This is a genomic window from Arthrobacter sp. PsM3, from assembly GCF_030433895.1.
GTDB lineage: Bacteria > Actinomycetota > Actinomycetes > Actinomycetales > Micrococcaceae > Arthrobacter.
The window spans coordinates 1-56273 of record NZ_JARUXE010000024.1; the positions used below are offsets into that span (position 1 = coordinate 1).

57 protein-coding genes and 3 tRNA genes (1 of these 60 running past the window's edge) are annotated in these 56273 nt (G+C 65.1%); 34 read left to right on the forward strand and 26 right to left on the reverse strand.

Features of this window, described 5'->3' with window-relative positions:
* Nucleotides 1-539: 539 nt before the first annotated feature.
* The 8 genes from QCD75_RS13575 to rpmH all read right to left on the reverse strand — a co-directional run bounded on the left by QCD75_RS13575 (nt 540) and on the right by rpmH (nt 6233).
* Nucleotides 540-1760, reverse strand: coding sequence for a ParB/RepB/Spo0J family partition protein (locus QCD75_RS13575; RefSeq protein WP_301229439.1), 1221 nt, complete (start codon nt 1758-1760; stop codon nt 540-542).
* A 68-nt stretch (nt 1761-1828) separates the two neighbouring features.
* Entirely contained in the window at nt 1829-2893 is a 1065-nt protein-coding gene (locus QCD75_RS13580; protein WP_301229441.1) for a ParA family protein, read from the reverse strand.
* A 53-nt stretch (nt 2894-2946) separates the two neighbouring features.
* Nucleotides 2947-3630 (reverse strand): 16S rRNA (guanine(527)-N(7))-methyltransferase RsmG, encoded by a 684-nt coding sequence (gene rsmG / locus QCD75_RS13585; protein WP_301229443.1) that lies wholly within the window; start codon nt 3628-3630, stop codon nt 2947-2949.
* Between the two features lie 17 nt (nt 3631-3647).
* The gene (locus QCD75_RS13590) at nt 3648-4259 is read right to left on the reverse strand and encodes a Jag family protein (RefSeq protein WP_301229445.1); all 612 of its coding nucleotides are present in this window, start codon (nt 4257-4259) and stop codon (nt 3648-3650) included.
* A complete protein-coding gene (yidC, locus tag QCD75_RS13595) occupies nt 4259-5239 on the reverse strand; it encodes a membrane protein insertase YidC (protein WP_301229447.1) in 981 nt (326 codons plus the stop codon). The genes QCD75_RS13590 and yidC overlap by 1 nt, the downstream gene beginning before the upstream one ends.
* 16 nt (nt 5240-5255) lie before the next feature.
* A complete protein-coding gene (yidD, locus tag QCD75_RS13600; RefSeq protein ID WP_301229449.1) occupies nt 5256-5651 on the reverse strand; it encodes a membrane protein insertion efficiency factor YidD in 396 nt (131 codons plus the stop codon).
* On the reverse strand, nt 5644-6054 hold the full coding sequence (gene rnpA, locus QCD75_RS13605; protein WP_301229451.1) for a ribonuclease P protein component: 411 nt from the start codon (nt 6052-6054) through the stop codon (nt 5644-5646). The genes yidD and rnpA overlap by 8 nt, the downstream gene beginning before the upstream one ends.
* Before the next feature lie 41 nt (nt 6055-6095).
* A complete protein-coding gene (gene rpmH / locus QCD75_RS13610) occupies nt 6096-6233 on the reverse strand; it encodes a 50S ribosomal protein L34 (RefSeq protein WP_003800212.1) in 138 nt (45 codons plus the stop codon).
* A 464-nt stretch (nt 6234-6697) separates the two neighbouring features.
* Here rpmH and dnaA point away from each other — a divergent pair, with 464 nt between their 5' ends.
* The 11 genes from dnaA (at nt 6698) to QCD75_RS13665 (ending at nt 19013) form a co-directional block, all read left to right on the forward strand.
* The gene (gene dnaA / locus QCD75_RS13615; RefSeq protein ID WP_226758733.1) at nt 6698-8119 is read left to right on the forward strand and encodes a chromosomal replication initiator protein DnaA; all 1422 of its coding nucleotides are present in this window, start codon (nt 6698-6700) and stop codon (nt 8117-8119) included.
* A 520-nt stretch (nt 8120-8639) separates the two neighbouring features.
* Nucleotides 8640-9764 carry a DNA polymerase III subunit beta gene (dnaN, locus tag QCD75_RS13620; RefSeq protein ID WP_301229454.1) on the forward strand — a complete coding sequence of 375 codons (1125 nt, stop codon included), beginning with the start codon at nt 8640-8642 and terminating at the stop codon, nt 9762-9764.
* Nucleotides 9765-10751: a phosphogluconate dehydrogenase (NAD(+)-dependent, decarboxylating) gene (gnd, locus tag QCD75_RS13625; protein WP_301229571.1), complete on the forward strand. Its 987-nt coding sequence runs from the start codon at nt 9765-9767 to the stop codon at nt 10749-10751.
* A 26-nt stretch (nt 10752-10777) separates the two neighbouring features.
* Nucleotides 10778-11995, forward strand: coding sequence for a DNA replication/repair protein RecF (gene recF / locus QCD75_RS13630; protein ID WP_301229456.1), 1218 nt, complete (start codon nt 10778-10780; stop codon nt 11993-11995).
* Nucleotides 11992-12555 (forward strand): DUF721 domain-containing protein, encoded by a 564-nt coding sequence (locus QCD75_RS13635; protein WP_301229458.1) that lies wholly within the window; start codon nt 11992-11994, stop codon nt 12553-12555. Before recF ends, QCD75_RS13635 begins: the two co-directional genes overlap by 4 nt.
* Before the next feature lie 413 nt (nt 12556-12968).
* Nucleotides 12969-15053 (forward strand): DNA topoisomerase (ATP-hydrolyzing) subunit B, encoded by a 2085-nt coding sequence (gene gyrB, locus QCD75_RS13640; protein ID WP_441005487.1) that lies wholly within the window; start codon nt 12969-12971, stop codon nt 15051-15053.
* Between the two features lie 62 nt (nt 15054-15115).
* Nucleotides 15116-17875: a DNA gyrase subunit A gene (gyrA, locus tag QCD75_RS13645; protein WP_301229460.1), complete on the forward strand. Its 2760-nt coding sequence runs from the start codon at nt 15116-15118 to the stop codon at nt 17873-17875.
* Nucleotides 17872-18507, forward strand: a complete 636-nt coding sequence (locus QCD75_RS13650) for a DUF3566 domain-containing protein (RefSeq protein WP_301229462.1) — start codon at nt 17872-17874, stop codon at nt 18505-18507. Before gyrA ends, QCD75_RS13650 begins: the two co-directional genes overlap by 4 nt.
* A gap of 98 nt (nt 18508-18605) precedes the next feature.
* A tRNA-Ile gene (locus QCD75_RS13655) sits at nt 18606-18679 on the forward strand.
* 70 nt (nt 18680-18749) lie between these two features.
* Nucleotides 18750-18866: a DLW-39 family protein gene (locus QCD75_RS13660; protein ID WP_282378815.1), complete on the forward strand. Its 117-nt coding sequence runs from the start codon at nt 18750-18752 to the stop codon at nt 18864-18866.
* A gap of 71 nt (nt 18867-18937) precedes the next feature.
* Nucleotides 18938-19013, forward strand: a tRNA-Ala gene (locus tag QCD75_RS13665).
* A 132-nt stretch (nt 19014-19145) separates the two neighbouring features.
* On the opposite strand, the gene QCD75_RS13670 is transcribed toward QCD75_RS13665, so the two are convergent.
* The gene (locus QCD75_RS13670) at nt 19146-19514 is read right to left on the reverse strand and encodes a cupin domain-containing protein (RefSeq protein WP_301229465.1); all 369 of its coding nucleotides are present in this window, start codon (nt 19512-19514) and stop codon (nt 19146-19148) included.
* 117 nt (nt 19515-19631) lie between these two features.
* Here QCD75_RS13670 and QCD75_RS13675 point away from each other — a divergent pair, with 117 nt between their 5' ends.
* Nucleotides 19632-20546: a DMT family transporter gene (locus tag QCD75_RS13675; protein ID WP_301229467.1), complete on the forward strand. Its 915-nt coding sequence runs from the start codon at nt 19632-19634 to the stop codon at nt 20544-20546.
* 22 nt (nt 20547-20568) lie between these two features.
* Here QCD75_RS13675 and QCD75_RS13680 read toward each other — a convergent pair whose 3' ends face one another.
* Nucleotides 20569-21444 carry a glycosyltransferase gene (locus QCD75_RS13680; RefSeq protein WP_301229469.1) on the reverse strand — a complete coding sequence of 292 codons (876 nt, stop codon included), beginning with the start codon at nt 21442-21444 and terminating at the stop codon, nt 20569-20571.
* 153 nt (nt 21445-21597) lie between these two features.
* On the reverse strand, nt 21598-22569 hold the full coding sequence (locus QCD75_RS13685; RefSeq protein WP_301229471.1) for a hypothetical protein: 972 nt from the start codon (nt 22567-22569) through the stop codon (nt 21598-21600).
* A 155-nt stretch (nt 22570-22724) separates the two neighbouring features.
* Here QCD75_RS13685 and QCD75_RS13690 point away from each other — a divergent pair, with 155 nt between their 5' ends.
* Nucleotides 22725-23270, forward strand: a complete 546-nt coding sequence (locus QCD75_RS13690) for a peptidylprolyl isomerase (RefSeq protein ID WP_301229473.1) — start codon at nt 22725-22727, stop codon at nt 23268-23270.
* Between the two features lie 9 nt (nt 23271-23279).
* A complete protein-coding gene (locus QCD75_RS13695; protein WP_301229475.1) occupies nt 23280-24161 on the forward strand; it encodes a rhomboid family intramembrane serine protease in 882 nt (293 codons plus the stop codon).
* A gap of 870 nt (nt 24162-25031) precedes the next feature.
* Here the strand turns inward: QCD75_RS13695 and QCD75_RS13700 are convergent.
* Together QCD75_RS13700 and QCD75_RS13705 are read right to left on the reverse strand one after the other, a co-directional pair.
* Entirely contained in the window at nt 25032-25637 is a 606-nt protein-coding gene (locus QCD75_RS13700; protein WP_301229477.1) for a DNA-3-methyladenine glycosylase I, read from the reverse strand.
* Between the two features lie 120 nt (nt 25638-25757).
* Nucleotides 25758-26012 (reverse strand): cell division protein CrgA, encoded by a 255-nt coding sequence (locus QCD75_RS13705; RefSeq protein WP_226758718.1) that lies wholly within the window; start codon nt 26010-26012, stop codon nt 25758-25760.
* Nucleotides 26013-26234: 222 nt separating this feature from the next.
* Between QCD75_RS13705 and QCD75_RS13710 the strand changes: the two genes are divergently transcribed.
* A complete protein-coding gene (locus tag QCD75_RS13710) occupies nt 26235-26876 on the forward strand; it encodes an anthranilate synthase component II (protein WP_301229479.1) in 642 nt (213 codons plus the stop codon).
* A gap of 27 nt (nt 26877-26903) precedes the next feature.
* Here the strand turns inward: QCD75_RS13710 and pknB are convergent, their stop codons facing one another.
* From pknB to QCD75_RS13745, 7 genes are read right to left on the reverse strand one after another with little or no spacing between them, the layout of a single operon-like run.
* Nucleotides 26904-28844 carry a Stk1 family PASTA domain-containing Ser/Thr kinase gene (gene pknB, locus QCD75_RS13715; RefSeq protein WP_301229481.1) on the reverse strand — a complete coding sequence of 647 codons (1941 nt, stop codon included), beginning with the start codon at nt 28842-28844 and terminating at the stop codon, nt 26904-26906.
* A gap of 6 nt (nt 28845-28850) precedes the next feature.
* The gene (locus tag QCD75_RS13720; protein WP_301229483.1) at nt 28851-30659 is read right to left on the reverse strand and encodes a protein kinase domain-containing protein; all 1809 of its coding nucleotides are present in this window, start codon (nt 30657-30659) and stop codon (nt 28851-28853) included.
* Nucleotides 30656-32113 (reverse strand): peptidoglycan D,D-transpeptidase FtsI family protein, encoded by a 1458-nt coding sequence (locus tag QCD75_RS13725; protein ID WP_301229485.1) that lies wholly within the window; start codon nt 32111-32113, stop codon nt 30656-30658. Before QCD75_RS13725 ends, QCD75_RS13720 begins: the two co-directional genes overlap by 4 nt.
* The gene (locus QCD75_RS13730; protein ID WP_301229487.1) at nt 32110-33561 is read right to left on the reverse strand and encodes an FtsW/RodA/SpoVE family cell cycle protein; all 1452 of its coding nucleotides are present in this window, start codon (nt 33559-33561) and stop codon (nt 32110-32112) included. The genes QCD75_RS13725 and QCD75_RS13730 overlap by 4 nt, the downstream gene beginning before the upstream one ends.
* On the reverse strand, nt 33558-35243 hold the full coding sequence (locus QCD75_RS13735; RefSeq protein ID WP_301229489.1) for a PP2C family protein-serine/threonine phosphatase: 1686 nt from the start codon (nt 35241-35243) through the stop codon (nt 33558-33560). The genes QCD75_RS13730 and QCD75_RS13735 overlap by 4 nt, the downstream gene beginning before the upstream one ends.
* Before the next feature lie 2 nt (nt 35244-35245).
* Nucleotides 35246-35725 carry an FHA domain-containing protein FhaB/FipA gene (locus tag QCD75_RS13740; protein ID WP_301229491.1) on the reverse strand — a complete coding sequence of 160 codons (480 nt, stop codon included), beginning with the start codon at nt 35723-35725 and terminating at the stop codon, nt 35246-35248.
* Complete coding sequence (locus tag QCD75_RS13745) at nt 35722-36471, reverse strand: FhaA domain-containing protein (protein ID WP_301229493.1); 750 nt, start codon at nt 36469-36471, stop codon at nt 35722-35724. The genes QCD75_RS13740 and QCD75_RS13745 overlap by 4 nt, the downstream gene beginning before the upstream one ends.
* Before the next feature lie 421 nt (nt 36472-36892).
* Here QCD75_RS13745 and QCD75_RS13750 point away from each other — a divergent pair.
* Nucleotides 36893-36975, forward strand: a tRNA-Leu gene (locus QCD75_RS13750).
* Nucleotides 36976-37199: 224 nt separating this feature from the next.
* Here the strand turns inward: QCD75_RS13750 and QCD75_RS13755 are convergent.
* Nucleotides 37200-37886, reverse strand: a complete 687-nt coding sequence (locus QCD75_RS13755; RefSeq protein ID WP_301229495.1) for a TetR/AcrR family transcriptional regulator — start codon at nt 37884-37886, stop codon at nt 37200-37202.
* Nucleotides 37887-38062: 176 nt separating this feature from the next.
* On the opposite strand from QCD75_RS13755, the gene QCD75_RS13760 reads away from it, so the two are divergent.
* The 4 genes from QCD75_RS13760 (at nt 38063) to QCD75_RS13775 (ending at nt 42569) form a co-directional block, all read left to right on the forward strand.
* Entirely contained in the window at nt 38063-39454 is a 1392-nt protein-coding gene (locus tag QCD75_RS13760) for a flavin monoamine oxidase family protein (protein WP_301229497.1), read from the forward strand.
* A 49-nt stretch (nt 39455-39503) separates the two neighbouring features.
* Nucleotides 39504-40427 (forward strand): universal stress protein, encoded by a 924-nt coding sequence (locus tag QCD75_RS13765; RefSeq protein WP_301229499.1) that lies wholly within the window; start codon nt 39504-39506, stop codon nt 40425-40427.
* Between the two features lie 14 nt (nt 40428-40441).
* Nucleotides 40442-41962 (forward strand): APC family permease, encoded by a 1521-nt coding sequence (locus QCD75_RS13770; protein WP_301229573.1) that lies wholly within the window; start codon nt 40442-40444, stop codon nt 41960-41962.
* 124 nt (nt 41963-42086) lie between these two features.
* Nucleotides 42087-42569 (forward strand): pyridoxamine 5'-phosphate oxidase family protein, encoded by a 483-nt coding sequence (locus QCD75_RS13775; protein ID WP_301229501.1) that lies wholly within the window; start codon nt 42087-42089, stop codon nt 42567-42569.
* A gap of 80 nt (nt 42570-42649) precedes the next feature.
* Here the strand turns inward: QCD75_RS13775 and QCD75_RS13780 are convergent, their stop codons facing one another.
* Together QCD75_RS13780 and QCD75_RS13785 are read right to left on the reverse strand one after the other, a co-directional pair.
* Nucleotides 42650-43288, reverse strand: coding sequence for an NADPH-dependent F420 reductase (locus QCD75_RS13780; protein ID WP_301229503.1), 639 nt, complete (start codon nt 43286-43288; stop codon nt 42650-42652).
* Nucleotides 43289-43355: 67 nt separating this feature from the next.
* Complete coding sequence (locus QCD75_RS13785; protein WP_301229505.1) at nt 43356-43985, reverse strand: hypothetical protein; 630 nt, start codon at nt 43983-43985, stop codon at nt 43356-43358.
* Between the two features lie 146 nt (nt 43986-44131).
* Here QCD75_RS13785 and QCD75_RS13790 point away from each other — a divergent pair, with 146 nt between their 5' ends.
* Complete coding sequence (locus QCD75_RS13790; RefSeq protein ID WP_301229507.1) at nt 44132-44515, forward strand: VOC family protein; 384 nt, start codon at nt 44132-44134, stop codon at nt 44513-44515.
* Nucleotides 44516-44561: 46 nt separating this feature from the next.
* Here the strand turns inward: QCD75_RS13790 and QCD75_RS13795 are convergent, their stop codons facing one another.
* Nucleotides 44562-44966, reverse strand: coding sequence for a DUF5997 family protein (locus QCD75_RS13795; RefSeq protein ID WP_301229509.1), 405 nt, complete (start codon nt 44964-44966; stop codon nt 44562-44564).
* 89 nt (nt 44967-45055) lie between these two features.
* Between QCD75_RS13795 and QCD75_RS13800 the strand changes: the two genes are divergently transcribed.
* Complete coding sequence (locus QCD75_RS13800; RefSeq protein WP_301229511.1) at nt 45056-45796, forward strand: LysR substrate-binding domain-containing protein; 741 nt, start codon at nt 45056-45058, stop codon at nt 45794-45796.
* 29 nt (nt 45797-45825) lie between these two features.
* Here QCD75_RS13800 and QCD75_RS13805 read toward each other — a convergent pair whose 3' ends face one another.
* On the reverse strand, nt 45826-46161 hold the full coding sequence (locus tag QCD75_RS13805; protein ID WP_301229513.1) for a hypothetical protein: 336 nt from the start codon (nt 46159-46161) through the stop codon (nt 45826-45828).
* Between the two features lie 216 nt (nt 46162-46377).
* Here QCD75_RS13805 and QCD75_RS13810 point away from each other — a divergent pair, with 216 nt between their 5' ends.
* From QCD75_RS13810 to QCD75_RS13855, 10 genes are all read left to right on the forward strand, one after another.
* Nucleotides 46378-46680, forward strand: a complete 303-nt coding sequence (locus QCD75_RS13810) for an urease subunit gamma (RefSeq protein ID WP_301229515.1) — start codon at nt 46378-46380, stop codon at nt 46678-46680.
* A 9-nt stretch (nt 46681-46689) separates the two neighbouring features.
* Nucleotides 46690-47019 carry an urease subunit beta gene (locus QCD75_RS13815; RefSeq protein WP_301229517.1) on the forward strand — a complete coding sequence of 110 codons (330 nt, stop codon included), beginning with the start codon at nt 46690-46692 and terminating at the stop codon, nt 47017-47019.
* The gene (gene ureC, locus QCD75_RS13820) at nt 47016-48776 is read left to right on the forward strand and encodes an urease subunit alpha (RefSeq protein WP_301229518.1); all 1761 of its coding nucleotides are present in this window, start codon (nt 47016-47018) and stop codon (nt 48774-48776) included. Before QCD75_RS13815 ends, ureC begins: the two co-directional genes overlap by 4 nt.
* Nucleotides 48777-48795: 19 nt before the next feature.
* A complete protein-coding gene (gene ureE / locus QCD75_RS13825) occupies nt 48796-49278 on the forward strand; it encodes an urease accessory protein UreE (protein ID WP_301229520.1) in 483 nt (160 codons plus the stop codon).
* Complete coding sequence (locus tag QCD75_RS13830) at nt 49259-49948, forward strand: urease accessory protein UreF (protein WP_301229522.1); 690 nt, start codon at nt 49259-49261, stop codon at nt 49946-49948. The genes ureE and QCD75_RS13830 overlap by 20 nt, the downstream gene beginning before the upstream one ends.
* Nucleotides 49949-49982: 34 nt before the next feature.
* Nucleotides 49983-50600, forward strand: coding sequence for an urease accessory protein UreG (gene ureG, locus QCD75_RS13835; protein ID WP_301229524.1), 618 nt, complete (start codon nt 49983-49985; stop codon nt 50598-50600).
* 179 nt (nt 50601-50779) lie between these two features.
* The gene (locus QCD75_RS13840; protein ID WP_301229526.1) at nt 50780-51565 is read left to right on the forward strand and encodes an urease accessory protein UreD; all 786 of its coding nucleotides are present in this window, start codon (nt 50780-50782) and stop codon (nt 51563-51565) included.
* Nucleotides 51565-52647, forward strand: coding sequence for a HoxN/HupN/NixA family nickel/cobalt transporter (locus QCD75_RS13845; protein ID WP_301229528.1), 1083 nt, complete (start codon nt 51565-51567; stop codon nt 52645-52647). Before QCD75_RS13840 ends, QCD75_RS13845 begins: the two co-directional genes overlap by 1 nt.
* Nucleotides 52648-52656: 9 nt before the next feature.
* Nucleotides 52657-53289 (forward strand): flavin reductase family protein, encoded by a 633-nt coding sequence (locus tag QCD75_RS13850; protein WP_301229530.1) that lies wholly within the window; start codon nt 52657-52659, stop codon nt 53287-53289.
* Nucleotides 53290-53472: 183 nt separating this feature from the next.
* Nucleotides 53473-54021, forward strand: coding sequence for a hypothetical protein (locus QCD75_RS13855; protein ID WP_301229532.1), 549 nt, complete (start codon nt 53473-53475; stop codon nt 54019-54021).
* 217 nt (nt 54022-54238) lie between these two features.
* Here QCD75_RS13855 and QCD75_RS13860 read toward each other — a convergent pair whose 3' ends face one another.
* Nucleotides 54239-55045 carry a GntR family transcriptional regulator gene (locus QCD75_RS13860; protein ID WP_301229534.1) on the reverse strand — a complete coding sequence of 269 codons (807 nt, stop codon included), beginning with the start codon at nt 55043-55045 and terminating at the stop codon, nt 54239-54241.
* 107 nt (nt 55046-55152) lie between these two features.
* Between QCD75_RS13860 and QCD75_RS13865 the strand changes: the two genes are divergently transcribed.
* Entirely contained in the window at nt 55153-55911 is a 759-nt protein-coding gene (locus QCD75_RS13865; RefSeq protein ID WP_301229536.1) for a LamB/YcsF family protein, read from the forward strand.
* A 104-nt stretch (nt 55912-56015) separates the two neighbouring features.
* Nucleotides 56016-56273, forward strand: partial view of an MFS transporter gene (locus QCD75_RS13870; protein ID WP_301229538.1) — the 5' portion only. 1080 nt of this gene lie beyond the right edge of the window; the window shows 258 of its 1338 coding nt (coding positions 1-258); its start codon is at nt 56016-56018; its stop codon lies beyond the right edge, outside the window.

Consider the following 56273-nt stretch of genomic DNA (forward strand, 5'->3'; position numbering starts at 1 on the left):
GCTCGGTATTCCCCCCACTAGAGGCTGCTACCTCGAGTCCACAGCGGCCACAATCTGGGTGGGGACCAGCCCGCCATCGATCGGACCGGCCTGTTCCTTCCAGCCGTCATCCGACCGGTGGAGAAGGATGCACTAGCGCCGGGATTCGCCACAGTTCACCGCAGACAATCCGCCCCTTTCCAACAGCGGCAATTTGGACGGATCAAGAGGCCGGGGATAGGGACGCCAGGCCGCTGCTCTCCCAGGGGGCCGGACCGGAAACCGGCGGAAAATGTGCTGGGATACGGGAGATGGCATGCCAGCGCCTTTGCAGCAGCCCAACGCGGTAAGAATTCCGGGGATCTGAAGCCGCTTGCGCAGAAAATCCGCGCTACGTCCCCTGTTGAGCAGATTCCACGACAAACTGTGCACACAGCAAAACTGATTCGACGCCGATACCGATTTCACGTCATCCGCACCGGAGAACAGAACCAGCCTCATCCACAGAAAAGGGGCCCGTTTCACGTGAAACGGACCCCTTCGAGAGTGCAGTGTCTGGATTAGCTGGAGGCCCCCGGTGACAGCACATCCATGATCCGGTTAAGGTCCTCCACGCTCGCGAATTCGATGCTTACACGTCCCTTGCGTGCACCGAGAGAAATCTTCACGTTGGTATCAAGCCGATCTGAGAGCGAGGATGCCAGATAGTCCAGGCGTTCGTGTCGGGCCCCGGGCCGCGGAATATTGTTTTTGGGTGTAGCTGCAGGGTTCTGATACAGCGTCACTGCCTCTTCGGTGGCGCGAACTGACATGCCCTCGGCAACGATCTTCTGGGCCAGACGTTCCATGGCCGCGGCGTCGGGAAGCCCCAGCAAAGCGCGGGCGTGGCCGGCAGAGATAACACTGGCGGCGACGCGGCGCTGCACCAGCGGCGGAAGTTTGAGCAGCCGCAGCGTGTTGGAGACCTGGGGGCGCGACCGTCCGATCCGGTCGGCAAGCTGTTCGTGGGTGGTGCCGAAGTCCTCCAGCAGCTGCTGGTACGCGGCCGCCTCTTCGAGCGGGTTGAGCTGGCTCCGGTGCAGGTTCTCGAGCAGGGCATCGCGGAGGAGGTCGTCATCGGTGGTGTCACGAACAATGGCGGGGATTGTTTGCAGGCCTGCGGCCTGTACTGCCCGCCAGCGACGCTCGCCCATGACGAGCTCGTAAGGTTCTCCACCCTCTTCAGTTGAGGTACGGACAACAATTGGCTGGAGGACGCCGATTTCGCGAACTGAATGCACCAGCTCCGCCATGTCGTCCTCATCGAAGACCGAACGCGGCTGTTTGCGGTTGGGGTGGATGTCGGTGACCAGGATTTCCGCGAAGCGGACGCCCGGTACCTCCACCAGTTCAACTCCCCGATCTTCCTCTGCGGGAACATCCGGCATCTCATCTGCAGCCGGTTTCGCCGTGGCTGGCTTCGGCGCTGTTGGCTGGCCAGCTTCCTTGGAGGCGGGGGTCTTTCGTGCCGGTGCTTTCTTGGCCCCGGCAGCGGACTTCGTGTCCGCTGTATCGGATCCGACAGCCGTGGGCGTCGGCTGCGACGCTGCAGCCGTCTCCTCGGCGGGCGCTGATGCGGACTCTTCCGCAGACGCTGCCTCGGCGGCCGGTGTCCGCTTTCGGGCTTCAGGGAAGAAAAGATCCACAGGGCGCGACGGAGCTGAACCGCTGCCGGAAGCCGCGGCGGAACTTGGAATGAGTGCCCCAAGTCCACGGCCGAGGCCGCGTCGCTTATCGCTCATGGATAAATCCCTCCATTGGAAGAGCCGCGCATCACCGGGCTCTAGCTAGTGCAATTCTTGAAAAGATTCTAACGTTCCGCGATTTCGGCTGCGGCTTCAAGGTAGGACAGAGCCCCGCTGGATGAGGGATCGTAGGTCATCACGGTCTGCTGGTAGCTGGGCGCTTCGGAAATACGCACCGAGCGGGGGACTACGGCGCCGAGGACCTGCTCCGGGAAGTGTTCGCGCACCTCGGCTGCCACCTGGGCGGCGAGGTTGGTGCGGCCGTCGTACATGGTCAAAAGGATGGTCGACACAACGAGATCAGCATTCAAGTGCTTCTGGATCATTTCGATGTTCTTCAGCAGCTGACTCAGCCCCTCGAGCGCGTAGTACTCGCACTGGATCGGAATGAGCACCTCGTTGGCTGCACAGAACGCGTTGACGGTCAGCAGCCCCAGGCTGGGAGGGCAGTCGATGAAGATGTAGTCCAGCCTCTCCTCGCCGTTTTTCGCACGCTCTTTGCAGTAGACGTCGATCGCACGGCGCAGGCGCTGCTCGCGGGCAACAAGGCTGACGAGTTCAATCTCGGCGCCGGCTAGGTGGATGGTGGCGGGCGCGCAGATCAGCTTGGCAATATCCGGGCACGGAGCCACGACGTCCTGCAACGGGATGTCGTTGATAAGCACGTCGTAAATGCTGTCAACGTCGGCGTGGTGGTCGATGCCCAGTGCCGTCGAAGCATTCCCCTGCGGATCGATGTCGATGACCAGAACGTTAAGCCCTGCCGCGGCCAGGGCGGCAGCGATGTTGACCGTAGTCGTCGTCTTGCCGACCCCGCCCTTCTGGTTCGAAACGGTGAAGATCCGCGTCTTCTCCGGCTTCGGAAGTTCTCGGCCGAGGAGACGTTCACGGCGCTTGTTCTCATGGGCCAGCTCGCGGGCAATGGGGCTGGAATCATCGATGGAATCCAGGACATTCGCGCTGGTGGCAGATGTTTCACGTGAAACACCTGCCATGCCGGCACTCTTTGCAACCGAAGCCGGTTTCTTCACGGAGTAATCGTGAGCGACGGGGGGCGCAACAAAGGCCCGTGCGGACCCCAGGGACACAAACGGGGGAATCCGTCGTGTGGAGGCTTCGCTACTGGTCACTGTGACACACTCACTCTCGTTCGGCTCTTGCTGCCGGTTACTAGCCTAACCTCTTACCCTTGGACACCGAGGCCACCGGGCTGACGCTTGGCAATCTTTTGAGGCTTATTCACGACGATTCGGACAACGGTTGTGGGTTCTTCGAGCAGGTCCTCGCCCACCAGCACAACGGACGTCTGGGTCCCGCCCAGTTTGCGGATGACCTTGGCGGCTTTTTCAATTTCCTCGCCGGCGCTGCGTCCCTTAATCGCGACAACCTCACCCTTTCCAGCCAGCAACGGAATGGTCAGTCCGGCGAGATTCGAGAGCGCTGACACGGCCCGGGCCGTGACCACGTCGGCGTTCACCATGCCAACAGCAAGTTCCGCACGGGTCCGCATGATCGTGACGTTCTCTAGACCGAGGTCATCAACGACTTCCTGCAGCCAGATGACGCGGCGTTCGAGGGGTTCGATCAAGGTGAGCTCAAGGTCGGGACGGGCAATTGCCAGGCAAAGGCCCGGGAGTCCGGCCCCGCTTCCGACATCAGCGACATGGCTTCCCTTGGCAATCTGGCTCTCAATCACGGCGCAATTGAGCACGTGCCGGCTCCAGAGCCGGGGGATTTCACGGGGACCAATCAGTCCCCGCTCCGTCCCGGACGTGGCCAGGTGCTCCACGTAGCGTTTGGCCAGCTCCAGGCGGTCCCCAAAGATCGTCTGAGCAGCTTTCAGTTCGGCAGCGGTAATTTCAACCATCAAGCTATCCGCGGGCTTCAGTCTGCCGAAACGACGATGTGGCGGTCGGCGCCTTCGCCTTCGGACTCGCTGACGAGGCCCAGTTCAGCGACGGCGTCGTGCACAATCTTCCGCTCGTAGGCGCTCATGGGCGCCAGCGCCACGGCCTCACCGGACGTTTTCACGGACTCGACGGCGTCCTCAGCAAGCTTCTGCAGCTCTCCGGCGCGCTCTGAGCGGTAGCCGTTGATGTCCAGGACCAGACGGGACCGGGTCTCCGTTGCGGACAGCACAGCCAGCCGCGTCAGCTCCTGAAGAGCTTCAAGGACCTCGCCGTCCTTCCCTACCAGGTTCTCCAGACCGGCTGCTTCTTCCTCAGCAACGATCGAGATGTAGGTGCGCCCGTTTCGGACTTCGATGTCGATGTCGCCGTCGATGTCGGCGATGTCCAGCAGTTCTTCGAGATAGTCCGCGGCGACGTCGCCCTCTTCTTCCAGACGGCTGGCGGAGCTGCCCCTGTCCTCAGAGCCTTCTGCGCCTTCCGCACCTTCGTCAGTGTCCTGCCCGGAATCCTGGACTTCGCTCAAGACGTCGTCCTGGTCTTCGATGGCTTCAGTGGAAATAGCGTGTTCGGTGCTCTCGGCGGACATTACTTCCTCTTCCTGTTCTTACGTTGTGGCTGGACGCGCTGGTTCTTGGCCGCCAGGGCCGCTGCTGCTGCCGTTTCGGCTGCCTCGGCCTCGGCCTTCTTGGCACCCGAGAGGGGCAGGGCGGGCAGGCCCTTGGCGGCACGGCGCTCGGCCAGGGCCTTGGCGGCGGGCGAACCCGGCGTCGGCATGCGTCGGATGACGAAGAACTGCTGCCCCATCGTCCAGAGGTTGGTGGTGGTCCAGTAGATCAGGACGCCAATGGGGAAGTTGATGCCGCCCACCCCGAAGACAACCGGCAGGACGTAAAGCATCATCTTCTGCTGCTTCATGAACGGACTGGCCATGGCCTCTTCGGACATGTTCTTGGCCATGATCTGCTTCTGCGTAATGAACTGTGAGGCCGTCATGGCCAGGATCATCACAATTGAGAGGATCCACACCGCAATCACGTTGCCGCCCTCGGGCGTGCCGTGCAGAAGAGTGGCGGAGAGCGGGGCTCCGAAGATGCTCGACTGGTCGAACTGCACGACCTGTTCGTGGCTCATCGCCCCGATGCTCTTGCCGTTGGTGGCCGCGTTCGTAATCCCCGAGAGGACCTGGAAGAGGGCGAAGAAGAATGGCATCTGGATCAGCATGGGAAGGCAAGCCGAGAACGGATTAGTGCCGTGCTTTTTGTACATGGCCATCTGCTCCTGCGCCATGGCCTGGCGGGAGAGCTGGTCAGTCTTGCCCTTGTACTTGTCCTGAAGCTTCTTCAGGTCCGGCTGCAGCAGCTGCATGCCGCGCTGTGCCTTGATCTGCTTGACGAAGACGGGAATCAGGGCCGCACGGATTACCAGCACCAGCCCGATGATGGACAGGGTCCACGTCCAGCCACTGGCGGCGGGCATGCCGATGGCGCTCAGGCCATCGTGGAAGACCACCATGATGGCGGACACAAGCCACTTGAACGGAAACATGATTGTTTCAAAGAAGTCCATACGATATCCCTATTCGTCAGGCCGCAGAACGGCCTTCTCCATCAGTCTGAGCAGCCAGGTACTTGTCCGGATTGTTCAGCACAACAATTGTGGGGGTGCGGTTTGCGGGCCACTGGCATTTACCGGCGGGGACGTGGTCCACACCGCCGGCATTCCAGGGATGGCAGCGCAACAGGCGCTTGACCGCCAGCCAGCTCCCTTTCACCGCGCCGTGGACCGTGATTGCCTCTAGGGCATAGGCCGAGCAGCTCGGGAAGAAGCGGCAAACCTGGCCGTACAGCGGTGAGATCACCTTGCGGTACGCCAGGAGCAACAGAATGAGGATATTGCGGGGCAAATTCCAGACTGCCCGGCCCAGCCATCCGGCTGCGGTTCTTGCAGGAGGGACGACGGCGGCAGTTGAGTTACGCACGCGGGGTCCCTTCCTGTGTTGTCTCGTAAGAAACTGAAGAAGCAGCCTTCGGAAGGCGGCTGCCCAGCCGTTTCATGTTGTTCTCCAAGGCGGCGTCATAGTCCGAGCGCAGTTGGTCCCAGCTGGCACCCGCCGCGGCAGGCAGAGCCCGAACCACGATCGCGAACCCGCTGCCGTATTTCTGCAACGACATGGCGCCGACTTCTCTCAGTCTCCTCTTAACGAGGTTCCTGACAACAGCGTTCCCGACACTCTTGGAAACGATGAATCCGATCCGGCTTGGTTCATCGGCAGCGAGGGCTGCCGTATATAACACTACGTTCCGGCGTCCATTGCGGACACCGGAACGTACAGTTGTTGAAAAATCGGTTGCTGTCCTCAGACGGTTGCGGGTGGCTAGCACCTTTACACTCGCACAGGGATGTGGACCGACGAGTCAGTTATTTAGGCCGACAGCTCGGTGCGACCCTTGCCACGACGGGCTGCCAGGATGGCACGGCCGGCACGGGTACGCATACGAAGGCGGAAGCCGTGCTTCTTGGCTCGACGGCGGTTATTCGGCTGAAAAGTCCGCTTGCTCACGTTAGTTACTCCAGTGGGATCAAAGGTGCGCCCACCCGATCAAGGGGAAGAACTGGTCGACGCTAAGTTTTGTATGTGCCGCTATCCCTCGACTCGCAAGACGCGGAACGTCGGGAGAGATTCAAATGAGGCGAAAAGCGTACACATGGGACTTCACAACGTTAGGGCTTGCCGCCCTCCCGAGTCAAACCGGGGGTTGCTTCACAAGCTTTCCCCAGCTGTGGCTAACTGCCCCCGCAGCCTGTGGATGAAGCGGGTCACAGGCCCTGTTTGAGAACCACAACGGTGTAATTATCCACAGGAGAGAACCCAGCTATCTTCTGGCCTTTTGATCCCCTACAGTGGCTCAGTAGCCCATTATCCACGGACTGTGCATAACCCTGTGGATTATCCGGGGTCCAGCACGCTGGATCGACCCGTGGGGCTGCAGGTAATGAAGGCAAGCAAGTTTGAGGAACTGATTGATGACAGTAGACGAAGCCAACCAAGCCAACACTGTCGGAAGTTCCTGGCGGCGGGTCGTGAGCCTCCTGGAGAACGACCACCGTGTAACTCCCCGGCAGCGCGGCTTTGTCATCCTCGCCCAGGCGCAGGGCCTCATCGGATCCACCCTGCTGGTGGCCGTTCCCAATGAACTCACCCGCGAAGTACTGCAAACGCAGGTGAAGGATGCCCTCGACGACGCACTCCGGAACGTCTTCTCCGATGAGATCCGTTGCGCGATCGACGTCGACACCGATCTGGTGCCGCTCCACACCGAGCCGGAACCCGCCGTCGAGCTGTCCCTCGTGTCCGACCCCTCGGTGGAACTGAAGCCGCAGCCCATGCTGCCGAGCACCTCCCACGAATTTGGCCGCCTCAATCCGAAGTACGTCTTCGACACCTTCGTGATCGGGTCCTCCAACCGCTTTGCCCACGCCGCCGCCGTCGCGGTGGCTGAAGCGCCGGCGAAGGCCTACAACCCGCTCTTTATCTACGGAGACTCGGGGCTGGGCAAGACCCACCTGCTCCATGCGATTGGCCACTACGCCCGCCGGCTCTACAGCGGGATCCGGGTCCGCTACGTGAACTCCGAGGAATTCACCAACGACTTCATCAACTCCATCCGTGACGATGAAGGCACCAGCTTCAAGACGACCTACCGCAACGTGGACGTGCTGCTGATCGATGACATCCAGTTCCTGGCCGGCAAGGACCGGACGCTGGAGGAGTTCTTCCACACCTTCAACGCCCTGCACAACAACAACAAGCAGGTGGTCATCACCTCCGATCAGCCGCCCAAACTGCTTGCCGGTTTCGAGGACCGGATGAAGTCGCGGTTCGAGTGGGGCCTGCTGACGGACATCCAGCCGCCGGAACTCGAAACCCGGATCGCGATCCTCCGGAAGAAGGCCCTCAGTGAGGGCCTCTCCGCTCCGGACGATGCCCTGGAGTACATCGCCTCGAAGATCTCGAGCAACATCCGCGAGCTTGAGGGGGCCCTGATCCGCGTCACGGCCTTCGCCAGCCTCAACCGCCAGCCGGTGGACGTCGCCCTGGCCGAGATGGTTCTCAAGGACCTCATCACCGATGACGGAGCCCAGGAGATCACCTCCGCGCAGATCCTCACTCAGACTGCCGACTACTTCAAGCTCAGCATGGAAGAGCTCTGCAGCAAGTCACGGACCAGGACCCTGGTGACCGCCCGGCAGATCGCCATGTACCTGTGCCGCGAACTCACGGACATGTCCCTTCCCAAGATCGGGCAGGAGCTCGGCGGCCGCGACCACACCACTGTCATCCACGCGGACCGCAAAATCCGTGAGCTGATGGCCGAGCGCCGAGTGATCTACAACCAGGTGACGGAACTGACCAACCGGATCAAGCAGCAGCAGCGTAATTCCTGAGCTGCCCGTCCGCGCACTCTTACCTTATTAACAGGCACCTGTGGACAAGCCTGTGGATAGTTAAGGGGACAACCGCGGTTAATGGGCTTAAAACCCTTAAGGCGCCTGTGGATCAGCGGTGCGGCCAAAAATGTTATCCCCATCCACACCCTGTTTAAAACCTCCTCCACCCACAGTCCATGAACAGGGCTTAACCCCGGGATCGCACCGCCAAACAGGGTTATCCACAGTATCCACAGCAGTTATTAACACTACTAATCCCTAGAAAATGAAATTCCCTCAAATAACAACTTCGTTCCGGACCCCACACACCGCCGGGACCGTCCCGGACCCCGGCCGGAAACCGGCACTCGGCCGGCCCGGCCGAACCACATGGATGTAACCCGGGGATGGGAGAATCACACTTCTTGCGGCTAAGCTGTCTGCAGTGTGTCCGTCCTGGACATCTTTTGTGATTCCCTGCCGGGCCGGTGGCCCGGCCACCAGCGATGACAGCAGCAATGAAAGGCGGCACCCTTCCGTGAAGTTCAGAGTCGAACGGGACGTCCTGGCAGAAGCCGTGACCTGGACCGCCCGGTCGTTGTCTCCGCGGCCGCCAGTACCCGTACTTTCCGGCCTGCTCCTCAAGGCTGAAGCCGGTACCGTCAGCCTCTCGAGCTTTGACTACGAGACGTCCGCCAGGCTCGAAATCCCCGCTGACATCACCACCGAAGGCACGATTCTGGTGTCGGGACGCCTGCTTGCTGACATCTGCCGCAGCCTGCCGTCCGCACCCGTCGAAATCGAAACCGACGGCAACAAAGTCACCCTGAGCTGCCGTCGGAGCAGCTTCCACCTGGCCACCATGCCTGAAGCCGAATATCCGCCGCTGCCGTCACTGCCCCCGATCAGCGGCACGGTCCCGGGCGACGCGTTCGCCCAAGCTGTTTCCCAGGTGATCATCGCTGCCAGCAAGGACGACACCTTGCCGATCCTGACCGGCGTGCGGATGGAGATCGAGGACGACCTCATCACGCTGCTGGCCACCGACCGGTACCGCCTGGCCATGCGCGAAGTGCCGTGGAAGCCAGTCACACCCGGCATCTCAACCAGCGCACTGGTGAAGGCAAAAACGCTCAACGAAGTGGCAAAGACCCTGGGCGGCAGCGGCGACATCCACCTTGCCCTCGCCGACGACGACAGCCGGCTCATTGGATTCGAAAGCGGCGGCCGCACCACCACCTCGCTGCTGGTGGATGGTGACTATCCCAAAATCCGCTCACTCTTCCCTGAATCCACCCCGATCCACGCGACCGTCCAGACCTCGGAGCTCGTCGAAGCTGTACGGCGCGTCTCACTCGTGGCGGAACGCAACACCCCGGTCCGGCTCGCCTTCACCCAGGGCCAGCTGCACCTCGACGCCGGAACCGGCGAGGATGCCCAGGCATCCGAAGAGCTGGAAGCCAACCTCACCGGCGAGGACATCACCGTCGCGTTCAACCCGCACTACCTGATCGAGGGACTGAGCGTCATTGAGACCAAGTTTGTGCGCTTCTCCTTCACCAGTGCGCCCAAACCGGCCATGATCACGGCCCAGAACGACGCCGACGGCGAGGACCAGGGCGACTACCGCTACCTGGTCATGCCCGTCCGGCTGCCCAACTAGCTGACAGCAGGTGCCGGCCGGAGGACTCCGGCCGGCACCAGCCGCCAGCCAGCTGGCGCCGGCACCACCCGAAACACTCCATCGCAGAAAAGAGTTCATACCGTGCACATCGGACTTATCGGCCTTGGAAAAATGGGTTTCAACATGCGCGAACGGCTGCGCAAGGGCGGCATCGAAGTCACCGGTTTTGATCGCAACCCGGATGTCACCGACGTCGCGAGTGTGGACGACCTCATTGCCGCCCTGCCGGCACCGCGCCTGCTTTGGGTGATGGTCCCGTCCGGCGAGATCACTGATGCCGTGATCACCGAACTTGGGAACAAGCTCGACGCCGGCGACCTCGTGATCGACGGCGGCAACTCCCGGTATACCGAGGACCAGAAACACGGTGCCTCGCTGGCTGAAAAAGGCATCCGTTTCGCCGACTGCGGTGTTTCCGGCGGGGTCTGGGGCCTGCAAAACGGCTACGGCCTGATGGCCGGCGGGGACGCCGCGGATATTGAACACGCGATGCCCGTCTTCGATGTGCTCCGGCCGGAGGGCGACCGAGCCGACAGCTTCGTCCACGTGGGCGGGATCGGCGCGGGCCACTACGCCAAGATGGTCCACAACGGCATCGAATACGGACTGATGCAGGCCTATGCCGAGGGCTACGAACTCCTTGCCGCCAAAGACATTGTCACCGATCTTCCCGGAACATTCCGCGCCTGGCAGAAGGGAACCGTCGTGCGGTCCTGGCTGCTGGACCTCATGGTCAAGGCCCTCGACGAGGACCCCGGACTGGCATCGATTGACGACTACGTCGAGGATTCCGGTGAAGGCCGCTGGACCGTGGAAGAGGCAATCGCCAACGCCGTACCCGCCCCGGCCATCACGGCCGCCCTGTTTGCCCGCTTCTCCTCCCGCGAAGACAACTCGCCGGCGATGAAAATGGTTTCCGCGCTGCGCAACCAGTTCGGCGGACATGCGACCCGCCCGGCAAAATAGTCCTGCCCTGAGATCCTGATCCCGGCGTGTACCTAGAACACCTCTCACTTACAGATTTCCGCAGCTACGCCCAGGTGGAACTGAGCCTTGAACCCGGCGTCACCGTGCTGGTCGGCTCGAACGGCATCGGCAAAACCAACCTGATGGAAGCCATCGGCTACCTGGCCACGCTCAGCTCGCACCGGGTCAGTTCGGACGCCCCGCTGCTGCGTTTCGGGACCGGACGGGCGATGATCCGCGCCAGACTGGTCCGCGGCGAGCAATCCACCGTGCTCGAACTCGAAATCAACAGCTCCCGTGCCAACCGCGCCCGGATCAACCGCAGCAATCCGGTCCGGGCCCGGGACATCCTTGGCATCTGCCAGACCGTTCTGTTTGCCCCGGAGGACCTGGCCCTGGTCAAGGGCGATCCGTCCAGCCGGCGCCGCTTCCTGGACGAGCTCCTGGTCAGCCTCATCCCCAGGCACGCAGCCACCCGCAGCGACTACGACCGGGTGCTCAAGCAACGCAACGCCCTGCTGAAATCCGCCCGCGCCGGCAAATTCTCCAGCGGCCACGAGGCCACCCTGGATGTCTGGGACCAGCACATGGCCCGGGCCGGAGCCGAGCTCCTGCACGCGCGGCTTGAACTGGTGGAACGGCTCAGGCCCCACCTCAAGAACGCCTACGCGCAACTCACCGACGGGTCCAAAGATGCGGGCGCCATCTACCGCTCCACACTGCAGGGTGCATTGGAGGACGACGGCGCCGGCCCGGCTGCGGGCCCCGTCTCCGCCCGCGGCACGGAAAGCACCGGGCCGGCCGAGGACCTGCGCCTTCTCTCCGTCGACGAACTCACCGGACGCTACGTCCAGGCTTTCGCGGCGTCACGGCGCAAGGAACTGGACCGTGGGATCTCCCTCGTCGGTCCACACCGCGACGAACTCGAACTCGTCCTGGGCGCGGCCCCGGCGAAAGGCTACGCCTCGCACGGCGAAACCTGGTCCATGTGCCTGTCCCTGCGGCTGGCCTCGTACTATGTCATGCTCGATGATGCCCGCACGGGCGGGTCCGCCCCCATCCTGATCCTGGATGACGTCTTTGCCGAACTTGACGTCCAGCGGCGGCGTAAACTGGCCGCAATAGTATCCGGCGCCGAGCAGGTGCTTGTGACCGCCGCCGTCGAGGACGATATCCCGGCCGAACTGTCCGGGCGGCGGGTGAAGGTAATTCCGGGAGGAATCGATGAGCAGGAAAATCGATGAATAAGGATACCGACGGCGGCCTGCAACCGGGCCGCGATCCGGACGACATCGACGCTGCCCAGTCGGCACTGAACAGGATGCGCGAGGCTGCCGCGTCCCGCGGCGAAATCCGGCGCAAGGCTCCGCCGCGGCCCGGCAGCACCCCGCCAAAAACAGGCCGCAGTTCCGGGGTCACCCGCGGTTTCGGACAATTCCATGGCACCGGCCGGGATCCGATGGGCCTCGGCAAGGTAGTGGGCCGCCTTGTGGCCGAGCGCGGCTGGAGTTCCCCCGTGGCCGTTGGCTCGGTTATGGCCGAGTGGGCGACGCTCGTGGGACCGGAAATTTCCGCCCACTGCACCCCGGAGAGCTTCACCGACACCACCCTCCACGTCCGCTGTGATTCCACCGCCTGGGCCACGCAACTGCGGCTGCTCAGCATCAGCCTGCTGGAGAAATTCCGCACCGAACTCGGTGACGGCGTCGTGACCAAAATCCAGGTCCTGGGACCCGCGGCCCCGAGCTGGCGGAAGGGTGGCCGGACCGTCAACGGCCGCGGCCCGCGGGACACCTACGGGTAGTTCCCGCACCTGCCGGAACACCAGATCTGAAGCACTCCTTGCAAAACTCTTGAAAAATCCGCAAACGGCGTGTAGGGCGCCCATGCGCCCGGGAGTCGTATACGCACCCCAACCCGGTACTCCTGGAGCCTTGCAGGTGGAGTCTATGGCCTCCCAGCGGCACTTTGCTTCCCGTTTAGGCCCCCGGAATGCGGGTTTAACCCCTATAACACGCTAGAATTGCGGTAGATAACTGGGCGCCGGTGAAACGTTGACTGAGTCCGTTTCCGACGCAATATCCGCGTGCGGTATACGGATCCTCAAGCCAGCAGCACATCCGGGGCCATCAGTGACGTGCCCGTTGGCAGTAGCTGTTTCCTCCGGGAAAGGGCAACGGCCGGCCTTTAGCGAAAAAAGAGGAGTCGAAAGCGCCTGTGGCTAACGACAATGCAGAGATCCCGGCAGTGGAACCAGTAATGGCTGTGGCGGCGGACACGCCGTCGGGAACAGCAACTGCCCACGGCTACGGCGCCAGCGACATCACGGTGCTCGAAGGCCTGGAAGCTGTCCGGAAACGTCCCGGCATGTACATCGGCTCCACGGGACCCCGTGGTTTGCACCACCTGGTCTATGAAGTCGTGGACAACTCGGTCGACGAGGCCCTGGCCGGGTACTGCACCCACATTGAAATTGTGCTGCAGGCCGATGGCGGGGTCAAAGTGGTCGACAACGGCCGCGGCATCCCGGTCGACATGCACCCGACGGAGCACAAGCCGACCGTGGAGGTCGTGATGACCATCCTGCACGCCGGCGGCAAGTTCGGCGGCGGCGGCTACGCCGTGTCCGGCGGACTGCACGGTGTGGGTATCTCCGTCGTGAATGCGCTTTCGAGCCGCGTCGACACCGAGGTCCGCCGGCAGGGCCATGTCTGGCGGATGTCCTTCGCCGACGGCGGCAAGCCACAGGGCGGCCTGATCCAGGGCGAAGAAACCACCGAAACCGGCACCACCCAGACGTTCTACCCGGACGCCAGCATTTTCGAATCCACGGAATTCGATTTCGAAACGCTCCGCGCCCGCTTCCAGCAGATGGCGTTCCTGAACAAGGGGCTGCGCATCACGCTGACCGATGAGAGGCGCGCCGCGGCGGAACCGTCCGAGGATGGGGACCTTGACCTCGACGCTGTCCCCACCGAAGGGGAAGTCCCGGCGGAGTTCCACACCGTGGTGTACCAGTACAACGACGGCCTGCTGGACTACGTGAAGCACCTGAACTCCGGCAAGAAGGTCGACGTGGTCCACGAGGACGTCATCGCCTTCGAAACCGAGGACACCGAACGGCACATCGCTCTGGAAATGGCGATGCAGTGGACCAACGCGTACTCCGAGAGCGTCCACACCTACGCCAACACCATCAACACCCACGAGGGCGGCACCCACGAAGAGGGCTTCCGCGCCGCGATGACCTCGCTCATCAACCGCTATGCGCGGGAGAAGAGCATCATCAAGGAGAAGGATGACAACCTCACCGGTGACGACATCCGCGAAGGCCTGACCGCCGTCATTTCGGTCAAGCTGGCCGAACCGCAGTTCGAGGGCCAGACCAAGACCAAGCTCGGCAACTCCGAGGTTAAGGGCTTCGTCCAGCGCGTCGTCACGGATGGACTCGGCGACTGGCTGGAACGGAACCCCGGCCCGGCCCGCGACGTGATCCGCAAGGCCATCTCTGCCGCGCAGGCCCGGATGGCAGCGCGCAAGGCCCGCGACAACGCGCGCCGCAAGAGCCCGCTGGAGTCCTTCGGCATGCCCGGCAAACTCTCCGATTGCTCTTCGAAGAACCCGGAGAAGTGCGAGGTCTACATTGTGGAGGGCGACTCCGCCGGCGGATCCGCCAAGCGCGGCCGCAACCCGGAGACCCAGGCCATTCTTCCGCTGCGCGGCAAGATCCTGAACGTGGAGCGTGCCCGGCTGGACAAGGCCCTGGGCAACGCTGAGGTCCAGTCCATGATCACGGCGTTCGGCACCGGGATCGGCGAGGACTTCGATCTGAGCAAACTGCGCTATCACAAGATCGTCCTGATGGCCGATGCCGACGTCGACGGACAGCACATCACCACGCTGCTGATGACCTTGCTGTTCCGCTACATGCGCCCGCTGATCGAGAACGGTTATGTCTACCTCGCGCAGCCGCCGCTCTACCGGATCAAATGGTCCAACGCCCCGCACGACTACGTCTACAGCGACCGGGAACGGGATGCCCGGCTGCTTTCCGGCCAGGCGGCCGGCCGCCGCATCCCCAAGGACAACGGCATCCAGCGCTACAAGGGCCTCGGTGAAATGGACTACACCGAACTGTGGGACACCACCATGGACCCCGACCACCGCACCCTGCTGCAAGTCACCATGGACGACGCCCTGGCCGCGGACCAGACCTTCTCCACCCTCATGGGCGAAGATGTCGAATCCCGCCGAAACTTCATTCAGCAGAACGCCAAGGACGTTCGGTTCCTCGATATCTAGCGGTCGCCACGCGCCCTGAATATTCCCGGACTGATATATACCTGAAACGGAAAATATAGACTATGAGTGACGAAACACCAGAAGTTCCGGACGGACCGGCCGATGCTGAGCCTGTGATTGAGGGAACTGTCCTTGACACCGATGTCCTGACCGACCGTGTCGAGCAGGTGGACCTGCAGACGGAAATGCAGCGCTCCTACCTCGACTACGCGATGGCCGTCATTGTGGGACGCGCCCTTCCGGACGTCCGCGACGGGCTCAAGCCCGTCCACCGCCGGGTGCTCTATGCGATGTTCGACGGCGGCTACCGCCCGGAGCGGTCCTTCAACAAGTGCGCCCGCGTGGTCGGCGAAGTCATGGGCCAGTACCACCCGCATGGCGACACCGCCATCTACGATGCGCTGGTCCGCCTGATCCAGGACTGGACCATGCGCTACCCGCTGGCGCTGGGACAGGGCAACTTCGGCTCGCCGGGTAATGACGGTGCTGCAGCACCGCGGTACACGGAAACGAAAATGGCGCCGCTGGCCATGGAAATGGTCCGCGATATCGACGAGGAAACGGTCGATTTCCAGGACAATTACGACGGCAAGAACCAGGAACCCACCATCCTGCCGGCGCGCTTTCCGAACCTCCTGGTCAACGGCTCCTCGGGCATCGCCGTCGGCATGGCCACCAATATCCCGCCGCACAACCTCCGGGAGGTCGCCGACGGCGTCCAGTGGTACCTGGCCAACCCGACCGCCAGCCGCGAGGAACTGCTTGAAGAGCTGATCGTCCGCATCAAGGGACCCGACTTCCCGACCGGGGCCACCATCCTGGGCCACAAGGGGATCGAGGACGCCTACCGCACGGGCCGCGGCTCGATCACCATGCGCGCCGTGGTCAATGTGGAGGAACTCCAGGGCCGCACCTGTCTCGTGGTCACCGAGCTGCCGTACCAGGCCAACCCGGACAACCTGGCGATTAAGATTGCCGAGCTGGTCAAGGACGGCAAGATCTCGGGAATCGCCGACCTGCGCGATGAAACCTCGGGACGCACCGGCCAGCGCCTCGTAATCGTGCTCAAGCGCGACGCCGTCGCCAAGGTGGTGTTGAACAACCTCTACAAGCACACCCAGCTGCAGGACAACTTTGCCGCCAACATGCTCGCGATCGTCGACGGCGTGCCCCGCACGTTGAGCCTGGATGCGTTCATCCGCCACTGGGTCACGCACCAGATGGACGTCATCGCCCGGCGGACCCGCTACCGCCTGCGCAAGGCCGAGGAGGAAGCGCACATCCTGCGCGCCCTCCTCAAAGCGCTCGACGCGCTCGACGAGGTCATCGCGCTGATCCGGGCGTCGAACACCACCGAAGCTGCCCGCGACGGGCTGATGCAGCTCCTGGACATCGACGAACTCCAGGCGCGCGCCATCCTGGACATGCAGCTGCGCCGCCTTGCGGCCCTGGAACGCCAGAAGATCCAGGACCGCCACTCCGAACTCGAAGCCATGATCACCGAGTACAACTCGATCCTTGCTTCGGAGGAACGCCAGCGCGGGATCATCAGCACCGAGCTGGCCGAAATCGTGGCCAAGCACGGCGATGAGCGCCGCACCAGGGTCTTGCTGGGCTTCGACGGCGACATGTCGATGGAGGACCTGATCCCCGAGGAGGAAATGGTCGTCACGATCACCCGCGGCGGCTACGTCAAGCGCACCCGCAGTGACAACTACCGCTCGCAGCAGCGCGGCGGCAAGGGCATCAAGGGCGCACAGCTGCGCGGCGACGACGTCGTCGAGCACTTCTTCGTCACCACGACCCACCACTGGCTGTTGTTCTTCACGAACCTGGGCCGGGTCTACCGGGCGAAGGCATACGAACTCGTGGAGGCCGGACGCGACGCCAAGGGACAGCACGTCGCGAACCTGCTGGCCTTCCAGCCGGACGAGCACATCGCCCAGGTGCTGGACCTGCGGGATTACCAGCAGTCACCGTATCTGGTTCTGGCCACCAAGCGGGGCCTGGTGAAGAAGACCCGCCTTGAGGACTATGACACCAACCGCTCCGCAGGAGTCATCGCGATCAACCTGCGCGACGGGGACGAGCTGGTCTCCGCCCAGTTGGTCTCGGAGACGGATGACCTGATGCTCGTCTCCCGCATGGGGCAGTCCATCCGCTTCACCGCCACCGATGAGGCCCTGCGTCCGATGGGCCGGGCAACCTCCGGTGTCACCGGCATGAAGTTCCGCGAGGACGACGAGCTGCTGGCGGCCGACGTCGTCACCGACGGCTCTTTCGTGTTCATTGTCACCGAGGGTGGCTACGCCAAGCGCACCGCCGTGGAGGAATACCGGCTCCAGGGCCGTGGCGGCCTCGGCATCAAGGTCGGCAAGTACCAGGAGGAGCGCGGCCACCTCGTGGGCGCGCTGATTGTGCAGGAGGAGGACGAGGTCCTGGTGGTCATGGAAGGCGGCAAGGTGGTCCGTTCCTCAGTGGCCGGAGTGCCGGCCAAGGGCCGCGATACCATGGGGGTCATCTTTGCCAAGCCGGACAAGAACGACCGCATCATCGAGGTGGCGCGCAACAGCGAACGCGGCCTCGAAACCGACGATTCGTCCGAAGGTGAAGATGCAGGACGAGATACGGGCGGGGACACGGGTGAAGATGCAGACGTGGCGGCCGAAAGTCAGTCATCCGCGCCGGATGACGTAACGTTGGCTGAAGATAGCGGATCACATGAGGGGTCCGCAGCGGAAGAATCAGCACCGGCCCCGGAGTCAGATGAGTCATCAGGCAATGCCGAGCTGGACGAAGACAACACCGGAGGTAACGAGTGAGTAATTCCGACTCATATCCCAAGTCGAACAGCGGCGTTCCTGGCGGAGTGCGGCAGCCAGCCTCCGCGCCGCGGGTGAGCGCGCCGGCCCGTCCCGAGCAGCGCCCCGGAGTGCCCGGCAGCGTCAACGGATCGGTCCAGCGGCCAGCGGCACCCGGCCAGCGTCCCGTGCAGGGCCGCCCTGCGGTTCCGGGACAGCGTCCGGTGACGCCGGGACAGCGGACGGGCCAGAATACCGCCGGGCTGATCAAGCCGGCACCCAAGGCCAAGGTGCGCCGTGCCCGCCTGCTGGTGAGCAAGGTTGATCCCTGGTCCGTGCTGAAGATGGCGTTCCTGCTGTCCGTAGCCCTGGGCATCGTGACGGTAGTGGCAGCGATCGTGCTCTGGACCGTTCTGGACCTGACTGGAATTTTCGACCAGGTCGACGGCCTGCTCGGAACCCTGGCCGGCTCGGAAGGTGGTGGCTTCGAATTGAAGAAGGTCGCCTCGCTGGGACAGGTGGCATCCTTCGCCACCATCATCGCCGTTATCAACGTGGTCCTGCTGACGGCGCTGTCGATGCTCTCGGCGGTGCTGTACAACATCTCCGCCACCCTCGTGGGTGGCATCGGCGTCACCCTTACGGACGACTAAAACCCTTAGTTTTCCCGGACTTTTCCCGGGGAAATGCCTCGATTTGAGATCGGGCCGGGATGTGCTGTACAGTCATATCTCGGCCCGATGAGGCATCGGGGCGTATAGCTCAGGCGGTTAGAGCGCTTCGCTGATAACGAAGAGGTCCCAGGTTCAAGTCCTGGTACGCCCACGGAATCTGTACAGATTCAAGTGGAGGTTCGGTTGATATTTGGTTATCGCCGGACCGGAACGGGGTGCATGTGAAGAAGTTGCTCGTTGTTGCAGCTACGATCGCAGGCGTCCTGCTCTACAGGAAAGTGCAGGAATCCGAGGCCCGGAAAACGGTCTGGAGCGAATCAACCGATACGGTTGACTAGCCCTGATTCCCGGTTCGGGAGCTGGAAAACGGCTCGCCGAACTAGGGTATGATTGCCGGGTTGCTTCTTATGGGGGCATGGCGCAATTGGTAGCGCACCTGCTTTGCAAGCAGGGGGTTCGGGGTTCGAGTCCCCGTGCCTCCACCATAGGAAAGGCCCCGGACCGCGGAAACGCGGTCCGGGGCCTTTTGCATGCCCGGGAAACTTTCCGACCCGGTTCCCATTTAGTTCCGACTGGGCCGCCACTTGAGTCCGCCGCAAGGCTGGGAGCTGCCGGCGTCATTCCTTGGGTTTGGCGTAGTCGTCCATGCCCTGCCAGTCGATATAGACGTAGGGCTCGTCGCCGACGACCCAGGCATCGTGACCCGGCGGGATGATGCCGAAGTCACCGGGGCCGAACTCGTTCTCCTCGCCGTCGTCCATTACGACCTTGAGGCGGCCCGAAACGGTGTATCCCTTGTGGGCAATCATGCAGCTGTCCGTCTGGGCGATCGGCTTGACGTGCTGGGACCACTTCCAGCCAGGCAGGAACGTCGTTCGTGCCACGGCGCCGGCGTCGAGATTGACGAGCTCCACGTGGCCCATCCCGTCTTTGACGGGGCGGGTTTCCTCCGGATTGTCCAGGCTCTTGCGGATGGTTGCAGCCATGATGGTCTCCTTTGTGGATGATTGTGAGACCGGATTTAAGACTGTCACCGCCGCCTGCGGCGGTCAAGGATGTGCGGGCGCCAGCGGCCCGCTCCCCGCCCCCACTACTGTGGGACCGTGAACTTCTTCCTTGCCGCCCTGGGCGTCCTCGGAGTGGCCGCCTCCGGGCCTCTCATTGCCGCTACCCTGGGTGCCACCTCGGTCAGTGCCCTGGCGATCGCCTTCTGGCGCAACGCGATCGGGTCGGTCGTCATGGCGGGGCCCGTGCTGGTCCGCAACCCCCGCCAGTTCGGCCGGGTTACCGGCAGGGAGTTTGGCTGGTCGCTGGCGGCTGCCGTGGCGCTGGCGCTGCACTTCGCCTGCTTCATCACCTCGTTGCAGCTGACCTCCGTCGCGGCGGCCACCGCGCTCGTCTGCCTCCAGTCCGGCTGGATCGCAATCTTCCAGCTCTTCCGGGGCGTGAGGCACCGCTGGCCGGTCCTGGCGGGGCTGGGGATCGCCTTCGGCGGCGTTGTTGTGATTACCGGCTTCGACATGGGGGGCTCGCCGAAGGCGCTGCTGGGAGACCTCCTGGCGGTAGCGGGCGGTGCCCTCGCGGGCGTCTATACCCTTGCCGGCGGCAAGGCGCGCCAGACCATGGGGACGGGTGTCTACACGAGCCTCTGCTACGGCATGTGCGCCGCCGTCGTCGCGCTGCTGGCATTGTTCTCACAGCAGCCGCTGGCGGGATTCGAAGCCGCCGGCTGGTTCGGCATCCTGGCGATTACGGTGTGCGCGCAGCTGATCGGCCACACGGCCTTTAACCACCTGCTCGCCACGATGAGTCCGCTGCTGGTGTCCATGATCATCCTGCTGGAGATTCCCGGTGCCGCGCTGCTCGCTGCAGCGTTTCTGTCCGAGACCCTGCCGGCCGGAACCTATGCCGGTCTCGTGCTGATCCTGGTGGGGCTCGCCGTCGTCGTCGTGGGGCAGCGGGGTTCCCGTCTTGTGCGGCGCAGTGCAGCCCCGCTGGCGGAGCTGGGGACAGACTGACGGGCGACCGCTGCCGCCAGTGCTACTGGCCGCCGCGGCGGGCGGGCTGGGCCGTATTGACCGTGTGGATCGCGCGCAACAGCTTGGCCGGGAAGTAGACGGAGAAGAAGACGACCATTGGGGCCTTGAGCGCCATCTTCTTAACGTTGTGCGCCTTGTACGTGCGGTCGAAGCGCGTCACGTAGTAGCGGTAGTCGCGCGGAGAGTCTTCAAGGCGGCGTGCGGACATTCCGGAGACCATCTGCGGCCAGTACTGGATCCGGAGTTCGTGGTCGGCCAGGTGCAGGGACAGGTCGATGTCCTCGTGCATCTCGTCCTTTTCGTCCCGGCACGTCTCGGTCCGGATGATTTCCCAAGCTGAGCGGCGGAGGGCCATATTGGAGCCAAAGAGGAAGTGGTATTGGTGCTTGGCGAGCTTGAGCATCAGCTGCCGCATTTTGTCGTCGGCCTTCAGGCCGAAGCGCCGCATCGGCATATCGTAGTAGACCACCGGACCGGTCGCGGCGTGCACGGACTGGTCGTGGAAGGCCTTCTGCACTTCTTCGACCCAGTCGGGCTCCAGCACGGAATCGGCGTCGATCCGCCCGAGGATGTCCCCGGTGGCATGGTCCAGGCCGAAGTTGCGGGTGGGGATCAGACCCTGGTGCCGGTCCTGGCTGAGCAGGATGATCGGGCTCTCCGGATATTCCGACTGCATCTGCCGGACGATATCGGCTGTGCGGTCTTTCGACATGTTGTCCACCACGACGATCTCGTGGGCCGGCACGGACTGGTACACGGCTGCAATGAGGCACTGCCGGATGACGCTTTCCTCGTTGAAGGCCGGGATGACAATGGACACAGCTGGCGTGTGCACAGCATCGTGTAAGGCATCCTCAGAGGATTTTTCGGGTGACATTCCCCTAAATTTAGCACCCGTGACATTTTTCCGGCCCGCAGCCGGGCTTTGCCCCGGCTACGAACTGGTAAACATCGTGCGAAAAAGGGAGGAATCCCGCCGATGGCGGAATCCCTCCCTCAGCGGCGGCTATCGGGCAGCCCGCCAGCCGTTTTAGAGGCCGGTGTTCTTGTCTGCGCCGTTGTTGCGGCTGGCGGCGATGTTCCGGACCGCAGTCTTGGCATCGGTGGCAACCTTGGCCGAAGCGTCCTTGATGTCCTCGACAGCGTCCTCTGCGGCGTGCTTTGCCTTGTCCGCGGCGTCGTCGGCGGATTCGGCAACATCAGCCGAAGCGTCCGCTGCCGTGTCCGCAGCTGCGACCGTTGCTTCGCCGGCCTTGTCAGCGGCTTCCTTGACGGAATCCTTTACCTCGTTGACCGTAGTGGCCGGCACGGGGGCGGGCGTCACCGGGGCCGGTGTCTTCCACGGATCTTCGACCGGCTGGGAAGCCTTCCAAGCGGCAACACCGGCGGCCACGGCTGCGGCAATGATGCCGAAGACCAGCCATCCGCGGTGCCTGGGCTTCTGCGGCTTGCCGCTGACGGCCCTGCTGGCGTGGCTCGCAGCGACCTTGGCGCGGCTTCCGGCCGTCTTCGCCTGCTCCTGGACGGTGTGGATGATCCCCACGTCGCCGAGCTTCTGGGCGACCGCATCCACATGGGCCGGAGCGCTTTCGAGGGTCCGGTGCACAGCTTCGGAGGCCTGGCCGATCTGGTCCGAGAGCTTCGGCAGATAGTCGACGACAACCCGGTCGCGCGCGTTGGCGATGACCGGCGTCGCCTTATCCAGGGCCTCATGCAGGCGCGGGGTCGCGCCCTCAACGGCGTCGTGGATCTTCGGTGCCAAATGGGCCAGGCTGTCCTGGATGCGCGGGGTCACCGTAGCAACACCGTCGGCGAGGTTGTAGGCCGCCGACTTGAGACCTTCCTGGATCTTGGGAGAAGCGGTATCCAGGCCCTGCTGCAGGCGCGGCACAGCCCAGTTGACTGCTGCTTCAACCCGCGGGGTAGCCCATTCCTTGGCGGTTTCTACTCCGGTGCTGACGGACTGCTCCAGCTCCCGGGCAATACGATCCGTTTTCTTCACAACTACCTCCCGATTAATGTGACGGTTCTGCAGTTAGCCTACGTGGCCCAGACCTCACCGGCTATTCTTCAGGCCGATTTGGGCCGGATTTCACCCAGCGCGGAACTGGCGGACCGGCCCGGTGTGTAGTGGCCTCTCATGGAAGAATAGGGCCTATGACTGCCATCGCAACTGCAAAAGCAACCATCCACACGAGCATGGGCGACATTGTCGTCAACCTCTTCGGCAACCACGCCCCCAAGACCGTCGAGAATTTCGTCGGACTGGCCACCGGTGAGAAGGCCTGGACCCACCCGGAGTCCGGCGAGGACAAGACGGGGACGCCGCTGTATGACGGCACCATCTTCCACCGCATCATCAAGGACTTCATGATCCAGGCGGGCGACCCCCTGGGCCGCGGTGTCGGCGGACCGGGCTACAAGTTCGATGATGAAATCCACCCGGAGCTGACCTTCAACGAGCCCTACAAGCTGGCCATGGCGAACGCCGGGATCCAGATGGGCCGCGGCACCAACGGCTCGCAGTTCTTTATCACCACCATCCCCACCGGCTGGCTGCAGGGCAAGCACAGCATCTTCGGCGAGGTGGCAGACGAGGACTCCAAGAAGGTCGTTGACGCCATCGAGGGTGTCCGCACCGGGATGGGCGACCGCCCGGTGGAGGACGTCACCATCAACAGCATTGATATCGAAAAGCTCTAAGCCCAGCGCATGAGCTACGGAATTCCGGCGGCAGAGCCGTCCGCGCAGATTCCGGTGTGCCCCCGGCATCCGGACCGGCCCGCGTATGTGCGCTGCCAGCGCTGCGGGCGCCCTGCGTGCCCCGACTGCCAGCGGGCGGCCGCCGTCGGATTCCAGTGCGTTGACTGTGTCAACGAAACCAAACGCACGACGCCGGAGGTCAGGACCGTCTACGGCGGCGCCGTGGCCACCGGCAAACCGCTGGTCACCTACTTCATCATTGGGCTCTGCGCCGCGGTCTTTGCGCTCCAGTGGCTGGTCCCCGGCGACTTGATCTATCAGAACCTGGCATTCGCCACCGTCTATGCCTCCCCGGAATACGGGGTGTTCGAACCGTGGCGGATGGTGACGTCGGCCTTTCTCCACTCCCAGGGCTTCATCCTCCACATTGTGCTCAACATGTACATGCTGTGGGTGTTTGGCCAGGCACTCGAGCCGCTCCTGGGCCGCATCCGCTTCCTGGCGGTCTATTTGTTGTCCGCCTTCGGCGGATCGGTAGGCTTCCTTCTGCTGACGCCGGGGTATGTTCCGGGCCAGCCCCTTACCGGCGTCGTGGGCGCTTCCGGTGCCATTTTTGGCCTCTTCGGCGCCATGCTGGTGGTCCAGCGCCGCCGCGGCGGCGACACCAGGCAACTCTGGGTATTGATCATCATCAACGGCGTCATCGGCTTTGTGGTTCCCTCGATTGCCTGGCAGGCGCACCTTGGTGGTGCAGTCACGGGTGCCATGTGTGCGGCCGTTATTGTGTACACGCCCCGCGGTCCGCGACAGGGGCTGATGCAGGCCTGCGGCCTGTTAGTGGTACTTGCCCTGCTTGTCGCCGTCTCAGCCCTACGAGTCGCCGGCGCCTGACCGCTCTGCCCCTTCCCACTCAGTCCTGCCGTTTGCCTCCCTGAGGGTTTCCCACAGCGTGTCGTAATTTTCCACAGCGTGTCCTGACGGACGCGCTTTTTTTGGCGGGTGCGGCCGCCTCCCGCGGCCCTCGCCGCGGCCCTGGCAGGTCAGGATCCACCGCCCTCCCGGGGGTTGTCCACAGGGGTTATCCACACTGTTGGTAACTTACACGACTGTAGTTCGTGCGGGCGTTGCGGATCTGAGGGCCACACCGGGCGATTTTGTTCCGCGGCACTTCCCGATCTCCACAATTGTGGATAACTCCTGTGGGCCGGTCTGTGGTTAAGTGGACAACGCCGCCCGGGAGAAGCACCGCAGGCCGGCCTCGAGTGGGTAACAGGCGAGGGTGGGCAGCGACGCTGCCCTGTCCCCACCGGGTCACTCCCAGCACAAATCAGATTTCAACAGGGTTATTCACAATGTTAATAACTTGTCGCTCCAAGTATCCCGGGTGGAATTGGCGCCGTGCGGCGCCAGAAGCCGCCGGAATCCCCTCGCCTGGCCGGGTTATCCCCAACTGTGGATAAGTTGTGGGTACTGAGTTGTTGTTAAGTGGATAACTTTCCTCGGGCCTCACGCTGGCCTGAGGCGACGCTGACATCGCGGGCCACGGCTTCCAAGCCCGGAGCGTCCCCGGCCCCCGTGAAGTTATCCACAGGGAATCCACACTGTTAATAACTCACGGGCCCGAAAGGCTCCGGTTAACGTTCGACGGAAGGGCTTCCTGGGGCCAGCACGGGCGGGAAGGCCGCGCGGGCGGCCAGAGCCGCTAAAAAGTTATCAAGATTGTGGATAACTTTGGCCGGCGTTGTGCACAGCTCTGCTGCGTCAGCGGGGCCAGACGCCTGAGCTGCCCCGGCGGTGGCTGTCCAGGAGATGGGTGTCGATCATGCCGATCGCTTCCATCAGGGCGTACATCGTGGTGGGCCCAACGAATGCGAAACCCCGCTTCCGCAGCGCCTTGGACAGGGCGACCGACTCTGCCGAGGTGGTTGGGATGTCCGCATGGGAGACCGGCTCCGGCGTGGACTCCGGCTGGAAGGACCACACGAAGTCCGCCAGTCCGCCGTCGTCCCTCAAAGCAATGGTGGCCTGGGCGTTGGTGATGGCGGCCCGGATCTTGAGCCGGTTGCGGACGATTCCGGTATCGAGGAGCAGACGCTCCACGTCCGTTTCAGTGAAAGCGGCGACGGTCTCGGGATGGAAGTCGTGGAAGGCGGTCCGGAATGCCGGCCTCTTCCGGAGGATCGTGGCCCAGGACAGCCCGGCCTGGAACGCCTCGAGGCTGATGCGCTCGAACAGGCCCTGCTCGTCCCGCACCGGGAGCCCCCACTCTGTGTCGTAGTAAGCGCGCAGCAACGGGTCCACGGCCGCCCACGGGGGCCGGGCGAGGCCGTCGTCGCCGAGGACCGAGCCGGATACTGCCGGGGCCATTGTGATTCCTTCGCTCGCCCTATTCTTCGTTCCAGCATTATCGACCGCTACGGGGCCCCGGCGTTAACGCGGAAGACCGGCACACGCGGTGTACCGGTCTTCCGTCAGTTGCAGCAGGGTTCAGGAACGCCAGCGGGTGGTCATCAGGAAGCCGATGATGGCGATGCCGAAGCCGGCGATGATGTTCGCGGATCCCCAGGCGGCGACGGGGAAGGCGCCCTGGCTGATGTAGAAGGTGATGATCCAGAGGAGGCCGATGATCATCAGGCCGAACATCACCGGCTTGAACCAGACCGGGTTCGGCTTGTGCGCGTGCGCGGTGGAAGTCTGCGTCGTGGCGGGAATGGTCCTTTTGCGGCGCTTTGACTCGGGCACGGGTCCTCCTAGGCGGCTGGAACAGGAGCGGGACCTGGCTTGATATCCTGCAAGAAGGAATACACCGGCGGTCAACGCGCTCCTGGTCACGTTTGAGTTCTTGTTCGGAGCCAATTCTAGCGGTTGTTCAGGCCGCCGGGGCGTCCGCCGCGAACGTCCGGCTTTCCTGGATGGCACAATCCACCAGTTCACTGATTCAACGATTGGTTCAGCAAGGCACCCATGAGCACAACCAAGATCCTCGTCGTCGACAACTACGACAGCTTTGTGTACACCCTGGTGGGGTACCTCCAGGAACTGGGCGCAGAGACCACCGTCGTCCGCAACGACGACGTCACCCTGGCCGAGGCTATTGACCTGGCGGAAGCGCGCGACGGCGTCCTCATCTCGCCCGGCCCCGGAAACCCCGCGGGCGCGGGGGTCTGCATTGAGTTGATCAAGTGGTGCGGCAGCCACAACAAACCGATGCTGGGCGTCTGCCTGGGCCACCAGGCACTTGCCGAGGCCTACGGGGGAACCGTCACCCACGCGCCCGAGCTGATGCACGGCAAGACGTCCCTTGTGGAGCACCACGGCGGCAGTGTGTTCGACGGGCTGCCGTCGCCCTTCACGGCGACCCGCTACCACTCCCTCGCTGCCGTCCGGGAGAGCATCCCGGACATCCTGGAAATCACCGCCGAGACGGGCACCGGTGTGGTGATGGGGCTGCAGCACCGAACTGCACCCCTCTGCGGGGTGCAGTTCCACCCGGAGTCCGTCCTGACCGAAGGCGGCTACCAGATGCTCGGGAACTGGCTCGAATCCCTCGGCATGGCCGGAGCGGCCCAGCGCGCGGCCGGGCTCAGCCCCCTCATCAAGCACTAGCCGAAAGCCCGCCCGGCCAGTTTCGACTTACTTCGAGCTCTTGGTGGGCGTCGGGGTCGGCGTGGCGCTGGGGCTCGGTGGCGGCGGAGCCTTGGCCACAGTGACAGTGACCGTCTTGCCCTGTTCCACCAGGGCCTCGGCGGCGTCGGCCTGACCGGTGACCTTTCCCGGCTCCACCTGGGAGTTTTCGACTTCCGTGGCGTTCATGCCGAGGCCAACAGCCTTCAGGGCAGCCTCAGCCTCGGCCTGCGGAAGCCCAATGAGCTGGGGAACGGCCACCTTGCCGGTGGAGACAATGATTTCCACCGTGCTGCCTGCGGCCACGTTCTGGCCAGGCGCAGGGTTGGTTGTGATCACAATGCCGGCCGGGACCGTCGGACTGTTGGCCATGGTGGTGCCTGGTGCTCCGGCGAGGCCCTTCTGGCGCAGGACATCGCGGGCGGCGGCCTCCGTCCGCCCGGGAAGGTCCGCGGGGATGGTGATGACGCTGGGGCCTTCGGAGATGTTGAGCGTGATAGCCGAATTGGGTTCCAGTGCGGCCCCCGTCGTGGGGACGGTGCCGACGGCGATGCCCTTGGCGATCGTCTCGTGCTGCATCCGGCTGAGCTGGGGCTTAAGCCCTGCGTTGTAGAGCTTCTGGAGGGCCTCGGTCTCGGTCAGCGACGTCACCGACGGCACCAGGACCTTGGCTACGGGCGGCGGCGCCTGGTTCATCATGTTGTAAAGCCACAGGCCGCCTCCCGCCAGCACCAGGACGGTGACTATCACCAGGGCCGAGATCCATGTCCGGCGTCGCGACTGCTGCCGCGCGGTGTGCTCGCGTTCGGGCGGCAGAAGCAGTGGCAGGCTGCCGGTGTCTTCGGCTCCATAGGCAACCCCTTGTGCCATCAGGGCGTTCTCATCATCGGCCGAGGCCTCCGGCGCCGGCCGCAGCCTGCCTGTGGGGGTCTCGTCGAGGAATTTCGCGCCGGTCACTGGGAAAACGGCGGTCGCTGCACTGTCCGGCGTCGGGATCGTGTTGTGGGGGTCAGTTGGAGCTTCGCTCGCAGCTGGCGCGGCGACGCCCACGCCGCTGCGTGCGGCCTGAAGGGCGCGGCGGAAGGCTGCCGCATCCTGGAAGCGGTCCGCACGGTTCTTCTGGAGTGCCTTCATCAGCACGCTGTCCAAGGCCTCGGAGACCTCAGGGTTCAAGCTGCTGGCCAGTCCGGGGATCTCACGCACATGCTGGTAGGCGACGGACACGGGGCTGTCACCGATGAAAGGCGGGCGGCCGGTCAGCATCTCATACAGGAGGCAACCGGCGGAGTAGAGGTCGCTGCGGGCATCCACCGTCTCGCCGCGGGCCTGCTCCGGTGAGAGGTACTGGGCGGTGCCCACCACGGCCTGGGTCTGGGTCATGGTTGCTGCCGAGTCGGCCATGGCGCGGGCAATCCCGAAGTCCATGACTTTTACGCTGTTGTTCTCCGGGCAGAACATCACATTGGCCGGTTTGATGTCGCGGTGCACGATCCCGGCCTTGTGGCTGTAGTCCAGGGCAGCGAGCACCCCGAGGGTGAAATCGATCGCCTGGTCGATGCTGACTTCCCTGGCCCGGATCAGATCCCGGATTGTCCTGCCGGACACGAACTCCATCACGATGTACGGCACCCGGACGGTGTCCTCGTGGTCGCCGGGGACCGCGTGGTCACCGGTGTCATAGATGGCAACGATCGAGGGGTGGTTCAGGGCGGCCACCGCCTGCGCCTCGCGCTTGAACCTGGCCTGGAACTGGGGGTCCCGGGCCAGGTCCGGGCGCAGAAGTTTGACGGCGACGGTGCGTCCCAGCCGGGTGTCGACGCCGCGGAAGACGTCGGCCATGCCGCCGCGGCCGATCAGCTCACCCAGCTCATAGCGTCCACTGAGGACGCGCTGCGTGTTCACGGGGCCGCGGTCCTCCCGGTGCGATGGGGTGCGGGGTGAATTGGGCATGGTGGCCTACGTTCCCGTTGGGCTCGGGGTTGACTGCGCGGCCGCGGCCTTGGCCAGGTGGTAGGTCACGAGCGAACCGGCGGGCACCTTGCTGCCGGAGGCAGGCTCGGAGCTGACGAAGGTGCCGGGCTGTTCCTTCTTGACGGTGGGGCTGACAGGATCGCCCTTGGCCCAGCGGAGGCCGGCACTCTCGATGGCCTGCTGGACAGCGGTTTCGCTGGCACCGGACGCCAGCGTGGGCACCGTAACGGCTTCGGGGCCCTTAGAGTACGACACCTTGATGGTTGTGCCGGGCTGGACCCGTCCGGCGGGGTCGATTTGGACCACCGTTCCGGGGGTGGAGTCGTCAAACACCTCGACGCCCGTGACGACAAGCCCCAGACCAATCAGTTCGCTGCGGACCTGGTTGAAAGGGCGGCCGAGATAGCTTTCCGGAATCAGGTTGATGGCAGCCGGCGTGGACTGGGTGGGTGTCGCGGAGCTGCTGGTGGGGCTGGGGCTCGTGGTGGTCGGGGAGGCGCTGGTGGTGGTCGGTGCCGCGCTGGTGGTGGCGGCGCTGGTTGCGGGTGCCTGCGGGAACAGAATTCCGGCCTGGGTCAGCATGACCCCCACCAGGGCGAACAGCACCAGCAGGATCAGGGCAATCAGCGGCCAGGTCCAGGGACTGCGGCCGCGGCGTTCGGGCTGGTTGACCGGCTCGTCGTCGTAGTCGTCGTCCTCCTGGACCCAATTGCGTTCCGCCGCGAGGGCGTCGGCGCGTGAGAGCGTGTTGCGGGCGCCGTACGCGCTGGCGGCCGCTGCCCCAGCGGCCAGTCCTGCAGCGGCACCCGCACCGGCTCCACCGACGACCGGCAACGCCGAGGTGGCCGACGTCGAACGGTCTGCCGCACCGATGACACCGGTCGCGGCGGTGGGGATGTCCACCGGTGCCGTGATGGGTCCGGTTGCTGCCTCGAAGAGGAGCATGCCCGGAACGGCGGCGTGCGCTGCGGCGATGTCGCCGTTGCGGATGGCTTCCGCGGCCTCGGAGAGTTTGAGGGCGTCGGCCGGCCGGTTCTTGGGGTCCTTGGCCAGCATGGACATCAGGAGGGCCCGGACCGGCTTCGGCAGGGTTTCCGGCAGCGGCGGCGGGGCGTCGTTGACCTGGGCCAGCGCGATGGCAATCTGGGATTCGCCCGAGAACGGGCGGTGCCCGGTGAGGCACTCGTAGCCGATCACGCCGAGGGCATAGATGTCCGAAGCGCCGGTAGCCAACTGGCCGGTGGCCTGTTCCGGAGCCAGGTACTGTGCAGTCCCCATCACCTGTCCGGTCTGGGTGAGCGGCACCTGGTCCGCCAGCCGGGCGATGCCGAAGTCGGTCACCTTGACGCGGCCATCCGGGGTGATCAGCAGGTTGCCCGGCTTGATGTCCCGGTGGACCAGGCCCTGGGCATGGGCGACCGAGAGGGCCCGCGCCGTCTGGGCGATCATGGACAGCGTGCGGTCCGGGGAGAGCACCTGTTCGTGTTCGATGATGCTGCTCAATGGCTGGCCGGGGACCAACTCCATGACGAGGTAGGCGGAGCCTTCTTCCTCGCCATAGTCAAAGACGTTGGCGATGCCCACGTGGTTCAGCAGCGCAGTATGGCGGGCCTCGGCGCGGAAGCGCTGGAGGAACCCGGGATCGCCGGTGTACTCCTCCTTGAGCACCTTGATAGCGACGATACGGCCAAGGATCAGGTCTTTGGCTTTCCAGACTTCCCCCATACCGCCGATCGCAATACGTGTGGTCAGCTGGAACCTGCCGCCGAGGGTGGTTCCTGATGAAGGCCTCACTTATTCAACACCGCCTCAAAAATCTTCTTCGCGTTCGGACTGGTTAGCTGTGCGCCGGTGGTGATGTCTACGCTTTCCATGACGATAGTGACAGCCACCTGCGGGTCATTCGCCGGGGCAAACCCGGTAAACCATGAGTTGTTCAGGCCGTTGCCAAGCTCCGCGGTCCCGGTCTTGCCGGCCACTTTGACACCGGGTACGGCCGCCCCGCGGGCGATGCCGTCGCTGACCACACTGACCATCCACTCGTTGATCTGCCGGGCGATCTCCGGCGTCGTGGAGGTCTGCAGCACCTGGGGTTTCGGCTCACTGATCGGCCGCAGGTCCGGGGAGCGTACGGCCTTGATCAGGTTCGGTTGCATCTGCACTCCGCCGTTGGCGATCGCGGCGGTCATCTGGTTAATCTGGAGCGGGGTGGCCCGGACGTCCCGCTGGCCAATTGACGACTGCGCCAGGCTGGCGTCATCCAGCGGCTCGCTCGGGAAGAAACTCGGGGCGGAGTCCAGCTTCAGCTGGTCGCCAAAGTCCTGCCCGAAACCGAATTTCCCGGCCTGGTCGGCGATGGCCTTCTGTCCCAGATCCAGGGCGATGCTGGCGAACGGGGTGTTGCAGGACTGCTGCAGGGCAAAGGCAAAAGTCGCCGTGTCGCGGGTATAGCAGTTGCCGCCGGCGTAGTTGGGCAGCTTGTACTGGATGCCGGGGAAGGACATTTCGGCCGGGTTGGGCAGAATGCTGTCCTTGTTGTACTTGCCCGAGTTGAGGGCAGCGGCCGTGTCAATGAGCTTAAAGACCGAGCCGGGGGCCAGCAGCGCGCCGGTGGGTCCGCTGACGTTCTGGTTCAGGTTGATCCCCGGGACCTTGTTCAGCTCGGCGAAGTTGGCCGCTTCGGCCGCCGGATCCTGGGTGGCGATCAGATTGGGGTCGTAGGACGGTTTGGACACCATGGCAATGATGGCGCCGGTCTTCGGATTGGTCACCACGATCGATCCGCGCCGGCCATCCGGGATGAGGTCGTACGCGAGTTTCTGGATCTTCGGATCGAGCGTGAGCTCCACGGATGCGCCTTTGGGCTGGTTGCCCAGGAAGAGCTGGCCGACACGGTCCAGGAACTGCTGGTCCGAGTTGCCCGCGAGTTCCTTGTTCATGGTTTTCTCCAGACCGGTCACCCCGTAGCTCCGGGAGAAATAGCCGGTGATCCCGGCGTAGGGCTCCGGCTGGGTGTAGGTGCGCTGAAACGCGCAGCTTTCATCCGCAGCCACGGACTCGGCCACCGGGGTGCCGCCGACGATGATCGCGCCGCGGTCGTTGCAGTAGTTCTGCAGAAGGGTGCGTTTGTTCCACGCATTTGCCTCCAGCTCGTCTGCGCCGATCACCTGGACGTAACTGAGGGCCCCGAAGATCAGCACGAACATGGCGATAGCGGCGATCCAGGCGTTGCGAATGGCTTGGTTCACAGCTTCACCGCCTCGGTGGGGGCGTCCGGACTGTTCCGTCCGGTGCCCGGCGCGGCGGCCGGCTTCGAGGGCATGGCAGGAGTTACTTTCTGTGGGTCGGGTTCGTCGCCGGGGGCCAGCGGTGTTGTGTCCACCGGGCCGCGTGCCGTGTGCGAGATCATGAGCAGGAGTCCGACGATGATCCAGTTGGCCAGCAGCGAGGAGCCGCCCGCGGCCAGGAACGGGGTGGTGAGCCCGGTAAGCGGAATGAGCCTGGTAACGCCGCCGATGACGACGAAGCACTGCAGCGCAATGGCGAAGGAGAGCCCGGTGGCAAGTAGCTTTCCGAACGCGTCCCGGGTGCCGAGCGCCGCCCGGAAGCCGCGGGTGAAGAGCAGCAGGTACATCAGAACGATCGCGAAGAGGCCAATCAGCCCCAGTTCCTCACCGAATGAGGCAATGATCATGTCGCTGTTGGCGAAGGGGACCAGATTGGGGCGGCCCTGGCCGAAGCCGGTGCCCACCAGGCCACCGTTGGCCATGCCGAAGAGGCCTTCGACGATCTGCAGGCTGCCGCCGAATTCCCGTCCGTAGACCTCGGGGGTGAAGGCGTTGACCCAGCCGTCGATCCGCAGGGCTACGTGGGAGAAGGCGCGGGACGCTACGAAGCTGCCTGCGGCCATGAGGGCCACGCCGATAATCACCCAGCTGATACGGCTCGTGGCGACGTAGATCATGACGAGGAAGAGACCGAAGAACAGGATCGAGGAACCCAGGTCCCGCTGGAAGATCAGCACGCCGATGCTGACAAGCCAAGCGGCGATCATGGGGCCCATGTCCTTGAAACGCGGGAATTGGATGGGCCCGACCTTTCGGCCGGCAAGCAGGATGAGGTCCCGGTTGGACGAAAGATACCCGGCAAAGAATATAGCAAGGGTGATCTTGGCGATTTCGCCGGGCTGGAAGGTCATCGGTCCCACCTTGATCCAGACCTTGGCGCCCAGGATCTCACCGGCCGAGATGCCGGGAACCAGCGGCAGAATCAGCAGCATCGCACTTACTGCCAAGGAGATGTAGGTGAAGCGGCGGAGGATGCGGTGGTCTTTGAGGAACCAGATCACGGCGATGGAGACCCCCATGGCCACGAGGGTCCAGCGAAGTTGGTTGTTGCCAGTGTCTTCCCCGACCCGGTCCAGCCGGTGGATCATGGCGAGGCCGAGTCCGTTGAGGGCCACCACCAGTGGAAGCATTACTGGATCGGCATATTTTGCCCGGATACGGAGCACGATGTGGAAGGCGAGGGCGGCCGCGGCAAGCAGGCTCGACTGGAACCAGAAATCGGTGTCGAAAGCCTTCTGTTGGTCCACGCCGACGAGGGCCTGGGCGCCGATGCCGACGGCGAGGGCCAGCACCAGCAGTACGAGCTCAATGTTCCGCCGCGGTTTGGGCGTGGGATCGATGGGTGTCATTTGCCGACCTCGCAGACGGGAGCCGTCGCCGCCGGCGTCGGTGCCCCGGTCACGGCTGCGCCGGGACCGGCGGTTTCGCCGGGGACTGCCGTTGCACCCGGACTCGCTGAAGTGCCCGGGGTTGCCGGGGTGGGGGACGGTGTGATGCATTCGTCCGCGGGGGCCGTGGTACCGGTGCGTTCCAGGTTTTTGACGATCCGCTGGGCGTCATAGAGGTCCCGGGCCGGCACGGTCTGGCGTACCCGCTGCTGGGAGAATTCGGGGAGATCTGACATCCGGATATCGGTCACCGTTTCGAGGGTGGAAAGCTGAATGGGTCCCAGGCGCTGTGAGACCCCGTTGAAGATGGCGACGTGCTGGTCCTGTTCTCCGATGTAGTACCGGGTCTGGGTCCAGGCGTAGCCCAGCCACAGACCCAGGGCGAGAAGTGCCACGATGGCCGCAGCGATGGCGACAGTCAGCCAGCGGCGCGGCGGGCGGGCGGCCTTGTCGTCGTCGGCTTCTTCCCTCGCCTGTTCAGACTTGTGGGTAAGAACGGTCGCCGCGCGGCGGGCCAGGGTGCGCCCCGCAATGGTGGGGATGGAACCGGTCTCAGCGGCAGTGGCGGCTGCGCCCACGAGCTCGTGGGGGCGACCGGCCAGGTCCTCGCGGAGCACCTCGGCGGAAAGGTGCTCGCCAAGGTGCGGATCGGTCGAGGTCGCAGGCTCTTCCTTTTCGGCGGCACTGTCCTCCGGCGGGACGTCCGCCGCGCCGGGGCCGTCGGTCTTCGGCGTCGTTTTGGGAGTCGGTGCTGCACCAACGATGCTTCCGGGCAGCAGGACCGGGCTTTCGGACGCAGTGGCGGTCACGATGGATGGTGACGCGGCCGGAACAATCTCAACGGCGGCAGTCCGTACGTCGTCGCTCGTCTGTTCGGCGATTTCCAGCATCACAACGGTGACGTTGTCCGGAGCCCCTGCCTCGAGGGTGAGGTCGACCAGCAATTCCGCGCATTCGCGCAGGTTCGGGGTCTCCCGGACGGTGCGTTCCACAACATGGCCGGCCACATAATTCAGGCCGTCGGAACAGAGCAGCCAGCGTTCCCCCGGTTCAACGTCAAGCGTTGCCAGGTCCAGTTCCGGGCTGGCGTCGACGTCACCGAGGACGCGCATGAGGACATTCTTGTGCGGGTGGGTTTCCGCCTCTTCGGGGCGGAGCCGGCCTTCGTCGATGAGGCGCTGCACGAAGGTGTGGTCCACGCTGACCTGCTCGAATTCGCCGTTCCGGAGCCGGTAGGCGCGGGAGTCGCCAATGTGGGCGAAGTGCAGTTTGCCTTCGGCCAGCAGGAGGGCTGTGACGGTGGTGCCCATACCGGCCAGCTTGGGATTCATATGGACAAGCTCCGAGAGCAGTGAGTTGGCCGTCTGGATCTCGTCGGCCAGAACGGTGCCGGCGTCGCCGTCGTAGTCATCCTTGTCGAGATGGATCATGTCCAGCACGGTGGCGGCAGAGGCGACATCGCCGCCGGCGTGTCCGCCCATGCCATCGGCGACGACGGCGAGGTGGCGGCCAACATACGCGGAGTCGTCGTTCTTCGCCCGCACACGGCCCACGTCGGACCGCGCGGCGTAGCGCATGATGAGCGGCCGCAACGGTGCAGGTGTTTTGCCTTCGGCCCCCTCGGGGCGATCCGGGACAGCCACGGCTATGGCCTCAATTCGATGACCGTCTTGCCGATTCTCACGGGTACACCCAGCTCAACGGGCAGGGCCCTGGTGAGCTGCTGGTCAGCCAGGTAGGTGCCGTTGGTCGAGCCAAGATCCTCGATAAACCACCGGCTGCCCTGCGGGAACAGGCGGGCATGGCGGCCAGAGGCATAGTCATCCTCCAGCACCAGCGTGGCTTCCTGAGCGCGGCCAAGCAGGATGGGGCTCGCCGCCAGCGGAATTGTGGTGCCCCTGAGGGGGCCTTCGGTCACCACCAGTTGGCGCGGCTGTTGCTTGACCGGGGCGGCTGGTTCGGCCAGCGCAGGGTTCTTGCGCACCTGCCGTGCCGTCGGGGCTCCCGCCGCCGCCTTGCGGCCGATCATAAGGTCGCGGCGCATGGCAGCAACGATGCTGAAGATCAGGACCCACAGGAGCAGCAGGAAGCCGAACCGCAGGGCGGTGATGGTCAGTTCGCTCACTGGCGGCCGCCGGGGTTGGCGGGCAAAAGGCGGAAGATAATCTTGGTCCGTCCCATAGTGATCGTGGCGCCGTCGCTGAGTTCCGAGGAGCCGGCGATCTTGTGGCCGTTGATGTAGCTGCCGTTCGTGGAGCCCAGATCCACGGCCTGGGCGGTGCCCGGCCCGGTGCGGATTTCGAGATGGCGGCGGGAAACGCCGGTGTCGTCAATCAAGATGTCCGCTTCGGAGGAGCGCCCCAGAACGATTGACGGCGCGTTCAGGGAGTAGCGCTGCCCGTCGATATCGAGGACGGGCTGCATCCGGGCCGGCTGTCGAGTCGGTGCGGCAGGCGTGCCGGCGTGCGGCGCAGGCTGGGCGGGCGTGGAAGGGGAGGACGATTTCTCGGTCCGGGACTTGATTTCAAAGTCCCCGGCGCGGCGTTCCTCATCCCGGCGGAAACTGATCCGCACCGGACCCTGGAGGGTGTAGCCCTGGCTGCGCACATGGTTGATGACGACGTCGCACAGTTCTTCCGCGAGCGGGGTGCCCCATTCCTGGGCCCGCTGGAAATCGTCGTCGCTGAGGAGGACATCGAAGACGTTGGGGGCGAGGGTCCGTCCTGCGGCGATGGTGATGGCCTTGTTGTCCACCTCGCGGCGGAGGTGGCTGGCGATTTCGACCGGCTCGACTTGGGCGCGGGAACCGGTGGAGAAGACTCCGCGGACGGCCTTTTCGATGCCGCGCTCGACTTTGTCCAGCAATCCCATGGTCCTTCTCCTTTCGTGACGGCTGCAGGACAGCATTCGTTCCGGAACTCGGTTTCCCAAATTTGCGGGAGCCCGCAGGTAACGGGCACTCCTACACCAGATACTACTGGGCGAGTCTGGGAATGGCCTTAATGGGGGGCGCCACTCCGTGCCGGGAAATTGCGACGGACCGCCCCTGACCTGCCCAGACATTGCTCTGACATTGCCCCGACCGACCCGGCGGAGAGGGGCTTCATGTAGCGGCGAGTGCCCGGGATGCGGGCCGCTGCGGGGCACCTGCGCCCTACCTCCGGAGTGCCCTCCGCGGCCCCTGCGGGAGCCGATTGGTGTTTTCCCGCAGTTGTCCGTTATGCTTGATCTCGCTGCTTTTACGAGGTTGGCGGTCCGGATTCCGGGCCAACAATCGTGTGAAAGAAGTTGCGCGCGAGTGGCGGAACGGCAGACGCGCTGGCTTCAGGTGCCAGTGTCCGAAAGGGCGTGGGGGTTCAAATCCCCCCTCGCGCACGCAAATATGAAAAGTACCCCGGTCTTCGGACCGGGGTACTTTTTGTTAACCGGGCGGTGCCGAAGCTGTGGGGGCTCCCCGGCGCGTTCTTCGCCCGGCCTCCGGAAGGTGCCCCGAACCCAGCCCGAACCCAGCAACGCGGGGTCACATCGCGCCCACCCCAGGCCCCGGGATGGGCGCTAAGTGACCCCGCGTTGGTTTGATCCGAGGGCATGCTCAGCGGTCAGCCGCGGAGCGCCCCGAAGCGAGCGATCATCGCCTCAAGGCCCAGGTTGAACGCGACGTCGGCGGGCTTTTCGTAGCCTTCCAGGTCCTGCTGCTCGACTGCTGCGGTGAAGTTCGGCGTCGAGTCAGCCATGCTTCCGGAGTCAAAAATGTCTGCCGGGGCCGTTACGTCATACGCTGAGCCAAAGATGAAGGACTCCAGGGCCACAATCGCCGAAATGATCCGCTCCTGCGGGAAACCCGCATGGCTGAATCCGGCGCTGACGGCCTCATACATGGCCAGTGTCTTGGGCGCGTCGGTCACCGGGAGCACGGCGATCACCGGGATCAGCGGCGTGTGCTTGGAGAACACGTCGCGGTAGCTCCAGGCCCAGCTGCGCACGGCCTGGTCCCACGGTCCGGACCCGAAGGCGGACACATCAACAAACGACGTCAGGTGGTCCTGGACCAGGACCAGGACGTCCCGTTTGGATGAGACGTGGTTGTACAAGGCCGACGGCGCCACGTTCAGCGTCCGGGCCAAAGCCGCCATGGTGAAACCGTCATACCCGCTCTTCCCGATGAGCTGCAGTGCCGCCGCGGTGATGCCGTCCTGGTCGAGGACGGCGGCAGCAGGCCTGCCCACCCGGCGGCGCGGTTTCGCGTCGTGGAGTGGATCTGCTGGGGCTCTGGTTGATGCCGGCATTCCTGGCCCTTCTGCTGTCGGTGTCCCTGGGTGCTCCCATTGTGCCCCCACTTTACCGGCGGAATTTCTTCGGCAGGAGGTCTTCCCTGGCGCTCCGGAAGGGTCTATAGTCGATTCTAAATGAATGGCATTCATTTAGTGGGCCGCATCACTTCAGCGGCCAGAGAGAGGACATTATGCTGGAACTTGACCGCGACGTCGTTATCGTTGGAGCAGGCCCCGCCGGGCTGACCGCAGCCCGGGAATTGAAGAAGGCCGGCCTGAGCGTGGCCGTCCTGGAGGCGCGCGACCGGGTCGGCGGCCGCACCTGGACCGACACGATCGACGGCGCCATGCTGGAAATCGGCGGCCAGTGGGTCTCCCCGGACCAGACTGAACTGCTGGCGCTCCTCGACGAGCTCGCCCTGGAAACCTACTCCCGCTACCGGGAGGGCGACTCCGTCTACATCGGCTCGGACGGCAAGCGCACTCTTTACACAGGCGACACCTTCCCGGTCAGCGAAACCACCGCCGCCGAGATGAACAAACTCACCGCCCTGCTGGATACCCTCGCCGCCGAGATCGGCCCCACCGAACCATGGGCGCACCCCAAGGCCCGCGAGCTGGACACCATCTCCTTCCACCACTGGCTGCGGGAGAACTCCACGGACGAGGAAGCCTGCAACAACATCGGCCTCTTCATTGCCGGCGGCATGCTGACAAAGCCTGCCCACGCCTTCTCCGCCCTGCAGGCAGTGCTGATGGCCGCCTCCGCCGGATCCTTCAGCCACCTCACCGACGAGGACTTCATCCTCGACAAGCGCGTCGTCGGCGGAATGCAGCAGGTCTCCCTGCTGCTCGCCGCCGAACTGGGGGACGACGTCGTCCTCGACAGCCCGGTGCGCGCCATCAACTGGGGTGTGGACGCCGGCGGGGACCACCGCGTGACCGCGGTTTCGGAGCGCGCTACCGTGAACGCGCGCTTCGTGATCATGGCCGTGCCGCCGAACCTCTATTCCCGGGTCTCCTTCAATCCGCCGCTGCCGCGACGCCAGCACCAGATGCACCAGCACCAGTCACTGGGCCTGGTCATCAAGGTGCACGCCGTCTACAGCACCCCGTTCTGGCGCGAGGACGGCCTCTCCGGGACCTGCTTCGGTGCCGGCGCACTGGTCCAGGAGGTCTACGACAACACCAACCACGAGGACCCCCGCGGCACCCTGGTCGGCTTCGTCTCGGATGAGAAGGCCGATGCCATGTTCGAGCTCAGCGCCGAGGAACGCCGCCGCGCCATCCTCGAATCGATCGCCGGATTCCTCGGTGACAAGGCCCTCGAGCCCGAGGTCTACTACGAGTCGGACTGGGGCTCTGAGGAGTGGACCCGCGGCGCCTATGCCTCAAGTTACGACCTCGGCGGACTACACCGCTATGGCAAGGACCAGCACGCGCCGGTCGGCCCGATCTACTGGTCCTCCTCCGATCTCGCTGCCGAGGGCTACCAGCACGTCGACGGCGCCGTTCGGATGGGACGCCACACGGCAGCCCGCATCGTCGCAGCGGCAGACCGTGCCTCCGTCGCCACCAACTAATCCGTCCGTTCCACGCAACCCGCCCAACAGTTCAGAAAGGATCGGCCAGATGCGTTATGTAGTGGGGTATTCAGCCAATGCCAGAGGGCACGACGCCGTAAACCTGGCTGTATCAATGGCGCTCGGGCGCGGAGCCAGCCTGGACCTTGTGCTGGTGGTCCCGGAAGTGCAGCAGTTCGGGGCCGCCCACGCACCCAGGGCCGGCTTCGAGCACCTGCTCAATGAGCAGGCGCAGGAGTGGCTCGACCAGGCGCTGGCGTTGATTCCGCCCGGTGTCCCGGCCAAGGCCCACGTCCGCAGCGGTGATTCCGACGCGCACGCGCTGATCCAGGCCGCTGAGGAGTTCGGAGCGGACATGCTCATCATCGGCGCAACAAGCAACGGGATCTTCAAGCGGTTCTCGATCGGGTCGGTGGCCAGCGCACTGCTCCACGCCTCGACAGTTCCCGTGGCATTGGCACCGCATGGCTACCATCGCCAGGAGGCCCTGACCCGGATCAGTTGCGGGCTCGGAAACCGGGCGGGCGCTGAGAAGCTGCTCGATTTCGCCCTTGGGATGGCCGCCAACCGCGAAGTGCCGCTGCGCGTGGTGTCGCTTCTGGCGATCGACGGCGGCGACGCGGCCGATGCCGCGGAAGCCGCCGAAGCGGCTCGGGCGTACGCGGCGAAGCATCTTGCCGCGGCCCTGCCGGGCGGCGGGCAGGGCGTTCGGGAGGAGGCGAAGGCGGAGGTTGCCATTGCACAGGGCCGCAGCATCGAGGAAGCAGTGGACCGTCTGGATTGGGAAGACGGCGAGGTCCTGTTGATCGGATCGAGCAGGCTTGCCACGAGCCATTCCATCTTCCTGGGCAGCACGGCCAACCGCATTCTGCGTGCCCTGCCGGTGCCGATGATTGTGGTCCCGAGTGACTATGAGCTCAAACACCCCAACCGGCCAGCGTCGAATGACTTCACCCGAGAGGCACAAAAATGAGCGCGGAACACGCGATGGCCAAGGCCTCGCACGCCGGACAGCACGCCGAAGACCAGCACGGACTGAGCGAGAAGGGCCTGAAGGCAGGATCTGTGGGGCTGATTGGCGCTGTCGTCATCGGCGTTTCCTGTATCGCCCCGGCCTACACGTTGACTGCGGCACTTGGCCCCACCGTGGCGGAAGTCGGCGTGCACCTGCCGGCGATCTTCCTGGTGGGCTTTGTCCCGATGCTGCTGGTGGCGTTCGGCTACCGCGAGCTGAACAATGCCATGCCCGACGCCGGCACGTCCTTCACCTGGGCCTCGAAAGCCTTTGGCCCGTGGCTTGGGTGGATGGGAGGCTGGGGGCTCATTGCGGCGACCATCATCGTGCTCTCGAATCTGGCCGCCGTCGCAGTGGATTTCTTCTACCTGATGCTGTCGCAAATTTTCGGCAATCCGGACCTCGCCGATCTCACCAAAAACCTGCCGCTGAACATTGCCACCACATTGGTGTTCATCGCCCTCGCGTGCTGGATCTCCTATCGCGGCATGGAAACCACCAAGACGGTCCAGTATGTGCTCGTGGGATTCCAGCTGCTGGTGCTCGGCTGGTTCGCGGTGGCCGCGTTCAGCCACGTCGCCAACGGCACCGCCTTTGACGCCACAGCCATCTCACCTGACTGGTTCAATCCCTTCGCCGTGGAATCTTTCACGGCCTTTGCCGCCGGTGTTTCGCTGTCCATCTTCATTTACTGGGGGTGGGACGTCACACTGACCATGAATGAGGAGACCAAGAACCCGGAAAAGACCCCGGGCCGTGCCGCCACCGTCACCGTGCTGGTCATCGTGATCATCTACATGACCGTTGCCCTGGCCACGTTGTCTTTCGCCGGAATCGGCACCGAAGGTCTGGGTGCCGGAAACCCGGAGAACCAGGCCAGCATCTTCGCTGTCCTCGCCGGTCCGGTGATGGGCCCCTTCGCCATCCTGATGTCCCTGGCCATTCTGAGCAGCTCGGCGGCGTCGCTGCAGTCCACGTTCGTCTCGCCGGCGCGGACCCTACTGTCGATGGGCCACTACCAGGCCCTGCCGAAGAAGTTCAGCAGGATCAGCCCCACACACAAGTCACCGAGCTACGCCACGATCGCCTCGGCGGTGGCTGCCGCCGCGTTCTACGTCATCACCCGCACGACGTCGGAGAATGCGCTCTGGGACACCATCACTGCCCTGGGCATGATGATCTGCTTCTACTACGGCATCACGGCGCTGGCCTGCGTCTGGTTCTTCCGGGCCGAGGCATTCAGCGGAGCGCAGGCGTTCTTCTTCAAGTTCCTTTCGCCTCTCCTGGGCGGCGTCATCCTGCTGGTCATGTTCTTCAAAACCGCCTATGACTCCATGGACCCGGCGTACGGGTCAGGCTCCTCGATCGGTGGTCTGGGCCTGGTCTTCATCCTCGGCACAGGAGTTATCCTGCTGGGCGTGGTGCTCATGCTGATCATGGCGAAGCTCCGGCCCGAGTTCTTCAAGGGCGAGGTGCTGGCCCGCGGAAACTGAGTCGCCGGCCCGTGGGAGTTCCGGGAAGGTCCTTCTTCCGGCAGCCATTGGAAAGTAAGCACACTTACCAATAGGCTGGCGGGAGGGGGACCTTCCCCTTTCGGAACCAGAACGAGGTGACAGCATGTCGGACGCAGCAAACATCAGCAAAGTTACGGACATCATTAACGATTCGCGGATCGGGATGTTCACCACCGTCAATGAAGAGGGCGCGCTGGTCAGCCGCCCGCTGGCCGTCCAGGACGTCAAGGACGACGGCGACATGTGGTTCTTCACGTCCGCCGCCACGTCCCAGGTGGCCCACGTCCGGGCGCACCCGGGCGTCAACGTCTCCTTCGGCAAGGGAACGGAATGGGTATCGGTGGCCGGGACGGCAGAAGTTGTCACCGACCGCCAGAAAATCCACGAGCTCTGGAACCAGATGGTCGAAGCCTGGTTCCCCGACGGCCCGGACACCCCGGAAGTGGTGCTGCTGCACGTCGACTCCGACTCCGCCGAGTACTGGACCAGCCCCGGAGGCACCGCAGCGTCTGTGTTCCAGTGGGTCAAATCCAAGGTCATGCACAGCCGGATGAGTGTGGGCGACAGCGGCACGGTGGAACTCTAGGACCAGCGGCGTCCAGCGCCGTCCAGCGCCGTCCAGCGCCGCGGCGGGTCAGCGGACCCGCCGCGCGCGCCGGCGCCGGCCTAGTCGATGATCTTCAGCCCGGTGGCCCAGTTGAAGGCCGCGTAGGCGGGGTTGGCCTGCAGCGCAGTCACGAGCAGCTGGAATCCTTCCAGTTCCCGGGCATGCCGCAGCCCGCCGACCCGCAGTGGCCGGAGACCGGCTGCTGCCGCGAACGAGGCGACCTGGTTGCCGGCTTCCTCCGAGTCCGTGGCGATGAAGACATCCAGGGGCATCCCGCCCGTCACCCCGGCCGTCAGCGGACCGGCGAACGTGGTGTTGAACGCCTTGACGACTGCTGCCCCCGGCAGCAGCGCGGCGATTTCCTCGGCGGCTGAGGACCCCGGGTCCACCGTCAGGGAATCGAAGGTGTCCACGTTGATCGGGTTGCTGATCTCCACCACGGTCTTTCCGCTGAGGGTGTCACCGTAGTGCGTTGCCACTTCCTTGGCCGGTCCGAAGTACAGGGCTAGCACCACGATGTCGCCTTCCGGGATATCGCCCAGTCCACCGGACGTCGTACCGCCGCCCAGCTCGGCAGCCAGATTGGCCGCGTGCTCCGGGGCGCGGTCCAGGATTTGGAGTGAGCGTCCGGCTGCCACGGCGCGGGTGCCGATCGCCCGTGCCATGTTGCCGCTGCCGATGATGGTGATGTCTGACATGGTGCTTCCTTCCAAGGATGACGCTGGAACGCAGGGACAAAGCTAGGCAGGTGAGCTTCAAGACGTGTCAGCCGAGCGCCGGATCTGCGGCCGGGAATCCGGCGTCGCGGGTCGGTGCGTCGCGTCCGACGCCTGCGGCCCTTTCGGCCTCGGCGAGGGCTTCCTCCAGCCGCTCGACCGCCCGGGCATAGCCGGCGTCCGTCCCGGTGCGGAGCTGCTCCGCGGCCTTCATCGCACGGATCAGGGCGGCCGTCTCCGGCTGCCGCGGGTCACTCATGGCGGGGTAGTCGATGGCGTGCGCGGGGTCCATTTCGTAGCGCTGCCATCTGGCCAGGGCGCTGCGGTGCCGGGCCGCGGCCGCCTGGTTGCTGGCCGCCGTGTCCCGGGTGGAGCGCCGCTCCGCCTGCCAGCTGAAGATCCTGGGAGTCCAGAGGTAGGAGGAGGCCGCCGCGGCCGCGGCGATGACTCCGAGCAGCAGGCCGGACCACGGCGCCACCAGGGCGGGGAGGATCACGGCCGGCGCAACGATGGCGAGTCCGGCGAAACCGTCCCAGAAGACGGCATCCGGCAGGCCGTCGTCGTCGGCCAGGTGCTTCCGGAGCAAATAGACCGAGGCTCCCGCAGCGCACACGACAAGGCAGGCCAAGGCGAGCAGTTGCCAGAGCGCAAAGGGGGCGGGCTCGAACAGAGACGGCATTCCAACACCTCCAGGGATCCCGTCCCGGGGCGGGCGCGGTTCCCTGATTCCATTGGAATCCATCGAGGGCGGGCCGTCAATGGCCCTTCGGCCGTTGCCGGGGGTCCGGTTCCCACCCGGGGCCGTCCCGGCGTAGCCTAGGGCGCATGCGACTGAAAATGTGCAGCATCCACGTCAAGGACCCCGCCGCGGCTTTCGAGTTCTACACCGGAATCCTGGGCTTCGAGAGCCTCATGGCCATCCCGGAGCACAACCTGTACATCGTGAAGGACCCGGCCGGGTCCGGCGGCGGATCGGTCGGGCTCCTGCTGGAGCCCAGCGATAATCCGATCGGGGCGGCCTACATGAATGGCTGCCACGACGCCGGGCTGCCCGCGATCGTCTTCGGGGTGACCGATGTCCGGGCCGAGTTCAAGCGGCTCACCGCCAAGGGCGTGATGTTCCAGGGCGAGCCCTCGGCGGGGCCCGGCGGCACGACGGCCGTGTTTGACGACGGGTGCGGGAACTTCGTCCAGCTCCATCAGGACTGAGCCCAGGACTGAGCCGGGACCGGCCGCCGTCGGCCGGCCAGAGCGGCTACTCGGCGGCGGTGCGTTCCTTCTTGGCGTCCTTCTTCGCAGCCTCGTCCTTGACCCGCTGGGCCTCGGCGCGCACGGCGGCGTGGGTGGAGCGCTCGGCGACGAGCCATGCCGGGGGAGCCTGTAGCAGCGCGGTGATTTCTGCCGTCGTCAGCGCTTCCTCAACCCCGCCGCGGGCCAGACCGCTGATGGAGACGTTCAGCTTCTGCGCGACCACCGGGCGGGGGTGCGGGCCGTTGCGCCGCAGTTCCGCGAGCCACTCCGGCGGGTTGGCCTGGAGCTCGGCGAAATCGGCGCGGCTGATGACCGAATCCTGGAACTCCTGGGGTGTTGCGGGCAGGTAGATGCCAAGCTTCTTGGCAACGGTGGCCGGCTTCATGGACTGGGAGTTTGCAGAGGTCATGCTTCAAGGGTATCCGGCGGGGCACCAAATCAGCACCAAACGGCCGGCCGGGCGGAAGCCTACGCCAGCCCGGGCGGTACTGTGAACATGTGTCCGCAGCAGAAGAAACATCCCAGACCCCCGACGAATCCCCTGTGCCTGTTGTGCGGGAGTTGCGTTTTGCCTACGTCGCCGGCGTGACGCCGGGAAAGTGGACCAGGCGCTGGGAAGAGCGGATGCCGGATGTTCCGCTGCACTCCTTTATGTCCGACGACGGCGCGCAGCTCACGGTTCTGCGCGACGGGTCCGCGGAGCTGAGCTTCGTCCGGCTGCCCGTGGAGCGCGAGGGCCTCAACGTCATCCCGCTGTACGAGGAAGAGCCCGTGGTGGTGGCGCCCAAGGGACACGAGATCTCGCTTTTCGAGGAGGTGGCCCTGGCCGACCTTGCCCGGGAGACGTTCCTGGACGTGGCCGGACTTGGCGGACCGGAGATGGCCCTGCAGGTCGTGGCCACCGGGGCCGGCCTGGTCATCCTGCCGATGTCCGTGGCCCGCCACTTCAATGTCAAGGACACCGTGGCGCGGAAACTCACCGGGGCGCCCACCACCGGGATCGCCCTGGCATGGCCCAGCGACACCACGGACGAGGTCATCGAGGAGTTCATCGGGATCGTCCGCGGCCGCACTGCCGCGAGCTCCCGCCAGCCCTCCGCCCAGCAGGAAAAGCCCAAGAAGGAACCAAAGCCGGACCGGCGGGGACCGGCCGTCAAGAAACCCAAGTTGGCCCAGCGCTACGCGCCGAACCCTGACAAGGGCCGCGGCAAGGGGTCCCGGAAAAAGGGCAAGCGCTAAGGCGCCGCCGGAACGGACCGGGCCGGGCGCTACTTGGCGCAGGCGTCCTGCAGGGCCTTGACGGATTCGGCCGGAGCCTGGTCGCCGGAGTCGGCGATCTGGCGCAGCGGGGTGGTGATCTCGGTGGGAACCCCTGCGGATTCGGCCCCGGCGACCAGGCCGCCGAGCGCCTCCTTGTCCTTGACACTGACCAGGCCGTCCGCCACGAGCGTGCAGGCCTGCTTCTTCACTTCACTGCCGGCCGCCGTCGCGACCTGGGATGCGCCGTCGCTGACGGCCTTGTTCGCGGCGTCCTGCACCTGGCCGCACCCCGTCAGCGCGATGGTGAGGATGGCAGCGGCAAGGGCGGCGAGGCGAAGTTTCATTCATCAACCCTAACAAGCGGGCTGACCGGAAGCTGGCCGCCGGCCGAGCGGCGGTGGCTTCCCGGCCGTTTGGCGCGCAAGAGGTCTGGAGCCGGGTCGGTGTCTGCTGCTCTGCAGTTTGTGTCGCCGGAAACCTAAAGGAAACGTTCTCCGTCTACGCTGGCAACACCGCGGCGCCGCCAGGCCCGTGACCGCCGGTGACGAAGGGATTCCGTCATGCATCTTCTGCCCCGTGAGCAGGAAAAGCTCATGATCGTGGTCGCGGCCGACCTCGCCCGGCGCCGGCAGGCGCGCGGACTGAAGATGAACTTTCCGGAGGCCGTCGCCATCATCAGCTACGAGCTGATCGAGGGCGCCCGGGACGGCAGGACGGTGGCGGACCTGATGAGCTACGGCACCACCCTGCTCCGCCGCGAGGACGTCATGGAGGGCGTGCCGGAGATGATCCACGACGTCCAGATCGAAGCCACCTTCCCGGACGGCACCAAGCTCGTCACGGTCCACGATCCGATCCGTTAGGGAGCTGCCATGATTCCCGGAGAATACGTTCTCAGCCCCGAGCCCGTGCTGGTCAACGCCGGCCGCGAGGCCATCGACGTCGAGGTGGCCAACACCGGCGACCGTCCCGTGCAGGTGGGCTCGCACTTTCACTTTGCCGAAGCGAACGCTGCCCTGGCGTTCAACCGGCGGGCCGCCTACGGGCGGCGCCTGGACATTCCGGCGGGCACGGCGGCACGCTTCGAGCCGGGGGACAGCAGGACCGTCCGGCTGATCGAACTCGCCGGCCGGCGTGAGGTCTACGGCCTCAGCAACGCGGTCAACGGCGCTCTTGCTTCGATTGAAGGAGCACACAAATGAGCTTCGAGCTGCCCCGCAAGCAATATGCGGACCTGTACGGCCCGACGACGGGCGACTCCATCCGCCTCGCCGACACCGAGCTCTTCCTCGAGATCGAGAAGGACCTCACCGTCTACGGCGAGGAAGTGGTGTTCGGCGGCGGCAAGGTGATCCGCGACGGCATGGGCCAGAACGGCCAGGTGACCCGGGACGGGGACGTCCACGACGGAGCCGTCCCCGACACGGTGATCACCAACGTCGTGGTCCTGGACTACACCGGGATTTACAAGGCCGACGTCGCGCTCCGGGACGGTCACATCTTCCGGATCGGCAAAGCAGGCAACCCCCAGATCACCGACGGCGTGGACATTGTGATCGGCGCGAGCACTGAAATCATCGCCGGCGAGCGGAAAATCCTGACCGCCGGCGGCGTGGACTCCCACATCCATTTCATCTCCCCGGACCAGGTCCCCGCAGCCCTGTGCAGCGGGGTGACCACGATGATCGGCGGCGGCACCGGCCCGGCCGAAGGAACCAAGGCCACCACCGTCACCCCCGGCAAATGGCACATCCAGCGGATGCTGCAGGCGGCCGAGGGGCTCCCGATCAACATCGGTCTGTTCGGCAAGGGCCACGCGTCCGCCGTCGAACCCCTGGCCGAGCAGATCCGCGCCGGCGCCATCGGCCTGAAAGTCCATGAGGACTGGGGCTCCACGACGTCCTCGATCGACACCTCGCTGAAGGTCGCGGACTGCTACGACGTCCAGGTGGCCATCCACACCGACACCCTGAACGAGTGCGGCTTTGTGGAGGACACCATCCGGGCCATCGACGGGCGCGTGATCCACACGTTCCACACTGAGGGCGCCGGCGGCGGGCACGCCCCGGACATCATCAAGATCGCCGGGCTGCCCAATGTGCTGCCGGCGTCCACCAACCCCACGTTGCCGTACACCCGGAACACGATCGAAGAGCACCTGGACATGCTTATGGTCTGCCACCACCTGAATCCGGACATTCCGGAGGACGTGGCGTTCGCGGACTCCCGCATCCGCGCCGAGACCATCGCCGCCGAGGACGTGCTGCAGGACATGGGCATCTTCGCGATCACCTCCTCGGACTCCCAGGCCATGGGCCGGGTGGGTGAGGTGGTCATCCGCACTTGGCAGGTCGCTGACAAGATGAAGAATCAGCGGGGCGTGCTGAAGGACCCTGACGGCGGCACGCACGGTGCTGCCTCCGGCCGGGGCGCGGAGAGCGACAACTTCCGGCTGAAGCGTTACGTGGCGAAATACACCATCAACCCGGCCATCGCGCAGGGCATGGCGGACTCCATCGGCTCCGTGGAGGTCGGAAAGTTCGCGGACCTGGTGCTCTGGGATCCGGCGTTCTTCGGGGTCAAACCGGAGCTCGTGATCAAGGGCGGGCAGATCGCCTACGCCCTCATGGGGGACGCCAACGCCTCCATCCCCACGCCGCAGCCGCGCACCATGCGGCCCATGTTCGCCGCCTACGGCAAGGCCCTGCAGCAGTCCTCCATCACCTTCCTGCCCCAGGCCGCCATCGATGCCGGGGTCCCGGCCGAGCTGGGGCTGGAGAAGGTCATCCGGGCCGTGTCCGGCATTCGCAGCCTCACGAAAGCGGACCTCAAGTACAACGGCGCCACTCCGGAGATCGGGGTGGACCCGGAAACGTACAAGGTGAGCGTCGACGGCGAAGACGTCACGTGCGAACCGTCCGACGTGCTGCCGATGGCGCAGCGCTACTTCCTTTTCTAGGCTTCCGGAGGAGACGACCATGATCATCGAAAAGGTCCTCGGCAACACGCACGACCTTCCCCCCGGACCGGACCCCTATGCCGGGCTGCATCGGGAAAAAGTGGTGCTCCCCAGCGCCCAGCTGGTCAAACGCGTCCAGCGCGTCACCACCGACCACGGCAAGGAACTTGGCATCCGCCTCCCCTCCGGTTCCGGGGACCTGCGCGACGGCGACATCCTGCATGTGGCGGAGGCCAACATGATCGTGGTGTCGGTCTTGCCCACCGATGTCCTCGTCATTGCGCCGCGGTCCATCCACGAGATGGGGGTGGTGGCGCATTCCCTCGGCAACCGTCACCTGCAGGCCCAGTTCTTCGATGCCACCTCGGAGTACCGGGCCGAGGTCATGGTCTGCCAGTACGACCACACGGTCGAGGACTACCTCAAACACGTTGGAGCGCCCTACGCCCGCCAGGAGCGCGTGATGCCCGTCCCCTTCCGTCATGCCGAACACTCCCACTAGCCCCGCGTCCTACCAGCTCGCCCTGCAGCAGCTGTGCGATTCCGCGTTGCCCACCGGCGGCTTCGCGCACTCGCTGGGGTTTGAGAGCTACATCGACCGCGGGCTGGTGCACGACGAGCAGTCCTTCGGCGTGTGGCTGACCGCCTTTGTGGGGCAGCAGCTGACGTATTCGGACGCCCTGGCCATCCGGTTCTTCTACGAGGGCGACGCGCTGCCCGAGCTGGACTCGCTGCTGACCGCCCAGCTCCTACCACGGCAGCTGCGCGAGGCCAGCGTCAAGATGGGCGGCCGCCTTCTGGAGATCGGTGCCGAGATCTTTCCGTCCCCGGACCTGGCGGAGTACCGCGAGCTTGTGAGTTCCGGCCGCGCCGCCGGCCACCAGCCGCTGGCGTTCGCCGTCGTCGCGCGCTCCCTGGGTATCCCGCTGGCCGAGACTCTCGCCGGCTACCTGTTCGCGGCGGTCACATCCTTGACTCAGAACGCCGTCCGGGCCATCCCCCTGGGGCAGAACGCCGGACAGCGGCTGCTGCGGAAAGCGGCCGACGACGTCGCTGCCGCGGCCGGCCGCGCCGGCCAGCTGGACCGGTCCGACTTCGGGGCCGTCAGTCCGGGCCTCGAAATTTCGCAGATGCGGCACGAGCGGCAGCGTGCCCGAATGTTCATGAGCTAACCGAACCGCATGAGAAATATGTCTGGAGAAGAATATGTCTGAGCCCATCAAAATCGGCATCGGCGGCCCGGTCGGTGCCGGCAAGACCCAGCTCGTGGAGCGCCTCACCCGCCACATGAGCCGGGACATCTCCATGGCGGCCATCACCAACGACATCTACACAATCGAGGATGCCAAGATCCTGGCGGCCAACGGGATCCTCCCGATCGACCGGATCATCGGCGTCGAAACCGGCGGCTGCCCGCACACCGCCATCCGCGAAGACACCTCCATGAACACGGCCGCGATCGAGGAGCTCAAGAAGCGGCACCCGGATCTGCAGGTGATCTTCGTGGAGTCCGGCGGGGACAACCTCTCCGCGACGTTCAGTCCCGAACTCGTGGACTTCTCCATCTACATCATCGACGTCGCCCAGGGCGAGAAGATCCCGCGCAAAGCCGGCCAGGGCATGATCAAGTCAGACCTCTTCATCATCAACAAGACCGACCTCGCACCGCACGTCGGGGCCGACCTGGCCGTGATGGAACGGGACTCCAGGGAGTTCCGCGGCGAGAAGCCGTTCTGCTTCACCAACCTCAAGACGGACGAGGGACTGGAGCGCGTTATCGAATGGATGCGGCGCGATGTCCTGATGCTCGACCTCGCACCATGAGCACGCCGGCGGCTCTTGATCCTCCCGTGGTCGCCTTACCGGGGCCGGCGCCCGCGGGTGAAGGGGGCCGTGCCCGCTCCGCGGTGCCCGCCACGCCGCGGCCCCCTTCACCCGCGTCCGCTGATCGGCCCGTGATGGGCCGCCTTGAACTTCTGGTCGCCGACAGGGGTGGACGGTCCGTGGCCACGCATCAGTACCACCGGGGAGCCCTGCGGGTGCTGCGGCCGCACTATCTGGATGACTCCGGGCAGGTTTGTTATGTCGTGGTGAATCCTGGCGGGGCCTATTTGGGGGCTGATCTCTATGTCATGGACGTGGAGGTGGCGGACGGGGCGAAGCTGCTGCTGACCACCCAGTCGGCCACGAAGATCTACCGGACGCCGGGGTCGTTCGCCGAGCAGCGGATGCGGCTGCGGCTGGGGGAACGGTCTCAGCTGGAGCTGGCCCCGGACCAGCTGATCGCCTACCGGGAGTCCAGCTACCGGCAGAACACGCACATCAGCATGCACCCGACGTCGAGCCTGGTCATGACCGAGGTCATCACGCCGGGCTGGTCGCCGGACGGAGCCTCGTTCCGGTACGAGGAACTGCGGCTCCGGACCGAAATCCACGTTGAATCCGGGGGCAACAGTGGACTGCTGGCCCTCGACAACCTGCTGATCCGGCCGCCGCAGCACGACGTCACCGGGATGGGGTTCATGGAGGGCTTCAGCCACGTGGGGTCCCTGATCGTGGTCGATGCGCGCGTTGACCAGGGACTCGCGGACGAACTGCACTCCCTGGCCGGCGGCCATGATGCCTACACAGGGGTCTCGTTGACTGCAACGGTGGATGGCATCAGCGGGCTGGTGCTCCGGTCGCTCTCGAACAGCACCGGGGAGCTCAACAGGCTGCTGGGCACGTGCAGCGCCCTCCTGCGTCGGCGGTGGCATGGCACTTCGCCGCTGGACCTTAGGAAATATTGATGACCTCGTTGACCGGATTCGCCGCCCTGTATCGCCACCGCGACCAGCTCCCGTTCCGGACCCGGCTGGGAGTCACCTTCGGGGCCGTCGTGGCCCTGCACGCTGCCGCCGTCGGGCTTCTCCTTGCCGGTTCGGTGACGGCCGGAGAGCCGCTGGCACTTGGGCTGGTGCTGACCGCCTACGGCGCGGGCATCAAACACAGCTATGACTGGGACCACCTAGCCGCCATCGACAATTCAACCCGCAAGTTCGTGTCCCAGCGGAAGGACCCGGTGAGCGTCGGGTTCGCGTTCAGCCTGGGCCACAGCTCCGTGGTGATTCTGGCCGGGGTGCTCGTCGTGGGCGGTGCCGCGATGATGGGGGAGCTCATGGAAGACGGCACCACCGGGAACCTCGTGCTGGGGCTGATCGGCAGCGGAGTGTCGGGAATCTTCCTGCTGGCCATGGGATTATTCAACGGGTCCGCCTTCATCCGGGCCGCGAAGGCCTACCGGCGTGCGCGGGGCGGCGAAGACGTGCGGGACGAGGATCTGGCGGCCCAGGGCTTGGTGGCCCGGCTGCTGGCGAAACCCCTTTCGGGGGTCCAGCGGCCGCGGAGCATCTACGTCATCGGCTTCCTTTTCGGGCTGGGTTTCGACACCGCCACCACGATCGGCCTGCTGGTGATGGCGACGGCGGCGTCCCTGGCCGGAGTTTCCCCGCTGGCACTCCTGGCGCTTCCGCTGGCCTTCACCGCGGCCATGACGCTGTGCGACACCGCGAACGGGGTGGCCATGATGCGCATGTACAGCTCCGCCCTCCACCATCCGCTGCGGAGGCTCGGCTTCAACGCGCTGATCACCGGCATCTCCGCCGTATCGGCCTTGGTCATTTCAGCCATCACCCTGGGCGGTTTCTTCCATGCCGGATTCGGGCTGGAGGGTCCGGTGACCACCTGGATGGGGGAGATCGATCTGGGCGGCGCGGGGCTGCTGCTGGTCGCGAGCCTGCTGACGGTCTGGGGAGTCGCCTCCCTCCGCGGCTGGCTGCCTGCCTCGCGTCCGGGCAGCCAGCCGGCCCCGGGCCCGGGGGCGTGGCCGTAAGGTGGAGCCATGCGCACGGACTTCAGCCCTGACGAACTTCCCTCCGGGGACTTCTATCGCCTGCTGACGGCGGTCATCGTTCCCCGGCCCATCGCATGGGTTTCGAGTACGTCTGCCGACGGGGTGGACAACCTTGCCCCGCATTCGTTCTTCACGGTGGCCTCGGTGACACCGCCCATCATTCAGTTCACCTCGGTGGGTAAGAAGGACTCCCTGCGCAACATCGTCGCAACGGGAGAGTTCATCGTGAACCTGGCTCCGGCGCACCTCATCGCCGAGGTCAACGCCACCGGCACGAATTTCCCGCCGGAGGTGAGCGAGTTCGATGCCGCCGGCCTGACGCGTGAAGCAGGCCGCACAGTGCAGGTCCCCCGGGTCGCGGAATCGCCGGTGGCGCTGGAGTGCAAGCTCCACAGCACGCTCGAGATGGGCGACTGCGTCCTGGTCTTCGGCGAGGTGACGCACGCCGCGGTCGCCTCAGAGGCCCTGCAGGGATCCCATCCCACGATCAACAAACTGGACCCGCTCTCGCGGCTGGGCCTCGACGAATGGGGTGCCACGGGCCCGGTCAGCGAGCTCAAGCGGATCCGGACGGCCAACTGGCCCGGGGAATTCCGGCCGACGCACCGGTCCAAGGGCTGACCTGGGCCGGGCCAACCTCCCGCCTTCCCACACTGGATGGGTTGAGCTGCCCTGCATCTACTGTGCCGATTTTCCACCCGCCCTACGGCGCTTCCGCGGAACCAAAAAGGTCTACCGGAAGGAACCCCGGCGGGCGTAACCTGTGCGCACCTGCAAGACCACAGTTGATGGAGGTGCGGCACAATGATGGACAAACAGCCGATGGAGAGTCGCTCCTGGCACCGGGGACAGGCGGTGGGGGTCGGCGTCGGGGACCTGCAAAGCGCGGTGGCCCGGGAAACCGGGCGGATCATGCGGGAGGCCAAAGGTGACCGGCTACGGGCCACCAAAATCATCCTGGACAAGCTCCTGGAAATGGGGCTGATTACCGAATCCGAAGTTCCGGTCCTGGCCGGGATCTGCGAGGAAGGGTTTGCGGCCACATCCGGAAAGAAAGACGCGGCCGCTGCGCACCACGAGGTCCGGAAAGCCTACGACGAAATGCTGCTGAAACCGGGCGCAAGCCCCGTCGCGCTGGCGTTCGCCTCGGCGTCGGCCGGCTCCTACTTGGCCACAGACGGCACCGAAGGCGGCGGCACTACGGTCGTCTACAAGAAGTCCGGCGGGAACTGGCAGGAGACCCTTGCCGGGGCCGGAGCCGCGATCGGAGGAATCCTCGGCGGACCTGCCGGGGCCGGACTTGGAACGGTCATCGGCGGTGTTACTGGCAAGATCGTGGACGAATGCCTGTGATGCCTGTGATGTGAGTGGGTCCAAAATAGCCGGGTTCGCAGGGTGCCTGGGCGGGACCGCGACGCGGTAAGTTCCCCATGCGCCTCAGAATTCCTGTCGACACTGGAATTCGGCGGCGTCAGGAATTCGCCGCCGCGCAGGACTGAAAGCGCGTCACACGGTCTGATGCGTATCGCGGGCGTGCCGACCCGGGGGTCGGTGCGGCCGGCCAGACCGCTTAGTCCCCGTGGACCGCGCTCTGCTTCTCTTCGGAGCGGTCCAAGTAGGCCAGCAGCAGTTCCCCGGCGCGCTCCAGGTCGCCAGCCTCCAGTGCCTGGCAGATTTCCTCGTTGTCGTCCAGGTAGTTGCGGTAGAAATGCGCGTCCACGGTGGCCTTGTGGAAGAACAGCCGCATCTCGGCGAGGACCTGGGCCATGATCGTGTTGAGGCGCCGGCTCCCGGCCAGTGCCACGATGGCGCCGTGGAAATGCTGGTTGGCGTTGCCCAGGGCTTCCTCGTCGTCCGCTGCCGCCGCGGCCCGGCCTTCCTCCACCGCGGCCCGGACGGCGGCCACCCGTTCGGGGCTCCCTCCGCCGCGGATGGCGCTCACTTCGATGAACCGGCGCACCGTATAAACGTCATGGATGTCGCCCGGCCCCAGGCTCGCAACGAAGACTCCCCGGTTCGGATGCCGCACCACCAGCCGCTCGGCCGCAAGCTCGGCAAAGGCTTCGCGGACGGTGTTGCGCGAGACGCCCAACTCCTCGGAAATGGTCGATTCGGTCAGCCTGACGCCGGGTAGCAGCAGCCCTTCGGCCAGCTGCAGCCGCAGTTCCGCCGCCACCCGGTCCGCGACGGAGGGGATGGCCACACGCAGCCGGGCTGCCGCGCCCAGTGCCGGAGCCACAACCGGGCCGCCCGCGCCTGACCGCTTGGCCGCGCCGGCGGCGACTGAGCGCTTGGCGACTCCGGCGGCGCCTGACCGCTTCGCCCCGCCGGGGGTGGGGGCGGAAAGGTCACGGAATCCTGCTTCGGAGCTCGTCATACTTGAGAATTTACACGATCGTCACATCGTGGAATCGAAGAATTGTTGAACAATCCGTAGATTTGGTGCATCCTAGATAAGGGGAACCAATGAGACGAGGATCACAAATGGCAACCATCGACCTGAACAGCGACGTCGGCGAGTCCTACGGACGCTGGAGCCTGGGAGACGACACGGCGATGTTCCGCTCGGTTTCCAGCGCGAACGTGGCCTGCGGATTCCACGCCGGAGACCCCAGCGTGATCCGGAAGACCTGCCGCGAGGCGGTTGCTGCCGGCGTCGTGATCGGCGCCCACGTTGGCTACCGGGACCTGGCCGGCTTCGGCCGCCGCTTCCTGGACATCGACCCGAACGAACTGGCGGACGACATCGTCTACCAGATCGGTGCACTGCAGGCCCTGGCCGCCGCGGAAGGCGCCAAGGTCACTTACGTCAAGCCGCACGGCGGCCTCTACAACGCGATCGTCACGCACACCGCGCAGGCGCAAGCCGTCGTCGACGCTGTGAAGTCCGTCGACCCGAACCTGCCCATCCTGGGCCTGCCGGGCTCGGAGGTCCTCCGGCTGGCCGAGGCCGCCGGCCTCCGCGCCGTCACCGAAGCCTTCGCGGACCGGGCCTACAACCCGGACGGCACCCTCGTCTCCCGCACGCTGCCCGGAGCCGTCCTCCAAGACCACGCGGAGGTCACTGAGCATGTCCTCCGGATGGCCTCCGATTCCGCCGTCCGCACGATCGACGGCTCCATCCTGAAAATCCGCGCAGAGAGCATCTGCGTGCACGGCGACTCCCCGGGGGCCGTCACCATGGCCGCCGCGGTCCGCGCGGCCCTCACCGCCGCCGGCATCAGCACGGCCGCGTTCGTCTAGTCCGTTCGCTAAGAAGCACAGCTTCACCGGCGCCGCGTCAAGCACCAGGCGCCGCACATCACACCCGCCCCGCACAGGCAGCACCCGCACCCCGGAGGAAAATCATGACCGCACCGCATCAGGCCACCCCGGCCGCCAGCAAGAGGAAGCTGCCGCCCGGCGCCCTCAAGGCCTACGTCGCGAGCCTCACCGGCACCTCGCTGGAGTACTACGACTTCGCGATCTACTCCGTGGCCTCGGCCCTGGTGTTCCCCAAGATCTTCTTCCCCGGCAACGACGAGTTCGTTGGCCTGCTGCTCTCCTTCTCCGCCTTCGCGGTCGGCTACCTGGCCCGCCCCATCGGCGGCGTGATCTTCGGCCGG

What these genes read in the sequence shown, in the direction of transcription:
- QCD75_RS13575 (WP_301229439.1), bottom strand. Translation starts at nt 1,760, where the DNA reads ATGAGCGATAAGCGACGCGGCCTCGGCCGTGGACTTGGGGCACTCATT.
- rsmG (WP_301229443.1), bottom strand. Translation starts at nt 3,630, where the DNA reads ATGGTTGAAATTACCGCTGCCGAACTGAAAGCTGCTCAGACGATCTTT.
- QCD75_RS13590 (WP_301229445.1), bottom strand. Translation starts at nt 4,259, where the DNA reads ATGTCCGCCGAGAGCACCGAACACGCTATTTCCACTGAAGCCATCGAA.
- yidC (WP_301229447.1), bottom strand. Translation starts at nt 5,239, where the DNA reads ATGGACTTCTTTGAAACAATCATGTTTCCGTTCAAGTGGCTTGTGTCC.
- dnaA (WP_226758733.1), top strand. Translation starts at nt 6,698, where the DNA reads ATGACAGTAGACGAAGCCAACCAAGCCAACACTGTCGGAAGTTCCTGG.
- QCD75_RS13635 (WP_301229458.1), top strand. Translation starts at nt 11,992, where the DNA reads ATGAATAAGGATACCGACGGCGGCCTGCAACCGGGCCGCGATCCGGAC.
- gyrA (WP_301229460.1), top strand. Translation starts at nt 15,116, where the DNA reads ATGAGTGACGAAACACCAGAAGTTCCGGACGGACCGGCCGATGCTGAG.
- QCD75_RS13670 (WP_301229465.1), bottom strand. Translation starts at nt 19,514, where the DNA reads ATGGCTGCAACCATCCGCAAGAGCCTGGACAATCCGGAGGAAACCCGC.
- QCD75_RS13680 (WP_301229469.1), bottom strand. Translation starts at nt 21,444, where the DNA reads ATGTCACCCGAAAAATCCTCTGAGGATGCCTTACACGATGCTGTGCAC.
- QCD75_RS13690 (WP_301229473.1), top strand. Translation starts at nt 22,725, where the DNA reads ATGACTGCCATCGCAACTGCAAAAGCAACCATCCACACGAGCATGGGC.
- QCD75_RS13695 (WP_301229475.1), top strand. Translation starts at nt 23,280, where the DNA reads ATGAGCTACGGAATTCCGGCGGCAGAGCCGTCCGCGCAGATTCCGGTG.
- QCD75_RS13700 (WP_301229477.1), bottom strand. Translation starts at nt 25,637, where the DNA reads ATGGCCCCGGCAGTATCCGGCTCGGTCCTCGGCGACGACGGCCTCGCC.
- QCD75_RS13710 (WP_301229479.1), top strand. Translation starts at nt 26,235, where the DNA reads ATGAGCACAACCAAGATCCTCGTCGTCGACAACTACGACAGCTTTGTG.
- pknB (WP_301229481.1), bottom strand. Translation starts at nt 28,844, where the DNA reads ATGCCCAATTCACCCCGCACCCCATCGCACCGGGAGGACCGCGGCCCC.
- QCD75_RS13730 (WP_301229487.1), bottom strand. Translation starts at nt 33,561, where the DNA reads ATGACACCCATCGATCCCACGCCCAAACCGCGGCGGAACATTGAGCTC.
- QCD75_RS13745 (WP_301229493.1), bottom strand. Translation starts at nt 36,471, where the DNA reads ATGGGATTGCTGGACAAAGTCGAGCGCGGCATCGAAAAGGCCGTCCGC.
- QCD75_RS13755 (WP_301229495.1), bottom strand. Translation starts at nt 37,886, where the DNA reads ATGCCGGCATCAACCAGAGCCCCAGCAGATCCACTCCACGACGCGAAA.
- QCD75_RS13760 (WP_301229497.1), top strand. Translation starts at nt 38,063, where the DNA reads ATGCTGGAACTTGACCGCGACGTCGTTATCGTTGGAGCAGGCCCCGCC.
- QCD75_RS13765 (WP_301229499.1), top strand. Translation starts at nt 39,504, where the DNA reads ATGCGTTATGTAGTGGGGTATTCAGCCAATGCCAGAGGGCACGACGCC.
- QCD75_RS13770 (WP_301229573.1), top strand. Translation starts at nt 40,442, where the DNA reads ATGGCCAAGGCCTCGCACGCCGGACAGCACGCCGAAGACCAGCACGGA.
- QCD75_RS13775 (WP_301229501.1), top strand. Translation starts at nt 42,087, where the DNA reads ATGTCGGACGCAGCAAACATCAGCAAAGTTACGGACATCATTAACGAT.
- QCD75_RS13780 (WP_301229503.1), bottom strand. Translation starts at nt 43,288, where the DNA reads ATGTCAGACATCACCATCATCGGCAGCGGCAACATGGCACGGGCGATC.
- QCD75_RS13785 (WP_301229505.1), bottom strand. Translation starts at nt 43,985, where the DNA reads ATGCCGTCTCTGTTCGAGCCCGCCCCCTTTGCGCTCTGGCAACTGCTC.
- QCD75_RS13790 (WP_301229507.1), top strand. Translation starts at nt 44,132, where the DNA reads ATGCGACTGAAAATGTGCAGCATCCACGTCAAGGACCCCGCCGCGGCT.
- QCD75_RS13795 (WP_301229509.1), bottom strand. Translation starts at nt 44,966, where the DNA reads ATGACCTCTGCAAACTCCCAGTCCATGAAGCCGGCCACCGTTGCCAAG.
- QCD75_RS13805 (WP_301229513.1), bottom strand. Translation starts at nt 46,161, where the DNA reads ATGAAACTTCGCCTCGCCGCCCTTGCCGCTGCCATCCTCACCATCGCG.
- QCD75_RS13810 (WP_301229515.1), top strand. Translation starts at nt 46,378, where the DNA reads ATGCATCTTCTGCCCCGTGAGCAGGAAAAGCTCATGATCGTGGTCGCG.
- QCD75_RS13815 (WP_301229517.1), top strand. Translation starts at nt 46,690, where the DNA reads ATGATTCCCGGAGAATACGTTCTCAGCCCCGAGCCCGTGCTGGTCAAC.
- ureC (WP_301229518.1), top strand. Translation starts at nt 47,016, where the DNA reads ATGAGCTTCGAGCTGCCCCGCAAGCAATATGCGGACCTGTACGGCCCG.
- ureE (WP_301229520.1), top strand. Translation starts at nt 48,796, where the DNA reads ATGATCATCGAAAAGGTCCTCGGCAACACGCACGACCTTCCCCCCGGA.
- QCD75_RS13830 (WP_301229522.1), top strand. Translation starts at nt 49,259, where the DNA reads ATGCCGAACACTCCCACTAGCCCCGCGTCCTACCAGCTCGCCCTGCAG.
- ureG (WP_301229524.1), top strand. Translation starts at nt 49,983, where the DNA reads ATGTCTGAGCCCATCAAAATCGGCATCGGCGGCCCGGTCGGTGCCGGC.
- QCD75_RS13845 (WP_301229528.1), top strand. Translation starts at nt 51,565, where the DNA reads ATGACCTCGTTGACCGGATTCGCCGCCCTGTATCGCCACCGCGACCAG.
- QCD75_RS13850 (WP_301229530.1), top strand. Translation starts at nt 52,657, where the DNA reads ATGCGCACGGACTTCAGCCCTGACGAACTTCCCTCCGGGGACTTCTAT.
- QCD75_RS13855 (WP_301229532.1), top strand. Translation starts at nt 53,473, where the DNA reads ATGATGGACAAACAGCCGATGGAGAGTCGCTCCTGGCACCGGGGACAG.
- QCD75_RS13860 (WP_301229534.1), bottom strand. Translation starts at nt 55,045, where the DNA reads ATGACGAGCTCCGAAGCAGGATTCCGTGACCTTTCCGCCCCCACCCCC.
- QCD75_RS13865 (WP_301229536.1), top strand. Translation starts at nt 55,153, where the DNA reads ATGGCAACCATCGACCTGAACAGCGACGTCGGCGAGTCCTACGGACGC.